General features: G+C 71.0%; 54 protein-coding genes (1 of these 54 running past the window's edge). 28 read left to right on the top strand and 26 right to left on the bottom strand.

Annotated features, from left to right (window positions below):
• The 3 genes from ABZX85_RS46585 to ABZX85_RS46575 form a co-directional block, all read left to right on the top strand.
• Positions 1-423 carry the 3' portion of an alpha/beta hydrolase gene (locus ABZX85_RS46585; protein ID WP_355884099.1) on the top strand. It extends 444 nt beyond the left edge of the window, so the window shows 423 of its 867 coding nt (coding positions 445-867); its start codon lies off the left edge, out of view; the stop codon is at positions 421-423.
• Positions 420-1,328 (top strand): SDR family oxidoreductase, encoded by a 909-nt coding sequence (locus ABZX85_RS46580; RefSeq protein ID WP_355884097.1) that lies wholly within the window; start codon positions 420-422, stop codon positions 1,326-1,328. The genes ABZX85_RS46585 and ABZX85_RS46580 overlap by 4 nt, the downstream gene beginning before the upstream one ends.
• Before the next feature lie 92 nt (positions 1,329-1,420).
• A complete protein-coding gene (locus ABZX85_RS46575) occupies positions 1,421-2,314 on the top strand; it encodes an aminoglycoside phosphotransferase family protein (RefSeq protein ID WP_355884095.1) in 894 nt (297 codons plus the stop codon).
• Between the two features lie 62 nt (positions 2,315-2,376).
• Here ABZX85_RS46575 and ABZX85_RS46570 read toward each other — a convergent pair whose 3' ends face one another.
• Complete coding sequence (locus ABZX85_RS46570; protein WP_355884093.1) at positions 2,377-5,637, bottom strand: S41 family peptidase; 3,261 nt, start codon at positions 5,635-5,637, stop codon at positions 2,377-2,379.
• A gap of 255 nt (positions 5,638-5,892) precedes the next feature.
• Between ABZX85_RS46570 and ABZX85_RS46565 the strand changes: the two genes are divergently transcribed.
• The 6 genes from ABZX85_RS46565 (at position 5,893) to ABZX85_RS46540 (ending at position 11,538) form a co-directional block, all read left to right on the top strand.
• Positions 5,893-6,495, top strand: a complete 603-nt coding sequence (locus tag ABZX85_RS46565) for a TetR/AcrR family transcriptional regulator (RefSeq protein ID WP_355884091.1) — start codon at positions 5,893-5,895, stop codon at positions 6,493-6,495.
• 173 nt (positions 6,496-6,668) lie between these two features.
• Complete coding sequence (locus tag ABZX85_RS46560) at positions 6,669-8,954, top strand: MMPL family transporter (RefSeq protein WP_355884089.1); 2,286 nt, start codon at positions 6,669-6,671, stop codon at positions 8,952-8,954.
• A gap of 91 nt (positions 8,955-9,045) precedes the next feature.
• A complete protein-coding gene (locus tag ABZX85_RS46555) occupies positions 9,046-9,705 on the top strand; it encodes a formylglycine-generating enzyme family protein (RefSeq protein ID WP_355884087.1) in 660 nt (219 codons plus the stop codon).
• Between the two features lie 80 nt (positions 9,706-9,785).
• Entirely contained in the window at positions 9,786-10,157 is a 372-nt protein-coding gene (locus tag ABZX85_RS46550; protein WP_355884085.1) for a hypothetical protein, read from the top strand.
• A gap of 47 nt (positions 10,158-10,204) precedes the next feature.
• On the top strand, positions 10,205-10,696 hold the full coding sequence (locus tag ABZX85_RS46545) for a YbaK/EbsC family protein (RefSeq protein ID WP_355884083.1): 492 nt from the start codon (positions 10,205-10,207) through the stop codon (positions 10,694-10,696).
• Positions 10,693-11,538: a DMT family transporter gene (locus ABZX85_RS46540; protein WP_355884081.1), complete on the top strand. Its 846-nt coding sequence runs from the start codon at positions 10,693-10,695 to the stop codon at positions 11,536-11,538. Before ABZX85_RS46545 ends, ABZX85_RS46540 begins: the two co-directional genes overlap by 4 nt.
• A gap of 1 nt (position 11,539) precedes the next feature.
• Here ABZX85_RS46540 and ABZX85_RS46535 read toward each other — a convergent pair whose 3' ends face one another.
• The 4 genes from ABZX85_RS46535 to ABZX85_RS46520 all read right to left on the bottom strand — a co-directional run bounded on the left by ABZX85_RS46535 (position 11,540) and on the right by ABZX85_RS46520 (position 15,054).
• On the bottom strand, positions 11,540-12,268 hold the full coding sequence (locus ABZX85_RS46535) for a TIGR03943 family protein (protein WP_355884079.1): 729 nt from the start codon (positions 12,266-12,268) through the stop codon (positions 11,540-11,542).
• Complete coding sequence (locus tag ABZX85_RS46530) at positions 12,265-13,284, bottom strand: permease (RefSeq protein ID WP_355884077.1); 1,020 nt, start codon at positions 13,282-13,284, stop codon at positions 12,265-12,267. The genes ABZX85_RS46535 and ABZX85_RS46530 overlap by 4 nt, the downstream gene beginning before the upstream one ends.
• Before the next feature lie 76 nt (positions 13,285-13,360).
• Positions 13,361-14,530 carry a serine hydrolase domain-containing protein gene (locus ABZX85_RS46525; RefSeq protein WP_355884075.1) on the bottom strand — a complete coding sequence of 390 codons (1,170 nt, stop codon included), beginning with the start codon at positions 14,528-14,530 and terminating at the stop codon, positions 13,361-13,363.
• 77 nt (positions 14,531-14,607) lie between these two features.
• On the bottom strand, positions 14,608-15,054 hold the full coding sequence (locus ABZX85_RS46520) for an organic hydroperoxide resistance protein (RefSeq protein WP_355884073.1): 447 nt from the start codon (positions 15,052-15,054) through the stop codon (positions 14,608-14,610).
• A gap of 77 nt (positions 15,055-15,131) precedes the next feature.
• Between ABZX85_RS46520 and ABZX85_RS46515 the strand changes: the two genes are divergently transcribed.
• Complete coding sequence (locus ABZX85_RS46515; protein ID WP_355884071.1) at positions 15,132-15,893, top strand: inositol monophosphatase family protein; 762 nt, start codon at positions 15,132-15,134, stop codon at positions 15,891-15,893.
• Positions 15,894-16,022: 129 nt separating this feature from the next.
• Here ABZX85_RS46515 and ABZX85_RS46510 read toward each other — a convergent pair whose 3' ends face one another.
• The 4 genes from ABZX85_RS46510 to ABZX85_RS46495 are packed head-to-tail and all read right to left on the bottom strand — an operon-like array spanning position 16,023 to position 19,015.
• Positions 16,023-16,493 carry a MarR family transcriptional regulator gene (locus tag ABZX85_RS46510; RefSeq protein ID WP_355884069.1) on the bottom strand — a complete coding sequence of 157 codons (471 nt, stop codon included), beginning with the start codon at positions 16,491-16,493 and terminating at the stop codon, positions 16,023-16,025.
• On the bottom strand, positions 16,490-17,248 hold the full coding sequence (locus tag ABZX85_RS46505) for an ABC transporter ATP-binding protein (protein ID WP_355884067.1): 759 nt from the start codon (positions 17,246-17,248) through the stop codon (positions 16,490-16,492). The genes ABZX85_RS46510 and ABZX85_RS46505 overlap by 4 nt, the downstream gene beginning before the upstream one ends.
• Entirely contained in the window at positions 17,236-17,997 is a 762-nt protein-coding gene (cbiQ, locus tag ABZX85_RS46500) for a cobalt ECF transporter T component CbiQ (protein ID WP_355884065.1), read from the bottom strand. The genes ABZX85_RS46505 and cbiQ overlap by 13 nt, the downstream gene beginning before the upstream one ends.
• 1 nt (position 17,998) lies before the next feature.
• On the bottom strand, positions 17,999-19,015 hold the full coding sequence (locus ABZX85_RS46495; protein WP_355884063.1) for an energy-coupling factor ABC transporter permease: 1,017 nt from the start codon (positions 19,013-19,015) through the stop codon (positions 17,999-18,001).
• A gap of 168 nt (positions 19,016-19,183) precedes the next feature.
• On the opposite strand from ABZX85_RS46495, the gene ABZX85_RS46490 reads away from it, so the two are divergent.
• The gene (locus tag ABZX85_RS46490) at positions 19,184-19,522 is read left to right on the top strand and encodes an SsgA family sporulation/cell division regulator (RefSeq protein WP_355884061.1); all 339 of its coding nucleotides are present in this window, start codon (positions 19,184-19,186) and stop codon (positions 19,520-19,522) included.
• Here ABZX85_RS46490 and ABZX85_RS46485 read toward each other — a convergent pair.
• The 5 genes from ABZX85_RS46485 to ABZX85_RS46465 form a co-directional block, all read right to left on the bottom strand.
• Complete coding sequence (locus ABZX85_RS46485; protein ID WP_355884059.1) at positions 19,519-21,198, bottom strand: penicillin-binding transpeptidase domain-containing protein; 1,680 nt, start codon at positions 21,196-21,198, stop codon at positions 19,519-19,521. The two genes, ABZX85_RS46490 and ABZX85_RS46485, sit on opposite strands and share 4 nt — an antisense overlap.
• A gap of 577 nt (positions 21,199-21,775) precedes the next feature.
• Positions 21,776-23,398: a penicillin-binding transpeptidase domain-containing protein gene (locus ABZX85_RS46480; RefSeq protein ID WP_355884057.1), complete on the bottom strand. Its 1,623-nt coding sequence runs from the start codon at positions 23,396-23,398 to the stop codon at positions 21,776-21,778.
• Between the two features lie 477 nt (positions 23,399-23,875).
• Entirely contained in the window at positions 23,876-24,586 is a 711-nt protein-coding gene (locus tag ABZX85_RS46475) for a tetratricopeptide repeat protein (RefSeq protein WP_355884055.1), read from the bottom strand.
• Positions 24,511-24,843: a hypothetical protein gene (locus ABZX85_RS46470; protein ID WP_355884053.1), complete on the bottom strand. Its 333-nt coding sequence runs from the start codon at positions 24,841-24,843 to the stop codon at positions 24,511-24,513. The genes ABZX85_RS46475 and ABZX85_RS46470 overlap by 76 nt, the downstream gene beginning before the upstream one ends.
• Before the next feature lie 74 nt (positions 24,844-24,917).
• On the bottom strand, positions 24,918-26,669 hold the full coding sequence (locus tag ABZX85_RS46465; protein WP_355884051.1) for a phospholipid carrier-dependent glycosyltransferase: 1,752 nt from the start codon (positions 26,667-26,669) through the stop codon (positions 24,918-24,920).
• A gap of 63 nt (positions 26,670-26,732) precedes the next feature.
• Here ABZX85_RS46465 and rsmI point away from each other — a divergent pair, with 63 nt between their 5' ends.
• The 3 genes from rsmI (at position 26,733) to ABZX85_RS46450 (ending at position 29,256) form a co-directional block, all read left to right on the top strand.
• Positions 26,733-27,587, top strand: a complete 855-nt coding sequence (rsmI, locus tag ABZX85_RS46460; RefSeq protein WP_355884049.1) for a 16S rRNA (cytidine(1402)-2'-O)-methyltransferase — start codon at positions 26,733-26,735, stop codon at positions 27,585-27,587.
• Between the two features lie 219 nt (positions 27,588-27,806).
• The gene (locus tag ABZX85_RS46455; RefSeq protein WP_355884047.1) at positions 27,807-28,208 is read left to right on the top strand and encodes a hypothetical protein; all 402 of its coding nucleotides are present in this window, start codon (positions 27,807-27,809) and stop codon (positions 28,206-28,208) included.
• Between the two features lie 34 nt (positions 28,209-28,242).
• Positions 28,243-29,256: a TatD family hydrolase gene (locus ABZX85_RS46450; RefSeq protein WP_355884045.1), complete on the top strand. Its 1,014-nt coding sequence runs from the start codon at positions 28,243-28,245 to the stop codon at positions 29,254-29,256.
• Between the two features lie 26 nt (positions 29,257-29,282).
• Here the strand turns inward: ABZX85_RS46450 and ABZX85_RS46445 are convergent, their stop codons facing one another.
• The 4 genes from ABZX85_RS46445 to ABZX85_RS46430 form a co-directional block, all read right to left on the bottom strand.
• Positions 29,283-29,783, bottom strand: coding sequence for a hypothetical protein (locus ABZX85_RS46445; protein WP_355884107.1), 501 nt, complete (start codon positions 29,781-29,783; stop codon positions 29,283-29,285).
• 107 nt (positions 29,784-29,890) lie between these two features.
• Positions 29,891-31,690 carry an alpha/beta hydrolase gene (locus tag ABZX85_RS46440; protein WP_355884105.1) on the bottom strand — a complete coding sequence of 600 codons (1,800 nt, stop codon included), beginning with the start codon at positions 31,688-31,690 and terminating at the stop codon, positions 29,891-29,893.
• Between the two features lie 2 nt (positions 31,691-31,692).
• Entirely contained in the window at positions 31,693-32,115 is a 423-nt protein-coding gene (locus ABZX85_RS46435) for an amino acid ABC transporter permease (RefSeq protein WP_355884043.1), read from the bottom strand.
• Between the two features lie 161 nt (positions 32,116-32,276).
• Positions 32,277-32,873, bottom strand: coding sequence for a TetR-like C-terminal domain-containing protein (locus ABZX85_RS46430; protein WP_355884041.1), 597 nt, complete (start codon positions 32,871-32,873; stop codon positions 32,277-32,279).
• Between the two features lie 126 nt (positions 32,874-32,999).
• On the opposite strand from ABZX85_RS46430, the gene ABZX85_RS46425 reads away from it, so the two are divergent.
• From ABZX85_RS46425 to ABZX85_RS46380, 10 genes are all read left to right on the top strand, one after another.
• Positions 33,000-33,779: an SDR family oxidoreductase gene (locus ABZX85_RS46425; protein ID WP_355884040.1), complete on the top strand. Its 780-nt coding sequence runs from the start codon at positions 33,000-33,002 to the stop codon at positions 33,777-33,779.
• Between the two features lie 128 nt (positions 33,780-33,907).
• A complete protein-coding gene (locus ABZX85_RS46420) occupies positions 33,908-35,233 on the top strand; it encodes a ubiquitin-like domain-containing protein (RefSeq protein ID WP_355884038.1) in 1,326 nt (441 codons plus the stop codon).
• 46 nt (positions 35,234-35,279) lie between these two features.
• Positions 35,280-36,251 carry a 16S rRNA (adenine(1518)-N(6)/adenine(1519)-N(6))-dimethyltransferase RsmA gene (rsmA, locus tag ABZX85_RS46415; RefSeq protein WP_355884036.1) on the top strand — a complete coding sequence of 324 codons (972 nt, stop codon included), beginning with the start codon at positions 35,280-35,282 and terminating at the stop codon, positions 36,249-36,251.
• Positions 36,248-37,171: a 4-(cytidine 5'-diphospho)-2-C-methyl-D-erythritol kinase gene (locus ABZX85_RS46410; RefSeq protein WP_355884034.1), complete on the top strand. Its 924-nt coding sequence runs from the start codon at positions 36,248-36,250 to the stop codon at positions 37,169-37,171. The genes rsmA and ABZX85_RS46410 overlap by 4 nt, the downstream gene beginning before the upstream one ends.
• Before the next feature lie 198 nt (positions 37,172-37,369).
• Positions 37,370-38,152 (top strand): MHYT domain-containing protein, encoded by a 783-nt coding sequence (locus ABZX85_RS46405; RefSeq protein WP_355884032.1) that lies wholly within the window; start codon positions 37,370-37,372, stop codon positions 38,150-38,152.
• Positions 38,153-38,268: 116 nt separating this feature from the next.
• Positions 38,269-40,197, top strand: coding sequence for a nitrate- and nitrite sensing domain-containing protein (locus tag ABZX85_RS46400; protein ID WP_355884030.1), 1,929 nt, complete (start codon positions 38,269-38,271; stop codon positions 40,195-40,197).
• A 117-nt stretch (positions 40,198-40,314) separates the two neighbouring features.
• A complete protein-coding gene (locus tag ABZX85_RS46395) occupies positions 40,315-42,126 on the top strand; it encodes an ABC-F family ATP-binding cassette domain-containing protein (RefSeq protein WP_355884028.1) in 1,812 nt (603 codons plus the stop codon).
• 218 nt (positions 42,127-42,344) lie between these two features.
• Positions 42,345-44,120 carry a PQQ-binding-like beta-propeller repeat protein gene (locus tag ABZX85_RS46390; protein ID WP_355884026.1) on the top strand — a complete coding sequence of 592 codons (1,776 nt, stop codon included), beginning with the start codon at positions 42,345-42,347 and terminating at the stop codon, positions 44,118-44,120.
• A 130-nt stretch (positions 44,121-44,250) separates the two neighbouring features.
• Positions 44,251-46,110: a PQQ-binding-like beta-propeller repeat protein gene (locus ABZX85_RS46385; RefSeq protein ID WP_355884024.1), complete on the top strand. Its 1,860-nt coding sequence runs from the start codon at positions 44,251-44,253 to the stop codon at positions 46,108-46,110.
• A 251-nt stretch (positions 46,111-46,361) separates the two neighbouring features.
• Positions 46,362-47,045, top strand: coding sequence for a response regulator transcription factor (locus tag ABZX85_RS46380; RefSeq protein ID WP_355884022.1), 684 nt, complete (start codon positions 46,362-46,364; stop codon positions 47,043-47,045).
• 339 nt (positions 47,046-47,384) lie between these two features.
• Here the strand turns inward: ABZX85_RS46380 and ABZX85_RS46375 are convergent, their stop codons facing one another.
• The 3 genes from ABZX85_RS46375 to ABZX85_RS46365 form a co-directional block, all read right to left on the bottom strand.
• Positions 47,385-47,984, bottom strand: a complete 600-nt coding sequence (locus ABZX85_RS46375) for a Uma2 family endonuclease (protein WP_355884020.1) — start codon at positions 47,982-47,984, stop codon at positions 47,385-47,387.
• A gap of 116 nt (positions 47,985-48,100) precedes the next feature.
• The gene (locus ABZX85_RS46370; protein WP_355884018.1) at positions 48,101-48,421 is read right to left on the bottom strand and encodes a hypothetical protein; all 321 of its coding nucleotides are present in this window, start codon (positions 48,419-48,421) and stop codon (positions 48,101-48,103) included.
• A gap of 38 nt (positions 48,422-48,459) precedes the next feature.
• On the bottom strand, positions 48,460-50,139 hold the full coding sequence (locus ABZX85_RS46365; RefSeq protein WP_355884016.1) for a sodium:solute symporter family protein: 1,680 nt from the start codon (positions 50,137-50,139) through the stop codon (positions 48,460-48,462).
• 105 nt (positions 50,140-50,244) lie between these two features.
• On the opposite strand from ABZX85_RS46365, the gene galT reads away from it, so the two are divergent.
• From galT to galK, 3 genes are read left to right on the top strand one after another with little or no spacing between them, the layout of a single operon-like run.
• Positions 50,245-51,330, top strand: a complete 1,086-nt coding sequence (galT, locus tag ABZX85_RS46360; RefSeq protein ID WP_355884014.1) for a galactose-1-phosphate uridylyltransferase — start codon at positions 50,245-50,247, stop codon at positions 51,328-51,330.
• On the top strand, positions 51,327-52,292 hold the full coding sequence (gene galE, locus ABZX85_RS46355; protein ID WP_355884012.1) for a UDP-glucose 4-epimerase GalE: 966 nt from the start codon (positions 51,327-51,329) through the stop codon (positions 52,290-52,292). Before galT ends, galE begins: the two co-directional genes overlap by 4 nt.
• A 1-nt stretch (position 52,293) precedes the next feature.
• A complete protein-coding gene (galK, locus tag ABZX85_RS46350) occupies positions 52,294-53,442 on the top strand; it encodes a galactokinase (RefSeq protein ID WP_355884010.1) in 1,149 nt (382 codons plus the stop codon).
• A 68-nt stretch (positions 53,443-53,510) separates the two neighbouring features.
• On the opposite strand, the gene ABZX85_RS46345 is transcribed toward galK, so the two are convergent.
• From ABZX85_RS46345 to ABZX85_RS46330, 4 genes are all read right to left on the bottom strand, one after another.
• Positions 53,511-53,807, bottom strand: a complete 297-nt coding sequence (locus tag ABZX85_RS46345; protein ID WP_355884008.1) for a hypothetical protein — start codon at positions 53,805-53,807, stop codon at positions 53,511-53,513.
• Entirely contained in the window at positions 53,804-54,088 is a 285-nt protein-coding gene (locus ABZX85_RS46340) for a hypothetical protein (protein WP_355884006.1), read from the bottom strand. Before ABZX85_RS46340 ends, ABZX85_RS46345 begins: the two co-directional genes overlap by 4 nt.
• A gap of 82 nt (positions 54,089-54,170) precedes the next feature.
• The gene (locus ABZX85_RS46335) at positions 54,171-54,839 is read right to left on the bottom strand and encodes a DedA family protein (protein WP_355884004.1); all 669 of its coding nucleotides are present in this window, start codon (positions 54,837-54,839) and stop codon (positions 54,171-54,173) included.
• 52 nt (positions 54,840-54,891) lie between these two features.
• Positions 54,892-55,344 (bottom strand): N-acetyltransferase, encoded by a 453-nt coding sequence (locus tag ABZX85_RS46330; RefSeq protein WP_355884002.1) that lies wholly within the window; start codon positions 55,342-55,344, stop codon positions 54,892-54,894.
• A 260-nt stretch (positions 55,345-55,604) separates the two neighbouring features.
• Between ABZX85_RS46330 and ABZX85_RS46325 the strand changes: the two genes are divergently transcribed.
• Positions 55,605-56,369, top strand: a complete 765-nt coding sequence (locus tag ABZX85_RS46325; RefSeq protein ID WP_355884000.1) for a response regulator transcription factor — start codon at positions 55,605-55,607, stop codon at positions 56,367-56,369.
• 229 nt (positions 56,370-56,598) lie between these two features.
• Here ABZX85_RS46325 and ABZX85_RS46320 read toward each other — a convergent pair.
• Positions 56,599-56,747, bottom strand: a 149-nt coding sequence (locus ABZX85_RS46320; RefSeq protein ID WP_355884103.1) for a transposase, incomplete at its 5' end; no start/stop codon positions are given.

Here is a 56,747-nt window from a genome sequence, read left to right as displayed (position 1 = left end):
CTCACCGGGAAGATCCTCGGCTCCAAGGCCCCGCTCGGACCGGTCACGCCCGTCGGCAAGCGCGTCCTCAAGTACGCGACCATGGGCCTCGGTTCGGCGCCCGAGGCGGTCGAGAGGTGCGCGCGGATCGTGCACGCCTGCCCCCGCAAGGTGCGCCACGCCTGGTCGCGGGTCCTCGAAGGACTCGATCTCGACGACGGCGTACGGCAGTTGACCGTGCCCACGGCTGTCATCGCCGGCAGCGCCGACCGGCTCACCCCGCCCGTCCACGCCCGCGCGCTCGCCGCCGCCCTGCCCAACTGCCTAGGTCTCACGGAGCTTTACGGGATCGGCCACATGACGCCCGTCGAGGCACCGGACACCGTGACCGGGCGAATACGCGAACTGACCACCACCTACACGCAGTTGAAGGAGGGCGCATGAGCAAGGTGAGCCTCGACGGGCAGGTCGCCGTCATCACCGGGGCGGCGCGCGGCGTCGGCGAGCTGCTCGCCCGGAAACTCTCCGCGCGCGGCGCGACCGTCGCCCTCGTCGGACTCGAACCCGAGGCGCTCAAGGAGGTCTCCGAGCGGCTGCACGGCGAGAGCGGCCACTGGTACGCCGACGTCACCGACCAGGACGCCATGAACCAGGTCGCCGCCGAGGTGAAGGAGCGGTTCGGGAAGGTCGACATCGTCGTCGCCAACGCCGGGGTCGCCACCGGGGGCACCTTCCTCGACTCCGACCCCGACGTGTGGCGGCGCGTCATCGAGGTCAACCTCATCGGCTCCGCCGTCACGGCCCGCGCGTTCCTGCCCGTCCTCATCGAGAGCCGCGGCTACCTCCTCCAGATCGCCTCCCTCGCCGCGCTCACCCCGGCGCCGATGATGAGCGCCTACTGCGCCTCCAAGTCCGGCGTCGAGGCGTACGCGCACAGCCTGCGCGCCGAGGTCGGCTACCGGGGGGTCCGGGTCGGCGTCGGCTACCTCTCCTGGACCGACACCGACATGGTGCGCGGCGCCGACCAGGACGACGTCATGCGCGAACTCCGCGGACGGCTGCCCTGGCCTGCCAACAAGACGTACCCCCTCGGTCCCGCCGTCGAGCGGATAGCCGACGGCATCGAACGCCGCTCCAGCCATGTGTACGGCCAGTGGTGGCTGCGCGGGATGCAGGGGGTACGCGGGTACCTCCCCGGAGTGATCGGGTCGGTCGGCGTGCGGGAGATGCGGCGGGTGGCTCCCAAGGTGTCCGGGATGCGGGTGGGGTTGGTCGGGGCGGGGGGTTCCGCCGACGAGGAGGCGAGGAGCCGGAGAGCCGAGGGGGCCAAGGCCAAGCGGGGCGCCTGAAGTACGGCGTCCTGAAGTACGGCGTCCTGAAGTACTAGGGGTATTACGGGTGCCACGTACGCTGCACGAAAACCCGACCATCGGAGCAGCCCGTGCAGCGCACCGACATCGACGCGCCCTTCGTCCGTGAACTCCTCCGCGACCGGCAGCCCGACCTCGCGGATCTCCACGTCCGTCCGGTCTCCTCCGGCTGGGACAACCAACTCTGGCGGGTGGGGGAGGAGTTGGCGGTACGGCTGCCGATGACGGAGCGCGCTCCCGGGCTCCTCGCCCAGGAGTTCCGCTGGCTGCCCGGACTCGCCGAGCGGCTGCCGCTGCCCGTGCCGACGCCGCTGCGGTTCAGCGAGCCGAGCGAGCGGTTCCCCCGGCCGTGGACGGTCGTGAAGTGGGTGCCGGGGGAGCCGGCGGACGGCACTGAGATGACCGAGGTGTCCCGTTCGGCCGAAGTCCTCGCCGGCTTCCTCCGCGCCCTGCACCGGCCCGCGCCGCAGGACGCGCCCCTGAACCCCAGCCGCTGCGGTGAACTCGCCCCGCTCACCGAGTCGTTCGAGGGGGGCCTCAGGAGTCTGGGGGACCTCGTCGACGCGCCCAGGCTGCGGGACGTGTGGAAGAGGGCGGTCTCCGCCCCGAGTTGGGACGGGCCGCCGGTCTGGGTGCACGTCGATCTCCACCCCGCCAACGCCGTCGTCACGGACGGCGCGCTCTCCGGGATCATCGACTTCGGCGACATGGGCGCGGGCGATCCGGCCGCCGACCTCGCCGCCGCGTGGAAGCTGCTGCCGGAGGGCGCGGCGGACGCCTTCCTCGACGCCTACGGCGTCACCGACGAGGCGATCGTCCACCGGGCCCAGGGCTGGGCCGTGCTCTCGGCGTTCGGGCTCCTCCACATCGGCCTGGCGTGGGAGAAGGGCCTGCCCGGGGGCCAGCCGACGTGGGGGAGGGCGGGCCGCCGGACCCTGGAGAGGGTGCTGGCGCACGGGAGGTAGGGGGTGGAGGAGGTCGCAGGTACTACGGGTACTCCCGTCCCGTCCCGTCCCCCTCCCGTCCCCTACCCCTCCCGAGGCGGCAGTTTCGGCCGGGACCGGTCCGGTACCCCCCGGTGGTCCGGCGGGCTCGCCACCACCCCCCGCTCCAGGAGTTCCAGCGCCAGGCTCACCGCGTCGTCCAACTGGGCGTGCCGTCCCTCGGCCCAGTCCAGGGGGGTCCGCAGGGCCTCCATGTCCGGGTCGACGCCCCGGTTCTCGACGGACCAGCCGTACGCGTCGAACCAGGCCGCGTTCATGGGGACGGTGATGACCGTGCCGTCGCCGAGTTCGTGGCGGCCGGTCATGCCCACCACTCCGCCCCAGGTCCGCTGTCCCACCACCGGGCCGATCTTGAGGAGTTTGAAGGCGGCGGTGATCATGTCGCCGTCGGAGGAGGTTGCTTCGTCGGCGAGGGCGACCACCGGTCCGCGGGGGGCGTTCGAGGCGTACGACACGGGCTGGGCGTTGCGCGTGAGGTCCCAGCCGAGGATCGTGCGGGAGAGCTTCTCGACGACCAACTCGCTGATGTGGCCCCCCGCGTTGCCGCGGACGTCGACGATCAGGGCGGGCCGGGACACCTCCATCCGCAGGTCTCGGTTGAACTGGGCCCACCCGGAGCCGCCCATGTCCGGGATGTGCAGGTACCCGCACCGCCCGCCGCTCAACTCCCTTACGACGTCCCGCCGTTTGGCCACCCAGTCCTGGTAGCGCAGGGGGCGCTCGTCGACCAACGGCACCACGGCCACCCGCCGGGGAGGCCGCTCCCCCTCCACGAACGTCAGCTCCACCGTCGTACCCCCCGCCCCCGCGAGCAGCGGGAACGGGCCGGTCACCGGGTCCACCACCCGCCCGTCCACCTGCGTCAGCACCGCCCCCTCCCGAATTCCCGTACCGGCGAGGGGAGATCGCGCCTTGGAGTCGGAGGAGTCGCCGGGCAGGATGCGGGCCAGTACCCAACTCCCGTCCCGGCGCAGGAAGTCGGCGCCCAGCAGGCCCTGGAGCCGCTGGTAGTGGGGCGGGCCTTCGTTGCGCCGCGCTGAGGCGACGTACGCGTGGGACGTGCCCAGTTCGCCGACCACCTCGCGCAGCAGATCCGCGAACTCGTCGGGGGAAGCGACGCGTTGGACCAGCGGGCGGTACTGGGCGAGGACCGCGTCCCAGTCGATGCCGCACATCCCGGGGTCCCAGAAATAGGAGCGGATCAGCCGCCCGGCCTCCTCGTAGGACTGCCGCCACTCCGCGCCGGGGTCGACCTCGTGGAGGATGCGGCGCAGGTCGATCCAGACGGTCGAGTCGCCGTCGCCGGGCTCGGTGGAGGGGACGGCCCGCAGCTCGCCCTCGTCCACGACGACCAGCCGGGTGCCGTCGCCGCTGAGGGCGAACCAGTCGAGGTGGTCGACGAGTTCGGACTTCTTGGCCTTGCTGATGGTGAAGTGTTCGAGGGTGGGCCGCTCGCTGGTGTCGTCCGGGTTGGCGAAGGTCTCGCCGAGCGCGCCGGAGATCGGCCAGCGCAGCCACACCAGGCCGCCGCCGGCGACGGGGTGCAGCGCCGAGTACTTGGAGGCGGGTACGGGGAACGGGGTCACCCTGCTCTCCAGCCCCTCCACCTCGACGGTCACCGCGCCGCCGTCCTCGGTCTCGACGGGGTCGAGCCCGCCCGCCGCCGGACGCCCGTCGGGGTTCAGCGCGAAGGGGGAGGGGGTGGCCGAGGAGAGGGGCACCAGGTAGGGGCGACACCCCAGGGGGAAGGAGAGGTCGCCGGTGTGGACGTCGTACACCGGGTCGAAGCCGCGCCAGGACAGGAACGCGAGGTAGCGGCCGTCGCTGGTGAAGACCGGATTCTCGTCGGCGAAGCGGCCGTTGGTGACGTCGACGATCAGCCGGTCCTTCATCCGGGCCAGCTTGATCTGCCGCAGGGAGCGGCCGATCCCGGGATGGGACCAGGCGAGCCAGGCCCCGTCGGGCGAGAACGCGAGATCCCTCACGGGCCCGTTCACGGACCGGATCAACTCGGTGAGCACCCCCGCCTCTGACCCCGCACTTGACCCCGGCCCCGCCCCCACCTCGCCCCCCGCCCCCGACACGTCCAACAACAGCACCCGCCCGTCATGCGAAGCGATCGCGAGCCGCTCCCCCTCCGGATCGGACACCAGCTCCACCACCCGCCCCACTTCCCCCGACGCCAGCCGCCGCGCCGCCCGTTCGCCGCTCGCGCGCGGGAGGTAGGCGATCTCGACCGCGTCCTCCCCCTCCGCGTCGGTGACGTACGCGATCTGCCCGCCCGACCCCAGCATCTCCGGAAGCCGTACCCGTACCCCTGGGGTATCAGCGATCGTCCGTGCGGGCCCGTCCCGATGGGTCAGCCAGTAGAGGCTGCCCCGTACTACTACGGCGCTAGCTCGCCCCGTCTCGTCGACCGAGACGCCGTCGACGTGCTGCGCGGCCGGGATCTGGTACGGCCGTCTGCCCGCGCGGGGTCCGCCGAGCCGTACGTCGAGGCGGCGGGGGACGGCGCCGGGGGAGAGGTCCTCGACGAGCCAGAGGTCGCCGGCGCACTGGTAGACCACCCGGGTGCCGTCGGTCGAGGCGTTGCGGGCGTAGAAGGCGTCGTGGTCGGTGTGCCGGCGCAGACCGGAGCCGTCGTACGCGCAGGAGTAGAGGTTGCCGACGCCCTCGTGGTCGGAGAGGAACGCGATGCGGTCGCCGACGAAGAGGGGGGAGGAGAGATGGCCGTCCACCTCCGGCAGGAGCCGGCGGCCGTGCAGCCACAGCCGGCCCGTCGCGCCGCCCCGGTACCGCTTCCAGGCGGCCGGTTCGTGCGGCGGTGTGCCGGTGAGCAGCAGGGTCCTGCGCTCGCCGGCGACGTCCGCGACCTGGAGGTCGCTCACCGGGCCCCAGGGCAGGGGGCCGCCCGGGTCGCCGTCCGTGGGGACGTCGTAGGCCCAGGTGAAGTAGGAGAACGGCTGGCTGTGGGAGGCGACGGCCAGGATGTGGCCCTCGGGGGTCCAGCCGCAGACCCGGGTGTCGGCGCTGCCCCAGTGGGTGAGCTGCCGGGTCCGGCCGCCGTCCACGGGCACCACGTGGATCTCGGGGACGAGGCTGCGCCAGTTCGTGCAGGCGATCTCGGTGCCGTCGGGGGAGAAGCGGGGGTGGCCGGTCTTCGTGCGGTCCACCGTGAGCCGCCAGGCGCGGCCGGGGCCGTCGAGGGGGGCCAGCCAGAGGTCGTCCTCGGCGACGAAGCACAGGAGGTCGCCGCTGAGGTGGGGGAGGCGCAGGTAGCTCACGGGTCCCATGCTTTTCCGGCGACGGGGGAGCAGCAACTCAGGGCCGCTGCCGACGACCCCTAGGGGACCACCCCAGCCCCGTCCACCTCAGCCCGGTCCACCCCGGCCCCGTCCACCCCGGGCTCGTCCATCCCTGTCTCTTACACGTTTCTCACAGACGTGACCCAGACCACGTACGAAACCGTTTCGTTTCGCTTGGCGCTCAGGGTATCTTCATGGACGTAGGAAGAAACGCGGAGATGCAGAGGGGCCGGCATGACTGAGATCGCAACGGCGCGACGCAGTCGGATCACGCCCGAACGCGAGGCGGAGCTGTACGACGCCGTCCTCGACCTGCTGCGCGAGGTCGGCTACGACGCCCTCACCATGGACGCCATCGCCACCCGCACCCGCTCCAGCAAGGCCACGCTCTACCGCCAGTGGGGCGGCAAGGCCGAACTGGTCGTCAGGGCCATCCGCCACAGCAAGCCCGACGCGGCGAACGACATCGACACCGGCTCACTCCGCGGCGACCTGCACGCGGTGATCAAGCTGGAGGACGACTGCACGCACGAGCAGAACTCGGCGCTGATGCGGGGCGTCGCCATGGCGATGCACAACAACCCGGATCTCCGCGAGGCGCTGCGCGCGCTGCTGATCGACCCTGAGCTCTCCGACTTCCACCAGATGATCCAGCGGGCCATCGCCCGAGGTGAAGTCAGCGCGGACTGCCCCGCGTTGGAGTTCATGCTGCACATGCTGGTCGGCGGTTTCGCCACCCGGATGCTGCTCGACGACCAGCCACCCACCCAGGACTTCCTCATCTCGTACCTCGACGCGGTGGTGCTCCCCGCACTCGGCGTCGACCCCAGAGCCTGACCCCCGCACAACACCCTTTCGCACAACACCCTTCGCACGACGCCCACCTGACGTCACCGCTCACGTCGTCGGGCCGATCGACGCCGCCCTGAACCGGGCTTCCCCTCCCCGCGCACACCCGCGTCGATCACCCCTGCCCTGAACACCCCACGACTGACCGGGAGTACGCCTCCGTGGCCACGTTCCTCTACAAGTTGGGCCGGCTGTCCTTCAGGCGACGGCATTTCGTCGCCCTCATCTGGATAGCCCTGCTGACCCTCGCCGGTGTCGGCGCGGCCAGCGCCCCCGCCGCCGGGGAGACCTCGTTCTCCATCCCCGGCACGGAGGCCCAGAAGACCTTCGACCTCCTCGAACAGCGCTTCCCCGGCTCCGCCGCCGACGGCGGCACCGCCCGGGTCGTCTTCAAGGCCCCCGACGGCGAGAAGATGACGGACGCTGAGAACAAGGCGACCGTCGAGAAGACCGTCGAGGAACTGGGCAGCGGCGCCGAAGTCGCCTCCGTCACCGACCCGTTCACCACCAACGCGGTCAACGAGGACGGCACGGTCGCCTACGCGTCCGTCAAGTACAAGGTCCCCGGCATGGAGTTGGAGGACTCCTCGCGCGACGCCCTCAAGGAGGCCGCCGCCGAGGCCCGTGACACCGGACTGACCGTCGAGGTCGGCGGGGACGCGCTCCAGGCCGCCGCCGAGGCCGGGATCGGTGAGGTCATCGGCATCGCCGTCGCCGCCATCGTCCTTGTCATCACGCTCGGTTCGATCGTCGCGGCCGGACTCCCGCTGCTGACCGCGATCATCGGCGTGGGCATCGGCATCGCCACCATCACCGCCCTCGCCAGCACGCTCGACCTCGGTTCGACGACCTCCACCCTCGCCTCGATGATCGGCCTCGCCGTCGGCATCGACTACGCCCTGTTCATCGTCTCCCGCTACCGCAGCGAACTCGCCGACGGCAGGGAGCGCGAGGAGGCCGCCGGACGCGCGGTCGGCACCGCCGGCTCCGCGGTCGTCTTCGCCGGACTCACCGTCATCATCGCGCTGGCCGGCCTCTCCGTCGTCAACATCCCGATGCTGACGAAGATGGGGGTCGCCGCCGCCGGTACGGTCGCGGTCGCCGTCGTCGTCGCGCTGACGATGGTCCCGGCGCTGCTCGGGTACGCGGGCCGCAAGGTCTCCCCGGCCGGCGAGAAGAGCAAGCTGCTCGGCAAGGGCAAGGGCAACTCCGCACAGCCCGACTCCGCGCAGGTCAACTCCGGTCAGAACAAGGCCACTCAGCAGACCGGCGCCGCCGACAAGCCCAACATGGGCACCCGTTGGGCCCGCTTCGTCCTGCGCCGCCCCGTCGCCGTGCTCGTCGTCGGCGTCCTCGGACTCGGCGCGATCGCCCTGCCCGCCAGCCAGCTCCAGCTCGGCCTGCCGGACGACGGCTCGCAGCCGACGTCCACCACGCAGCGCCGCGCCTACGACCTGCTCTCCGAGGGCTTCGGCCCCGGCTTCAACGGCCCCCTGATGGTCGTCCTCGACGCGAAGGACAGCGGCGACCCGAAGGCCGCCGCGACCACCGTGTCCGACGAGATCAAGGGCATCAAGGGCGTCCAGGGCGTCACCCCGGCGACCTTCAACCAGGCCGGTGACACGGCGATGATCACCGTCACCACCGACTCCAAGCCGGCCTCGACGGAGACCGAGGACATCGTCCACGCGATCCGCGGCAAGGCGGCCGGCATCAAGGCCGACACCGACGCGCAGGTCCTCGTCACCGGCACCACCGCCGTCAACATCGACGTCTCGCAGAAGATGAACGACGCGCTGATCCCCTACCTCGGGCTCGTCGTCGGCCTCGCGTTCCTCCTGCTGATCCTGGTGTTCCGCTCGATCCTGGTCCCGCTCAAGGCGGCGCTCGGCTTCCTGCTCTCCGTGCTCGCCGCGCTCGGTGCCGTCGTCGCGGTCTTCCAGTGGGGCTGGCTGGCGAGCCTCATCGGGGTCGACGAGACCGGCCCGATCATGTCGATGATGCCGATCTTCCTGGTCGGCGTGGTCTTCGGACTGGCCATGGACTACGAGGTGTTCCTCGTGACGCGGATGCGGGAGGCGTACGTCCACGGGGAGCGGCCCGGCGAGGCCGTCGTGACCGGCTTCAAGTACGGGGCGCGGGTCGTCTCCGCCGCCGCCGTCATCATGATCGCCGTGTTCGCCGGGTTCATCACCTCCAGCGAGTCCATGGTCAAGATGATGGGCTTCGGCCTCGCGATCGCCGTCCTCTTCGACGCGTTCGTCGTCCGCATGGTCATCGTGCCGGCCGTCCTCGCGCTGCTCGGGGAGAAGGCGTGGTGGCTGCCGAAGTGGGTCGACCGTGTTCTGCCCAACGTCGACATCGAGGGCGAGGGCCTGCGCACCGAGGCCGACAGGCTCAAGAAGGACGACGAGGACAACGAGGACAAGGAACTGGTCCACGCGTGACCGGTTCCGACTGAGCCGCCGGTGAGGGTCCGTGGGGACGGGGAGCCCTCACCGGCACCAACTCCGCCCGCGTCGCTGCGATCATCTGCCCATGGACTTACGGATGATCACGGTCGACGCGGGCGAAGTCGTACTCAACGACCGGCGTACAGCGACGAGTTGGCCGGTGAAGCTCGCGCCCTACGCCCTGTCGGTGTGTACGGTGACGCAGGCCGACTACGCGCGGCTGACCGGCGCGCCCCTCACCGACCCGCGGCTCCCCGCCGTGGACGTCACCTGGCTGGACGCCGTCCGCTACTGCAACACCCTCTCCCTGGCGGAGGGTTCACGCCCGGCGTACCGCTTCCGCAGCGAACCGGGTGAACCCGGCGCGGAGGAGGTCGAGTTGGTGGACCCCACCGGCTACCGCCTTCCCACCGAGGCCGAATGGGAGTACGCCTGCCGAGCCGGCACCCCCGGCCCCCGCTACGGCCCCCTCGACGACATCGCCTGGCACCGCGCCAACTCCGGTGAGCGGATACGGGAGGTGGCGACCCGCGAGCCCAACTCCTGGGGTTTCCACGACCTGTTGGGCAACGTCTGGGAGTGGTGCTGGGACCTCTACGACCCCGCCGTCTACGGCACCTACCGCGTCCTGCGCGGCGGCGGCTGGTTCGACGAACACTGGAGCTGCCGCGCCTCGGTACGCCGCCGCAGCCACCCGAGTTACGCCGTGGACGATGTGGGGTTCCGGGTGGCGCGGTCGGTCTGAGTACGCGGACTCATGCGGACGACGACGAAGGCGCCGAACCTGGGAGGTACCGAACGCCGTTGCGGACCAAAGGAGTTGCCATGCGCCCGGAGATCCACGCGAGGCTGTACGGGCCCTGGCGCGCGTCCGCCCCGAAGCCTGAGCGCTCCGCCCTGACCCTGACGGCGTGGGCGCTGTGGCTCCCCACGCTGGTCGCGGTGGCGGGGCTGACGCTCCTCGCCGCCGTCGTGGCGATCTGGGGACTGGCGGACGGGATGACCTCGGCCGACGTCGCCTCGTTCGTCGTGCCGTACCTCGCGTTCCTCTCCCTCGGCACCGCCTTCCTCGCGCTCCTCGCGTTCGCCTCCCCCCTGCGCCGACTCACTCTCCCCGCACGGATGGTGGCCCTGGGAGCGCTCGCACTCCCCGTGCCGGTCGGGGTCGCGCTGTGGTTGGCGGCACAGTTCGGCTGAGCCGGTCTCGTCGCCTGTGCCCTACACCTACCGCTAACGTGCGGTTCATGACGACGACAGACGCGCACCCCCTGTTCGCCCGGGCCCTTCAGGAGATGGGGCTCGACGAGGTGTCGGGGAGAGTGCGGACGTATCCGGAGGGGGCGCGGACGGCGATCGAGGCGGCGGAGGCCGTGGGGTGTGCGTTGGGGCAGATCTGCAAGTCGCTGGTGTTCGCGGCCGACGGGGTGCCGGTGCTGGTGCTGGTGGACGGGGCGTCCAGGGTCGATGTGGACGCGGTCGGCGAGGTGTTGGGGGGTGCCAGGGTCACCCGCGCCGACGCCGCGCTCGTACGGGAGGTCACGGGGTACGCCATCGGGGGTGTGCCGCCGTTCGGGCATCGGACCCGGACGCGGGTGCTGGCGGACCGCGGACTCCTCGCGCACGACGAGGTGTGGGCCGCCGCCGGGACCCCGCACGCCGTGTTCCCCATGGCGCCAGGGGAGTTGGTGAAGTACGCGGGGGCGACCGTCGTGGACGTGCGGGAGCGGGCGTCGTGACGCCTGCGGTCACCGGGGCCGTCCTGCTGGCGGCCGTCACGCACGCCTGCTGGAACGCGCTCGCCCACAAGATCCCGGACAAGCTCGTGGGGTTCGCCCTGATCTCCGGGGGCGGGGCCGTGCTGGGGTTCCTGGTGGCGCCGTTCACCGGGTTCCCCCAAGGGGCCGCCTGGCCCTACCTGTTCGCGTCGGCCGTCATCCACGTCGCCTACTTCGCGCTGCTGATGTGGTCCTTCCGTATCGGCGACTTCGGCCAGGCGTACCCCATCGCGAGAGGCAGCGCGCCCCTCGTCGTCACCCTCCTCGCCGCCCTGTTCGCCCACGAGGTCCCCGGCGGATGGGGTGCCGCAGGCATCGCGCTGTCGTGTGCGGGCCTCACCGGCGTGGCTCTCTGGGGGCTCAGGGGACGCCGTCCCGACTGGGCCGCGATCGGCGCCGCCCTCGCCACCGGGTTCACGATCGCCCTGTACACCGTCGTCGACGGCCTCGGCGTCCGCGCCGCCGGCTCCTCGCTCGGGTATATCGCCTGGCTGATGGGCGTGCAGGGGTTCGTGCTGCCGCTGTACGCGTGGACGCGGTGGCGCGGGCAGACCCTCACCCGCCTCCGGCCGTACGCCGGGGTCGGCGCGATCGGCGCCGTACTCTCCTTCGCCGCCTACGGGTTGGTCCTGTGGGCCCAGACCCGCGCCGCGCTCGCCCCGATCGCCGCGCTGCGGGAGTCGTCGATCATCGTGGGGGCCGCGATCGGCGCGGTGTTCTTCAAGGAGCGGTTCGGAGCACCCCGGATCGTCGCCGCGGGCGTCCTCGTCGTGGGCATCGGGCTGATGCTGCACGGCGGTTGAGCTACCCCAGGGGCAGCGCGTCCTGGTAGCCGTTCGACGGGCGGTCGATCTTCTTCAACGTGCGTGCGTCCAGGGAGACTTCGGCCGACGGGGTGCCAAGTGCGCCTGTGGTGTGCCAGGTTCCGGTGATCGACACCCAGGTGTCCGCCTTCGGGGGCCGGACGCCGTACACCTTGACCTTCACGGACTGGGCGTCCGCCGCGCAGCAGCTGAGGATCAGGCGGGTGAGGTACCACTCGTCCGCGGTGGAGGTGGGGGTGACGAAACCGCTCATCGTGACCGGGCGCCGGGCGATCGCCTTCGTACGGTCCTGCTGGACCCGGGACGCGAAGTCCCCCAGCGTGATCGGCAGCGGGGACGTCGCGGGCAGCGGATCGAAGCCGTCGTCCGGGGTCGCCGCGACCGCCTTCGGCGGCTCCCGGGACGCCGTGTACGAGCCGAGTTCCGGCGGCGCGTACAGCAGCAGACTCAGCGCCGGGAGGAACAACAGCCAGGCCACGCGCGGGACATGGGAGCCGTGGGAGCCATGGGAGTCCTCGGCGGGTTCCCGGTGCCGGTACGCCGCCCACGCCTCCGCGATCCCGAGGAGCAGCAGGACGACGCCGGAGACGATCAGCAGCGGACGCATCCCCTCCTTCACGTACCGCAGGAACACCTCGGTGAACAGGGCGACTTGGAGGAGCCCGGCACCGGTCAGAGCCAACAGGGCCGCCTGGAGCACACGTTTCACAGCAGGGCCTCTCCGATCAGGACCGCGCACAGCACCGCCACGACCGTCGTCGCCGTCGAGAACCGCCACGCGAACGCCCGCCCGAACGTGCCGGCCTGGAGGGCGATGAGCTTGAGGTCGACCATCGGGCCGACGACCATGAACGTCAGCCGCGCGGTGGGCGAGAAGCCGGTCAGGGACGCCGCGACGAACGCGTCCGCCTCCGAGCAGACGGCGATGACGATCGCCAGCGCGGCGAGGAACAGCACCGACAGCCAGGGGGAGTCGGCGAACGTGTCCACCCAGGTGCGGGGGACGGCGACGTTGAAGGTGGCCGCCGCCATCGCGCCGACCACCAGGAACCCGGCCGCGTGCAGGAAGTCGTGCTGGAAACCCTCCCGGAACTCCTGCCACCGGCTGCGCCCCGCCTCGTGACCGGTGTGCCGTACCGCCGGCTTCAGCCACTCCTCCCGGCCGAACCGCAGCCACAGCCAGCCCATCACGGACGCCGCCGCGAGCGAGGCGAGCAGCCGGGCGACGACCATCATCGGGGAGTTGGGGAACGCGACTGCCGTCGCTGTCAGGACGATCGGGTTCACCGCCGGCGCCGAGAGCAGGAACGCGAACGCCGCCGCCGGGGCAACTCCCCTGCCGATCAAGCTGTTTGCCACAGGCACCGACGCGCACTCGCACCCCGGGAGGACGACCCCCGCCACCCCGGCGACCGGCACCGCCAGCGCCGGGCGCTTCGGGAGGGCCTTGCGGAACACCGACGCCGGGACGAACGCGTTGATCGCGCCCGACAGGGCCGTACCCAGCAGGAGGAAGGGGAGTGCCTGCACCGTCACCGACAGGGCGACCGTCCGCCACGCCTGCATCGCGGGGGCCTCGCCCCAGCGGCCGAGGACGACGAGGAGGGTGCCGGGGACGAGGGCGGCGGCGAGCAGGAGGAGGGGGCCGTGCCGGGGCCAAGGGGCAGGCTCAGCCGGGGTGGCCTCGTCCTCCTGGACGTGTTCCTGTACTGCCGTCGGCCCCATGCCCGCCCCTGCCGGTGGTCCTCACATGTCCTCCACATGTCCGACCAACATACCGGGCGGTGCACAGGGGTCTCACTCACCCCGTCAGTGACTCACGTACCGCTCTTACCAGCGCCTGCGGCCTCGGGTCGGCCGTGACGGTCCGGCGGAAACCGTTCGTGACGTACCCGAACGCGATCCCCGACTCGGGGTCCGCGAAGGCCAGCGGACCGCCTCGGCCGGGGTGGCCGAAGGAGGTGGGGGCGAGGAACGGGGAGGCGGGGCTGTGCAGCATGTAGCCCAGTCCGAAACGGGAGTTGACGACCAGGACCCGGTCCGGGCCCGACGACTGCTCCCCGCGCGCGAGTTCGACCGTGGCCGGGGTGAACAGCCTTGCCCTGCCGTCCAGTTCACCGATCAGCGACGCGTAGATCCGGGCCAGCCCGTCCGCCGTCGCGAAACCGGTCGAGCCGGGCAGGGCCGCCGCCCGGTACGCCGGGTCGTTCTCGTCGACGTCCGCGATCGCCCCGAACGCGCGCCGCGTGACGGAGCCGGGATCGGCGTACGCCTCGGTGATCGCCGGCTTGGGGCGCGCCCTGAGCGTGCCGGGCGCCTCCGTCGTCGTCTCCACCAGCGCCGTACGGCCCGCCCGCCACGCCTCCTGCGGGGGCAGGCCCAGCCAGAAGGCGGCGCCCGCCGGGGCCGCGATCTCCGTCCTGATCCACTCCGCGACCGGGCGGCCGGTCAGGCGGCGGACCAGTTCGCCGGTCGTCCAGCTGAACGTGTGCGGGTGGTAGCCGTGGGCCTCGCCCGGCGTCCACACCGGGGCCTGCGCCGCGACCGCCGCCGCGCCGAGATCCGGGTCGGCGGCCTCGGCGACCGTGAGGGGGCGGTCGAGGACGGGGACACCGGCGCGGTGGGAGAGGAGGTGGCGGACGAGGGTGTGTTCCTTGCCTGCCGTCTTGTATTCGGGCCAGTACTCGGCGACCGGTGCGTCCAGGTCCAGTTCGCCGCGCTGGTGGAGGAGGAGCAGGGCCGCCGCCGCGACGCCCTTCGTGGCCGAGCGGACGATCTGGGCGGTGTCCGGGGTCCACGGCTCGCCGCCGTCGATGGCGCCGTCGATGTCCCGCGTGCCCGCCCACAGGTCGACGACCTTGCGGCCGTGCAGGTACACCGACACCGCCGCGCCCCGGTCGCCGAGCGACGCGAAGTTCCGTACGAACGCGTCCCTGACGGGCTCGAAGCCGTCGGCCACCGTACCGTTCACCGCAGTCCTCTCGGGTTGCCCTGGAGTCTGGTGCAACGTCGTGAGCGGGCCCGGGATTCCTGCGACGTCAGCCCGAGTCAGCCCAGGAGAATCGTTACGTCGATGTTCCCACGGGTGGCGTTGGAGTACGGGCACACCTGGTGGGCGGCGTCGACGAGCTGGGCGGCGATCTCCGCGTCGAGGATGGGCAGGGAGACGCTGAGCGCGACCGCGAGGCCGTACCCCTTGGTGCTGTTCGGGCCGATGCCGACCTTCGCGGCGACGGTCGACCCCGTCAGGTCGTACCCGGCCCGGTTCCCCACGAGGATCAGGGCGTTGTGGAAGCACGAGCTGTAGCCCGCCGCGAACAGCTGCTCCGGGTTCGTGCCGTTCCCGTCCCCGCCCAGCTCCGGCGGCATCGCCACCTTCAGCTCGATCTGGCCGTCCTGGCTCGTCACATACCCGTCCCGGCCACCGTGCGCCGTCGCCTCCGCGACGTACATGATCTTCGTCGGACGCGTGTCGACGGCAACGCCTTCCGTCATGGCGGGACCTCCCCCGATGTGTTGATTTACCTCGTGCACAAGGTACTGGCCGGTAGGCGGGGGTGTCGCGGCAGGGGGTGATAACCGGGGGTAACGCCAGGTGGGGGGTGTGGAGGGGATGGGGAGAATGTGGGGAGGCGGGGACCCGGCTCAAGGCCGACGGGACCGAGGTCACCGATGTGGATGTCGAGGTCGAGGAGCTGATCCGGGGGGAGCTGGGGCGGCGGGCCCCGCAGGACGGGGTGTACGGGGAGGAGGGCGGGGTCGTGCTCGGGGCGTCCGGGCGGCGGTGGGTCGTCGACCCCGTCAACGGGACCGCCAACTTCACCCGCCGCGTGCCGCTGTTCTCCAACGACCTCGCCTACGAGGACGAGTTCGGGCCCGCGATCGGGGTGGTGGGGATGCCGATGAGCGGGGAGATCCTCGCGGCCGGGCGGGGACTGGGGTGCTGGGTCTTCCAGGGGCCCGGCTTCGGGGCGGGGGAGGCCCGGCGGGTCCGGGTGTCGGACCGGGCCGAACTGGACGGCGCGCGCGTGCAGGCGCACAACTTCGGTGCGTGGAGCGGGGAGTTGCTGGCGGCACTGCACCGGCGCACGCTGCTGCTGCCGTCCACGGGGTGCATGGCCGCCGTCGCGACGGGGCGGGCGGACGCGGCCGTCATCGCCGGGCCCGCGATGGGGTACGAGGATGTCGCGACCATGCCGGTCATCGTGAGCGAGGCTGGCGGGCGGATCAGCGATCTGCGGGGGGTGGATGTGCTGGCCGGGGACATGTCGGTGCTGGTCAGCAACGGGGTGCTGCACGAGGCGTTGCTGGAGCTGGTGGCGAAGGCGTCGTAGGGGACGTCCCCTACCCCCTCCGGGGTACGCCCCCTACCCCCTCCGGGGTACGCCCCCTACCTCCGCAGGCGTCCACCCCTACCCCTCCGGCGTACACCCCCTACCTCCGCAGGCGTACACCCCCTACCCCTACCTCCTCCGCGCCCGCCCGCTCTCCGCTGCCCCCGCCGCCCTCTCCGCCAGCTCCCACAGCTCCTCCCGCAGCCGGGCCACGTCCGACCCGTCCAGCCCCGTCGCAGAGAGGAGCGCGCCGGGTACGCGGGCGGCCCGGTGCCGGAGTTCCTCGCCCCGGCCGGTGCAGGAGACGAGGACCGCGCGTTCGTCGTGGGGGGAGCGGGTGCGGTGGATGAGGCCGGCGCCCTCCATGCGTTTCAGCAGCGGGGACATCGTGCCGTAGTCGAGGTGGAGGGTGGAGAGGAGCTGCTTGACCGTCGTCTCGCCCTGGTCCCAGAGCGCCAGGAGGACCAGGTACTGGGGGTACGTGAGGCCCAGTTCGTCCAGCAGCGGACGGTACGCGGCTGTCACCGCGCGCTGGGCGGCGTACAGGGCGAAGCAGAGCTGGTCGTCCAGGTGTGTGGAGCCCTGGGTCTCGTTCGTCACGCGCCCATTGTCGCGGAGCGCGGATCGAAGCCGAACGGCAGCTCCAGCCGGTGCCCGCGCATCAGCTCGGCGTCCGAGAGCAGCTCCCCCGTCGGACCGTCCGCCGCGATCACGCCCTCGCTGAGGACGAGGGACCGGGGGCAGAGTTCGAGGGCGTACGGGAGATCGTGGGTGACCATCAGGACCGTGACGTCCAACGAGCGCAGGATGTCGGCCAGTTCACGCCGGGCCGCGGGGTCGAGGTTGGACGACGGCTCGTCCAGGACGAGGATCTCCGGGGACATGGCCAGCACGGTCGCCACGGCCACCCGTCGGCGCTGGCCGAAGGAGAGGTGGTGCGGCGGCCGGTCCTTGAACGCCTTCATCCCGACCTGGTCGAGAGCGTCGTCGACGACCTTCTCCAGCTCGGCGCCCTTCACCCCGGCGGCGGCGGGTCCGAACGCGACGTCCTCCCGGACCGTCGGCATGAAGAGCTGGTCGTCGGGGTCCTGGAAGACGATCCCCACCTTGCGCCGGATCTCGGCCATGTGCCGCTTCCCGACGGGCAGTCCGGCGACCCGCACCTCACCCGCGCCCCCGGTGAGGATGCCGTTCAGATGCAGGACGAGCGTCGTCTTGCCCGCCCCGTTCGGCCCCAGCAGGGCCACGCGTTCGCCCCGCCCGATGGTGAAGTCGACGCCGAACAGCGCCTGATGGCCGTCCGGATACGCGAACGCCAGGCCCGAGACCTCAAGTGATGCCGTCACAACGCCCATCCCAGCAGACAGATCCCCAACGCCGCGACCGGCAGGGCCAACGCGTACGACCATTGCGCGCGCGAGGCGTCGACCTCGTCGATGACCGGCATCGACCCGGCGTACCCCCGGCTGACCATCGCGAGGTGCACCCGCTCACCCCGCTCGTAGGACCGGATGAACAGCGCCCCGGCGGATTTCGCGAGCACCCCCCAGTGCCGGACTCCCCGCGCCTCGAACCCCCTCGACTCCCGGGCGATCCGCATCCGGCGCATCTCGTCGGTGATGAGATCGCCGTACCGGATCATGAACGACGCGATCTGGACGAGCAGCGGGGGCAGCCGCAGCCGCTGCAAGCCGAGCAGCAGCTCCCTCAACTCCGTGGTTGCCGCGAGGAGTACGGACGCGGCGACCCCCAACGTCCCCTTGGCCAGCACGTTCCACGCCCCCCACAGCCCGCTCTCGCTGAGCGACAGCCCCAGCACGTCGACGCGCTCCCCCTCCGCCACGAACGGCATCAGCACCGCGAACGCGACGAACGGCACCTCGATCAGCAGCCTCCGCAGCAGGAACCCGGCGGGCACGCGCGCCCGGAACGCGACGACGCCCAGCAGCGCGGCGTACACCCCGAACGCCCACATCGCCTCGCGCGGCGTCGACACGACGACCACCACGAACGCGAACACGGCGGCGAGCTTGGTGTGCGGCGGCAGCGCGTGCACCGGGGTGTGCCGCTTCAGGTAGAGCCGATGGGCGTGCCCGGCACCCATGTCAGACGCTCTCCGTACGGCGTCGGCGCACCGCCCAGAACACCCCGGTCCCGGCGACGACGGTCGCGCTCACCCCGATCACCCCGGCGAGCCCGCCCGAAAGCCGCGCGTTCTCCACGTCCTTGACCCCGTAGTCCGCCAACGGCGAGTCCGCGATGGCGTGTTCCTCGACCTGGGTGTCAAGTCCCTTGTCGGCGGCGACCTTTTCGAGCCCGTCCGGGTTCGCGGAGGCGTAGAAGCTGACGACTCCGGCGAGCAGCAGGGACGCCGCGAGCCCGCCGATCCACAGCCCGCGCCGGGAAGTCCTCACGACGGGCGCCTCGGGAGCCACGTCCACCAGCTCCCCGCCCACCCGCAGCTTCAACGGCGCCTGGAGCCCCCGCGCCCCGTACACCAGGTCCGGCCGCACGGCGATCACCGCGCCCACCGTCAGCGCCGTGATCGCCGCCTCCCCGATCCCGATCAGCACATGTACGCCGACCATCGCGCCGGCGACCTTCCCGATCGAGACGTCCGTCGTCCCGCCGATCGCGTACAGCAGCGTGAACGCGCCGGCGGCGGCCGGTACGGACAGGAGCGCGGCGACGAAGGAGGCGGCGGTGACGGTACGGCGGCCCCGGGGGAGCGCCTTGACCAGGCCCCGGAAGACGGCGTACGCGACGACGGTCGTCACGACCGCCATGTCCGTGATGTTGACGCCGAGGGCGGTGAGGCCGCCGTCCGCGAAGAGGATGCCCTGCATGAGGAGGACGACGGAGACGCACAGCACCCCTGTGTAGGGGCCGACGAGGATCGCCGCGAGGGCGCCTCCCAGGAGGTGTCCGCTCGTGCCGGCCGCGACCGGGAAGTTCAGCATCTGCACCGCGAAGATGAACGCCGCGACGAGTCCGGCGAGGGGGGCCGTCCGCTCGTCCAGTTCCTTGCGGGCGCCGCGCAGGGACACGGCGACCGCGCCGGCCGCGACGACTCCCGTCACGGCGGAGGTCGGGGCGTCGATGAATCCGTCAGGTACATGCACGGTCCGATGATGTGGCCTGTTGCGAATGTCTTGCAAGAGCGGTTGCTGAGCAAATCTTCACACCGGGGCAATCCCTGCCTGGTCTAGAAATGGGAAAATATGCGACATTGGTGAGGGAAGCGGTCGCATAGCTTCCGCACAGGTCACGCACCGTAAGGGGCCGTACCGATGTCGGTAGTCGAACAGTATGCGCGCGCTCATATCGTCACCGACGAGGACCTGGTCGAGGAGGAGCGCGAGGCCGTACCCGTAGTACTCAGGTACGACCCCGACGACGATCCGCGCACCGTACGCGTCGACCTCCCCGGCGCCCACCACTGGACCGTCGCCCGCACCCTCCTGGAACAGGGACTACGCGCCCCGGCCGGTACCGGAGAGGTACGGGTATGGCCCTGCGGCCGGGTCCAGGCGGTCGTCGAGTTCCACTCCGCGCACGGCGTCTCGGTCGTCCAGTTCGAGTCGAAGACCCTGGTGAGGTTCCTGCGCAGGACGTACGCCGAGCGCTAGCCCATCTTGAGCAGCGCCGCCACGATCGGTCCCGCCGTGTCCCCGCCGTGGCCGCCCGCCTGGACGACGCCCGCCGCCGCGAGGTCGCCCCGGTAGGCGGTGAACCAGCCGTTCGCCTTGTCCTGGTTGTCGACCTCGGCGGACCCGGTCTTCGCGCCGTAGTCGCCGCTCATCCCCGACATCGCCCCGGCCGCCGTGCCGTACTGCGCGGTGTACTTCATCAGCTCGCGCAACTGGCTCAGCGTGCCCGCGGACATCGTGCGCGACGCCGTCGCCAGCGTGCGCTTGTCGAAGTCCGGGGAGACCAGGTACGGCTGGTGGAAGGTGCCGGACTTGACGGTCGCCGAGACGGACGCCATGTTCAGCGGGTTCATCCGCACGCCGCCCTGGCCGATCAGCGAGGCCCCCATCTGGGCCGCCTTCTGCACCGGCACCGAGCCGTCGAAGGTCGGCACGCCCACCGACCAGTTGTCCATGGAGAGCCCGAACACCTGCTGGGCCTGCTTCGTCAGGCTGTCGTTGTCCAGCTCCGGCGCCTGGCTGATGAAGGCGGTGTTGCAGGAGCGCGCGAAACTCGCCTTGAACGTGCCGTTCTTGATCTCGAACTCGTCGTCGTTCTGGAACTTCCAGCCGCCGTACGTGAAGTACTTCGGGCAGGGGTGCTGCTTGTCGGCGGACGCGAGGCCCTTCTCGATCAGCAGCGAGGACGTGATCACCTTCATCGTCGAACCCGGCGCGAGCGAGCCGAGGAAGCCGACGTTGAAGCCCTTCCCGCTGTTCGCGACGGCCAGGATCTCGCCCGTCGACGCCTTCACGACGACGACCGACGCCCGCTCCTTCGCCGCGACCTGCTTCTCGGCGGCGGCCTGCATCGCCGGGCTGATCGTCGTCTTCACCTCGCCCGGCGTGCCCTTGCTCAGCTCCAGGACCGTCTTGTCCGACAGGTCCTGCTTCTTCGCCGCCGCCCCGCGCACGACGCGCAGCTCGACGCCCGCCTTGCCGCCGGCCTTCTTGCCGTACTTCTCGCGCAGGCCGTCCAGGACCGTCCCCAGCGAGGGGTACGTCTTCGCGGTCAGCTCCGCGCCGTCCCGGTCCAGCGCCTTCACCGGCGGGGTGCCGGACTCGCCGGTCACCAGGGTGTCGCCGTCCGCGAGGTCGGGGTGGACGACCGACGCGTGCCAGTCGACCTCCGGCTCGCCCGTCGTCGTACTGCGGACGACCGTCAGCGCGCTGGCGTACGTCAGCGGTTTGGCCGTGCCGTCGAACGTCACCGTCCCCTTGATGGAGAACGGCACCTTCGCGCCGGTCGCCGGGCCCGGGGTGAGGGTCACGCCCGTGACGTGCGCGTCCTTCGTGTAGCCGGTGAGGAGGGCGGTCGCCGACTTCGCGTCGTCCGTCGCCGCCGCGGCCTGCGCGACCTTGCCCTGCTGCCAGGAGGTCAGGAACGCCGCCGACGCCTTCGTCACCTCGGCGGGGGTGAGGGGGCCCGTCTTGATCTTCGGTTTGCTGTCGGACGAGGACGACGCCGTCGAGCCGTTCTCGGCCGCCGCGCCGGCGCCGTACAGCGCGTACACGCCGAAGGCGGCGCCGCCGACGACCACGGCGGCCATCCCGCCGACCACGGCCGGGCGCCGCTTGCTCGTACGCGTCTCGTCGACGCGCCTTCTCTTGCCCACGTACGTGACCTCCGCGCTCCCCGGGGACCCCACTGCCCTCACTCACCCCAACGACGGCGACCAGCCTAGGGTCCCCTTCTGCCCGGGTGACGTCCTTGTGACCTCAGCCACCCGTCCGTAGCGGGGTTGTGACAACTGGGGCGGGTAGGACACGTGTTCACGGTAAGGGCCGGTGTTTTCCACCGGGGAGCGTTTCCCGGAACGCGCCCTCAGGGTGGGGGTTTCTGCTAGCGCGCCCTACTAGAGGGGGCGTTGTCGGCTGAAAGCCGGTGGTCAGAGGGGGTGTTGTGGGGCGAAAGGGGGGTGTGGAGGGGGTGTTGTCGGCCGGGGGCGCATCCGAGGAGGGGGTGCCGGCCGGGAGGCGGCAATCGCGGGGTGTGGCGGACCGCCCTCCCCGCAGGCGCGGCGGGACCGCCCCCGCAGGCGTGGCGGACCGCCCCCGCAGGCAGGCGTGGGGGAGTGCCCCCACCGACCCTCACCGACCGCGTCCCCCGCTCCCGCCGACCGCGTCCCCCGTCCCCACCGACCACGTCACCCCGCCCCCACCGACCGCCTCACCCCACTCGCACCGACCGCCTCACCCCGCCCGCAGCACGCTCGCCACGATCGGTCCCGCCGCGTCCACCCCGTGCCCCCCGCTCTGGACCATCGCCGCGGCGGCGACGTCGTTGCGGTAGGCCGTGAACCAGCTGTCGGAGGTGGCGTTGCCGTCGGTCTCGGCGGAGCCGGTCTTCGCGCCGATGGTGCCGGAGAGGCCGGCCATGACCTCCTGGGCGGTGCCGCTGACGGCCGTCTGGCGCATCATGGCGCGCAGTTGGCGGGAGGTGCTGTCCGACAGGCCCTCGGCGGTGGCCAGTTGGCGCTGCTCGACGGAGAGGGGGACGAGGATCGGCTGGCGGAACGTGCCGGTCTTCGCGGTCGCGGTCACCGACGCCATGTTGAGGGGGTTCATCTGGATCTGGCCCTGGCCGATGAGGTTCGCGGCCTTGTCGGGGCCGGAGACGGCCGGTACGGAGCCGTCGGTCGTCGCGATGCCGATGCTCCAGTTGCCCTGCCCGAGGCCGAACTTGTCCTGCGCCTCCCGGGTGAGGGAGTCGTTCGACAGGTCGTCGGCGAACTTGATGAAGGCGGTGTTGCAGGAGCGCGCGAAGCTATTGGCGAGGGTGGCGTTCTCGTTCGGCTCCATGCCCTTGATGTTGCCGAAGGTCTGCCCTTCCCACATCGCGGTCGGCGTGCAGGGCGCGGGCCCGGTCGAGGTGGTCAGCCCGTTGTCGATGAGCGTCGCGGCGGTCACGATCTTCATCGTGGACCCCGGCGGACGCGTCCCCTGGACGGCCGCGTCGAAGCCGTCCGCGCGGTTGTTGGCGATCGCGAGGATCTCGCCGGTGCTGGGCTGGAGCGCGACCACCGACGACTCCGCGTACTTTTTGACGGCCGTCTCCGCCGCCGCCTGGACCTCCGCGCTGAGCGTCGTGCGCACCTTGCCGGGCTTGCCCTCGGCGAGCGTCACGAGCGTCTTGTCCGGCACGCCGGACGTGCCGTGCCGCACGACCAGTTCGACCCCCGCCGTACCGCCAGCCTTGTCGGCGAACCGGGTCCGCAGCTGGTCGAGAATCGCCCCCAGCGACGGGTACTCGTCCTTCGTCAGCACCTTGCCGTCCCGGTCCACCGCCTCCACCGCCGGCGTCGCCGCCCCCGCCGTGACCAGCGTGTCCGTGTCGCTCGTCAACGCCGGATGCACCACCGCCGGCTTCCAGTCCACCAGCGCCTTCCCGGTCGTGACGCCGCGTACGACGGTGAGGCTGGTGCTGTACGTCAGCGGCTTCGAGACCCCGCCGTACGACACCGTCGCGTCGACGCGGTACGGGACCCTGAGCCCCGAGATCGTCCCCGGGGTGATCTTCACGCCGCTGATGTGGGCCTCGGTGTCGTACGCGGTGAACATCGGTCCGGCGACCCCGGCGTTGTTGGTCAGCCCCGCGGCCACGCTCGCCTCCCCCTTCTCCCACGCCGCGAAGAACGCCTTGGCGGTCTCCTTGACCTCCCCCGCGCTCGGCGGCCCGCTCTTCACCGCCACCGGCCCCTTCGCCTCCGACCCCCCACTCACCGCCGACAGCAAGTTGTACGCCCCGTACCCGGCCCCGCCCACCATCACGGCGAACACCGACCCGACGACAGCGACCTTGACCCCCTTGGACATACCGTTTCCCTCCCCGTCTCCCCGTAGCCTTTTTGAACGCGCTCAAAAAGCCCCTCTGGTTCGCACTGTAGGCGTCTGAAGGGGGCCGTGTGACCACCGTTTCCGGAAACTTGTCCGAATGGAGATGAGTCAGCGGGCTGAATCAGCCCCTGGGGCGGGCCATGTCCATGAACACGGCCGGCTTGACCACACCCTGCTCACGCACCGAGCCGACGCTCCGCCCGAGGCCGGGGTGCCAACCGGAGAAGCACCTCCTCAAGGAGCTCGCGGGCATGCCGGACGTCGTCGAAGGAGCAGCCTTGGCACGAGCACTCCGCGTCCTGCGGATAGAGGGGGCGGCGCCCCGGCGCTCGGAGAAACGCCCGGTACCGCCGCAGGGCGCGATCCGTGGCGCCGGGCCGGCTACGCGGCATCGGCCTTTCGGTACAGGGTCATGGACGGCATCATGCCAGCGCCCTCGCCCCTGAAGGGGTGGGCTCAGGCTCCCTGTATGTCCCTGGCCGCCGTCACCAGTTCGGCAGGGAGGCCGGGGCCCGCGCAGGCGTGGTCGAGGAGGAGGGTTCGGTAGGGGGATTTCGGCAGGTTCCGGGCCAGTTCGAGGAGTTCGTGGAGGTCGGTGGGGGAGCCGGTGAGGCGGGTTCGGTAGGCGGTGGCGGCTGCCTGGAGGACGGGTTCGGTGGGGGCGTACGTCGTTGCCCGGGTCGTCAGGTGGACGGCGGACGCGAAGTCGCCCTGGGCCGCGCGGAGGTCGGCGAGGTCGAGGTGGAGGGACCAGTTCGCGGGGTCGAGGGTGAGGGCGCGTTCGAAGGCGGCGGCGGCCCGGTCGAGGTCGTTCAGCTTGCGCCACGTGCCCGCGCGGACGACCTCCGTCAGCATGACCCGCTCGACGGAGTCCGCCCGGTCGCAGAGGGCCAGCGACGCGTCCGTACGACCGCACGCGCGCAGCAGGATCGCCATCCGGGCCAGCGCCTCCGACGGCGGTGGCGGCTGCCGTGAGGAGATGACGTCGACGGCGTGGAACCAGGGCCGGAACCGGCCTCGCATCTCGTCGGTGTCCAGATCGGCCCCGTGGTCCATGGTCCGCATCGCCGCCTCGGCCAGCGCCTCCGCGCTCACCGCCCCCAGGAACCGTTCGTCGCCGAACCAGGGCGCGTCGGCCCACGCGATGTCGGCCCGAGCCCCCACCACGGACCGATCGCGAGCGCCGCCCCGTCCATGTCGCCCCGGAGGAAGTTGACGTACGACAGCGCGAGGACCGTCCTCAACAACTCGGCGTCCCGTGTGAGTTCGGCCAGCTCCCGGCGCCGGTCCCGCCACAGCTCGGCCAGCACCGCGTACGGCTCGGAGTCCCCCGGCGCGGCGGCGATCGCCCCCACCAGCTCGCGCACGGCCGCTTCCAGATCACCCCCGCAGTGCGCCAGCACCCGCGCGAGTTCCGTCCTCACCACCCCGATCCACCGCCCCCGTAAGCGAGTTCACCCGGCCGCGTCCACGCGCCCGGCTACATGCATGCGCCCAGCTACACCCAAGTATCCAGCCACATCCGCGACCGCCAGGAATCCATCGGGATCGCCGTCCCCGTGTACAGCGGCCAGAAGTAGATGAAGTTCCACGCGATGAGCAGCACCAGCACCCCCGCCCCCGTCGCCCCGATCACCCGGCGGTTGTCGGAGGAGCCCGGTGGGCCGGCGAGGGCGCCGATCATCATGGCGACGGCGAGGCAGAGGAAGGGGAGGAAGACGTCGGCGTAGAAGAAGAAGATCGTGCGCTCCTGGTACATGAACCAGGGGAGGTAGCCGGCGGCGATCGCGCCCGCGATGGCGCCCGCCCGCCAGTCACGGCGGAAGAACCAGCGCCACAGGATGTAGAGGACGGCGAAGCAGGCGGCCCACCACAGCAGCGGGGTGCCCAGGGCGAGGACCTCGCGGGGGCACTTCTCGGCGGCGCTGGAGGGGCAGCCGTCCGTGCCGGGCGAGGGGGTCTCGTAGAAGAAGGAGACCGGGCGGCCGAGGACGAGCCAGCTCCACGGGTTGGACTGGTAGGAGTGCGGCGACGTGAGGTGCGTGTGGAACTTGTACACCTCGTGCTCGTAGTGCCACAGGCTGCGCAGCCAGTCCGGCAGCAGCCAGGTCCAGCTGCCGCCCTTCCCGTCGGTGGCGGCCCAGTTCCGGTAGTACCCGCCGGTCCCGTCCGCCGGGGAGAGAATCCACCCGGTCCAGGAGACGAGGTAGGTCAGAAGTGCTACGGGTACGGTCGCGAGGAACGCGCGCCCGGTGTCGTACTTGAGGACCGCCTGGTACGGGCTGCGCGCCCCCGCGACCTTGCGGGTCCCGGCGTCCCACAGCAGCGCCATGACGATGAACGCGGCCATGAAGTACAGCCCGTTCCACTTCGTCCCGATCGCGAGGCCCAGCATCAGCCCGGCCCCCCACCGCCAGGGACGCCAGCCGAAGCGGAAGTGGTCACCGAGGGCCGCGTCGGGACGGAACCGCCCGTCCGCACCCGGCTGGAGCGCCCCCGCGATCTTCTCCCGCGCCTTGTCCCGGTCGACGACGAGACAGCCGAACGCGGCCAGCACGAAGAACATCAGCACGCCGTCGAGCAGCGCCGTGCGGCTCATCACGAAGTGCAGCCCGTCGACGGCCATCAGCGCGCCCGCGAGGCAGCCGAGGAACGTCGAGCGGAAGATCCGGCGGCCGATCCGGCACAGCAGCAGCACCGACAGCGTGCCGAGCAGCGCGGTCATGAACCGCCAGCCGAAGGGGTCGAAGCCGAACATCAGCTCGCCGAGGCCGATGACGTACTTCCCGACCGGCGGGTGGACGACGTACGAGGCGTCCGAGGGGACCGGTACGTTGCCGTTCGAGTTCAGGATCAACTGGTTGACGTTCTTGTCCCAGTTGACCTCGAAACCGCGGTGGACGAGGGCCCACGCGTCCTTCGCGTAGTACGTCTCGTCGAATATCACCGCCTTCGGACCGCCCAGGTTCCAGAACCGCAGCAGCCCCGCGAGCAGCGTCACCAGCAGCGGACCGATCCACGCCGACCAGCGCGTCAGCCACGCGGAGAACCGGTACGAGACACCGAGCGACTGCCACAGCCGGGGACTCGGCTCGACGTACGGCGGCACGAGCCGTTCCCGCACATCGGCGACGGGCCGCCCCGCGTACCCGAACCGGCGCAGCCGCTGCTGCCAGCCCACACCCTCGTCCGGAGCGGGCGGTGCGGGCCGGTGGTCCGTGGAGTCCGTGGAGGACGCGGTACTGGTCACCGCGCCATCGTAGGGAACGCCTCTGTGTGAGTCCCGTGCATCGGCAACTGCGAGGATGGAATCGTGACACCGAACCCCGGAACCCTCGTCCTCGCCGGTACGCCCATCGGAGACATCGCCGACGCCCCGCCGCGGCTCGCGAAAGAGCTCGCGGAGGCGGATGTGATCGCCGCCGAGGACACGCGGCGGCTGCGCCGGCTCACCCAGGCGCTCGGGGTGACCCCTAGGGGGCGGGTGGTGTCGTACTTCGAGGGGAACGAGACGGCTCGTACCCCGGAGCTGGTGGAGGAGCTGGTAGGGGGTGCGCGGGTGCTACTTGTGACGGATGCCGGTATGCCGTCCGTCTCCGACCCCGGGTACCGGCTCGTGGCCGCCGCGGTCGAGAAGGACGTACGCGTCACCGCCGTCCCCGGCCCCTCCGCCGTGCTCACCGCCCTCGCCCTCTCCGGGCTGCCCGTCGACCGGTTCTGCTTCGAGGGGTTCCTGCCCCGCAAGGCGGGCGAGCGGCTCACCCGGCTGCGGGACGTCGCCGAGGAGCGCCGCACCCTCGTCTACTTCGAGGCCCCGCACCGGCTGGACGACACCCTCGCCGCGATGGCCGAGGTGTTCGGCACGGACCGCCGCGCGGCGGTGTGCCGGGAGCTGACCAAGACGTACGAGGAGGTCCGGCGCGGGGAGCTCGGGGAGCTGGCGGAGTGGGCGGCGGAGGGGGTGCGGGGCGAGATCACCGTCGTCGTGTCGGGGGCGCCCGAGAAGGGGGCGGAGGACCTCGACGCCGGGGAGCTCGTGCGGCGGGTGCAGGCGCGGGAGGCGGCGGGGGAGCGTCGTAAGGAGGCGATCGCCGCGGTGGCCGTGGAGGCCGGGATCGCGAAGCGGGTCGTGTTCGACGCGGTCGTGGCGGCCAAGCACAACACTTGACGGATGGCGCCCGTTTTATGCCGTCCTGTGCTTCACGCCTTAGCAAAGCCGTTTCTCCAAAAGCAAAGCTCAGACGCCTCTCCCGGCTCCTTTGGTAAGGAAACGCCAAATCGCGTCCAACAAAGAACAGGGCGGGTGCCGGAGGGGCGCTCCGAGGCGTCCACTGGGGTGGGGACGCACCGTACGTCCCTTGGTCCAGCGGAACGACGAGGAGCTGGCATGAGCGAGATCTCAGGGCGGACCGGCCTGCGTGACGGAGCGACGGCCGTGGTCAACGAGTCCTACTCCTTCGCCTGCATGCGCTGCGGGCACGGCTGGGAGCAGTCGTACGAGATAGAGCACCACACCGACGCGGACGGCCACCAGTTCGTGATGTACGTCGCGGAGGGCAAGGTCGTACCGTCGCCGCTGTCCCGCCCGACGTGCCAGAACTGCGACGCGCACCTGGTGCGGATCATGCGCGCCGGCCAGGTCTCCTCCGTACGGGAGGCCGCGCGCCGCCCGCACAAGGTGCCGGCCGCGCGCACCACCGAGCAGCCGGCCGCGGACGACGCCGTCCCGGCCGAACCCCACCACTGGCACCTCTCCGACCTCCTGCACCCCTTCCGCAAGGCGAGCTGAGAGGGGGGCGTGCCTCGTTCCGTAGGATCGGGGCATGCCTTCGAACGCCGCAGCGAGCGGGAACAGCACGGAGAACGCGGACGCCGGTAAGGGCGCCGGCGCGAGCAGGGGCACCGGGGCCGGCATCGGCAAGGGCGCCGGCGTCGGCAAGGGCTCCGGTGGGAGCGGCAAGGGCGATGCTCAGGGCAAGAACGCCGCCCCGCCGCTCCCGACCCCCCTCCGCGTCCCCGTCGCCGACTCGCACACCCACCTCGACATGCAGTCGGGGACGGTCGAGGAGGCGCTCGCGAAGGCCGCGTCCGTCGGCGTGACGACGGTCGTCCAGGTCGGCTGCGACGTACGGGGCTCCCGCTGGGCGGCGGAGACGGCCGCCGAGTACGACGCCGTCCACGCGGCCGTCGCCCTGCACCCCAACGAGGCGCCCCGCATCGTCCACGGAGACCCCGACGGCTGGTCCCGCCAGGGCGCGCGCCGTCCCGGCGGACAGTCGGCCCTCGACGAGGCGCTCGCGGAGATCGACCGCCTGGCCGCCCTCCCGCACGTGAAGGCCGTCGGCGAGACCGGCCTCGACCACTTCCGCACCGGCCCGGAGGGCAAGGAGTCCCAGGAAGCCTCCTTCCGCGCCCACATCGAGATCGCCAAGCGCCACGACAAGGCCCTCGTCATCCACGACCGCGAGGCCCACGAAGACGTCCTGCGCATCCTGAAGGAAGAAGGCGCCCCCGACCGCACCGTCTTCCACTGCTACTCCGGCGACGCCGACATGGCCGCCCTCTGCGCCCGCGCCGGCTACTTCATGTCCTTCGCCGGCAACGTCACCTTCAAAAACGCCCAGCCCCTCCGCGACGCAGTCGCGGCGGCCCCCCTGGAACTCCTCCTGGTGGAGACGGACGCCCCTTTCCTCACCCCGGCGCCTTACCGCGGGCGGCCCAACGCGCCGTATCTGATTCCGGTGACCGTGCGGGCGATGGCGGAGGTGCGGGGTGTCGACGAAGACACGCTGGCCGAGGCACTGGGGGCGAACACGGCGCGGGCGTTCGGGTACTGACGGTCCGCCGCTCCAGTGGGTTCCCGTCAGTTGTCGCCCGTCGAGGGGAGAGGAGCGGCGGCGGACCAGAAGGCGTCGTCGACGTTGGGGGCAGGTACTTTTCGCTCGTAGTAGTCCTGCCCGGCGGCCTTGGTCTTGGGCCTGGTGACGTCGGAGCGCTTTGCGCACGGGGTCGCGACCTCGAGGAAGAACTGGCCCGCGCTGCCGACAATGAGTCCAGGGCGATATCCGTCAGGGGTTTCCGCGAAGATCGCCGGGGACTCCTTGTCCGAGTTGACACTGGTGATCTTGTAGCCGCTCTTCTTCCAGTACCGCTCCACCACCCCGAGCAGCCCGCCTCTCCGCTCCGCCGAGACCTTGGTCATGACCACGGCTCTCCGCGTGACCGTCCCGAGCCCATGGCTGTCCGCGTCGGCATCGAGGCAGAGCATGTCGGTTGACGTCTGGTGGGTCCACTGCAAGGGCGGGGCAACAGACGAAAGCGTCCTCTGGACGATCTGGTCGGCCGATTCTGCTGCCTGCTGCATGTTCACCTTGAGGGCTCCCTCGGTCTTTCCGGAATCACCAGAGCTTTCCGCGCAGCCGGAAACGGAAAGAGCGAAAACGATGGTGCAAGCAAATTTCGATCGAAGCTTCATCGGGGTGCCTCAGTCGTGATGGAGTCAGATTTACCGGCCACGATCCTGGCGATGTTGTCCGCTGAGGCAGGATCGACGGCAGGGTTGAAATAGTTGGAGTGGGCGGGGGTTGGTCCCTGGCCTGCTACGAGGGGAAGCGGGCCGTCGTCCACCCTGAATCGTCTGCCGCCGAAAGCCTCACTCGCCGGGTCCGTCCCGAACCAGTTCTGGTCGTCGGGCATGAGCAGAGTGCTGTTGAGCGGACCGGCGATCAGGCCGGTGACGACCCCCGCTTTCGAGGGAGCCCAGGTGACGGGATCGTTCTGGGCGGAGCCTACGAACACGTGATCGGCGCCCACGTTCAGTTGGGCCGCGTTGTCGGCTCCGGTCCCGGGGCTGCCGAGCAGGATGATGTCGTCCGTGCCGGGGATGCCGCCTGGTTGCATGGCCGCTTCCCCGACCATACGGGACCCGTACGAGTGCCCTATGGCGGTGAGGTGCAGGTCTTTTTGGTCGTTGGTCGCGGTGATGCCGTCCATGAAACTGTTGTAGTCGGGTGCTCCGTGTTCCGCTGAGGTGGCGGACGCGACATCGATGGACTGTGGTGCGTCGTAGCCGAGCCAGACGATGGAAGCGGTTGAACCGTCGTCGTGACGATCGGCCCCTATTTTCGTGGACAACGCCCGTTGCAAGGTGCCGTCGGCGAAGTCCCCGTCGAGCGCGGTGCCCAGCCCCGGGACGTAAGCGGCGACATTCTTCGACGTATCGGGGTCCCCGTAGCTGACAATGGCGCGACCGTTCCCCCGGTCGCCGATACCCAGCAGATACATGGGAGGTTCGGCGGTTTCCTGGAGTTTCGTCTGTATCCCCTTCAGCCCCGCCAGCATGTCTTTCGACTCGGGCTGTCCGTCCAGCTTCGCGATAAGGAGAGTCAGATTCTCCCTGTTCGCTTCGTCGCGGACGGCGGAGGGGATTCCGTCGAGGTTTCCGATGACGTCGGGGAAGGACGTGAGGTACTCCTCGCGCTGCTCGGCGCCGAGGTGGTCCCACCATTCCTTGCGGTCGGCCGGCGACTTGTCGAGCGGCAGGTGATCGGCGAGGTAGCTCTGCGCGGCGACGGCCACCGTGCCGACGTCGGCGGCCACGTCGGCCCAGGTTCTGGTGTCGACCGTGAGACCAGGAGCGGCCTTCAGTTTTCCCAGGGCCGAGTTGTAGCGGTCATCGATCTCACGTGCCTCGCGCAGGGCACGGGCGATGCGGTCGGCGATCTCCTGAGCCCGCGCGAGGTGGGGGTTGGGGCTCTTCAGCGCCGGTGTGCCGGGCCCCGTGCCGGGAACGTACATACCGTTGCCGTCGCGGTAGAGGCCGCTGTTGCCGGGGCCGAGCAGGCCGTTGTTGCCGACCACGGTTCCGCCGGGGACCATTTCGCCGGTCACGGCGTTCTCGCCGCCGGCCGGGTAGTCGATCCTCCCGTCCTCGTGGACGGTGTAGCAGTTGGCCGCCGCGTCCTCCAGGGCATCGAGCAACAACCGCTGAGGCGCCGCGAGTTCGATCCCCAGCCCTTCCACCGAGGCACGTACGAGACCGCACTCGGTGTGGATGTAGTGGTAGTTCTCGCTCAGCCGCTTGAGTCGTTCGACGGCGGCCGTCGCCGATTCGCTCTCCTGGGTCTTGGCGAGCGCGCCGCTCATCTCGCCGTCCACGCGTTCACGGGCCGCGTCGGCATGTTTCGACGCGGCACTCCATCCGTCGGCCGCATCGGTCAGTTCGAGCAGTTCGAGGTCTCGAAGCTGCGGCCACGTCAGTCCGGAGGTGATCGTCACTCCGCTTTCCTCGTGTCGGGTACCTGGACGCTCCTGCTCTTGTCGGCCACCGCCGCGTCGACCTCGCCCATGTCCTTGGCGACCTGGCGCAGTGCGGGTACCAGGTTGCCGCACTCGTCACGGACGGCGCCGAGTCGCTCGTCCCAGGAGGTGAGGACGGTCTTCAGCGTGCCGAGACTGGCCAGCCCTTCGAGGCTGCCGGTGATCCCGTCGTGGGCGGTGCGGAGGTCGGTACCGGAGGTGTCGGTGCCGGTCCGTAGGTCGCCCGCCGTGCCCGCGGCTTTCGTCCAGGGGCCGCCCTTGTGCTTGAGCGTGCCGGTGCTGCCTGCTCCGGCGGTCGAGGTGCTGTCGATCTGCGTATGGGCGGTATGCCGCTCGGTGGCCCGTGCCTTGAGTTGTTCCCACTCGTCCCATGCCACCTGCGGTGACCCTCCCCGTGTCCCGGGCCCCGTCCCGCTCGTGTGCTGGTGAGGCTGTCATGACAAAGGCTACTGGGGAGGGTGTTGCGGAACGTCCGTTCCATTGCTCAGGCCGGCCCTGAGTATCCGTACTTACTCTCGCCGATAGCGGTCGAACAGGGCTACGGCGTGGGCGTGTTCGCCCACAACGCCCGCAACAACGGCTTCGTCAGTCTCGCCATGTCCGTCGCCGGCCCCGGGCACCCCCGCCCCAGCCAGTCGGTGGCCACCCCGAGCAGTGCGCCTGCGACGAAGGCCGCGGGTACGTGGTGGGGGAGGTCGGAGGGGAGGTCGGGGGAGGTGTGGGCGGCGGTGGTCACGCGGAGGCGTACGTGGTCGATGACGCGGGCGCTTCCGGTGGGGCCGAGGAGGCTGCGGTAGAGGCCGGCGTGGTCGGCGAAGTGGGTGAAGAAGGCGGTGAGGCCGGGGTCGGAGGGCTCGGGGGTGGCGGAGTTCTCAAGGGGGGCCAGCGTCGTCACGACGTCGATCAGGTCGTCGATCATCGCCGTGCACGCCGCCTCCGCCAGCTCGTGGACGTCCCGGTAGTGGTCGTAGAAGGTCGACCGGTTGACCTCGGCGAGTTCGACGACGTCGGCGACGGTGATCTGGGAGAGGTCGCGTTCCTCGACGAGGGAGACGAGGGCGTGCTGGAGGGCCGCTCGGGTGCGTCGTACGCGTCGGTCGCCCCGGGGGGCAGGGGTGTTCTCGGGAGTGGCCATCTCCTGGAGCTTACCTTCCGGGGAGGTGTTGGACGACGGGTGTGGGTTTTCCGACGAGTGTTGGTAAACCGTCATGTGTTGGTTAGTGTGAGGGAGCGGAATCCCTTCCAGCTCAAGGAGCCCCCCATGGACCTCAACCTCACCGCCAAGACCGCCGTCGTCACCGGCGCCGGCCGAGGCATCGGACTCGCCACCGTCCGCACCCTCGTCGGCGAAGGCGTCCGCGTCGTAGGAGCCGCCCGGACCATCACCCCCGAACTGAAGGAGACCGGCGCGTACACGGTCTCGGCGGATCTCGGCACGGCGGAGGGCGTGGACGTCCTCATGCGCGCCGCGCTCGGCGAACTCGGCGGCATAGACCTGCTGGTCAACAACGTCGGCGGCGGCGACAAGGGGACCGTCGGCTTCCTGGAGGTCGACGAGGAGGAGTGGGCCGGCGCGCTCGCCCTCAACCTCCTGAGCACCGTACGGGCCACCCGCGCGGCGCTCCCGAGCCTGATCGAGCGCCGGGGCGTCGTCGTCAACGTCTCGTCGATCATCGGGCGGATGCCGGGCGGCTTCCCGGTGGCGATCACGACGGCGAAGGCGGCGCTCACGGCGCTGGGGAAGTCGCTGGCGGAGGAGTTCGGGCCGAAGGGGGTGCGGGTGAACACCGTCTCCCCGGGCCTGGTGCGCACCCCCGTCTACTCCGACCCCGAGGGGCAGGTCGGGCGGTGGGCCGCGGCGTCCGGCGTCACCCTCGACGAGTTCACGCGGGGGATGGTGGCCGCGCAGAAGGTCGCGACGGGGCGGATGGCGGAGCCGGAGGAGGTGGCGGCCCTGATCGCGTTCCTGCTGTCGGACGCGGCGGGCAACATCAACGGCGCCGACCACGTCATCGACGGCAGCACGGTCAAGACGGCCTGAGGGGTGCCCCCTTACCGCCCGTCACCACCCGAACGCCACCCTGAGTAGCCGCGTCGCTTTGGAGAGTAACCGTCGACCCGCTAGGTTCTGTGGGCCCGATTGACCCCCGGCCTCTGGAGCGTGTCGGCGTGAGCGGTCCGCAGTACACGTACGCACCGCAGTACGAGCCCCCTGCGGCGGAGGGCGACTATCCGGGCGGCCAGTCTTTTTCTCCGCCCGGGGTGTACGACGACGCACCGCCCGCCTCGTATGACACCCCCACCCCGGGCACGCTGCCAGAACCCCTGTACGACACCCCCCTCCTGCCCCGCCAGGCCGGCACCCGCCGCAGAGCCGCCCGCCGCAAGAAGGCGAAGGGCTCGGAGTCGACCGTCCGGCGTCTCCTCCCGCAAGCCCTGGTCGTCGCCTTCCTCGCCGGCGGCACCAGCGCGTTCGTCGCGAAGGACAAGGCCGTCGAGCTGACGGTCGACGGCACGCCCCGCACCCTGCACACCTTCGCCGACGACGTCACTGAACTCCTCGCCGAGGAGGGCGTACGCCTCGGTGAGCACGACCTCGTCGTCCCCGCCCCCGGCGAGGAACTCACCAGCGGCGACGAGGTCACCGTCCACTACGGCCGCCCCGTCCGCCTCACCCTCGACGGCACCCGCCGCGAGGTCTGGACGACCGCCCGGACCGTCGCCGGCGCGCTCAGGCAGCTCGGCGTGCGGGCGGAGGGCGCGTACATCTCGGCGTCCCGCTCCCAGCGGATCGGCCGCGCGGGCCTCGCCCTCGACGTCCGTACGGAACGCTCGGTCACGGTCCTCGCCGACGGCCGCGCCCGCACGATCCGGACGAACGCGGCGACCGTCCGCGAGGCCGTCGAGGCCGCCGGGATCACGCTGACCGGGCAGGACACGACCTCGGTCGCGCCGGGGAGCTTCCCCCGGGACGGGCAGACGGTCACCGTGCTGCGGATCACCGGGACCCGGGAGGTGCGGGAGGAGCCGGTGCCGTTCGACGTGGTCCGCACCGAGGACCCCTCGCTGTTCAAGGGGACGGAGGTTGTCGAGCGGACCGGGGAGGTGGGGCTGCGGCGGGTGACGTACGCGCTGCGGACCGTCAACGGGGTGCGGCAGAAGCCGAAGCGGGTGCGGGTGGAGGTCGTACGGGAGGCCAGCTCTCAGGTCGTACGGGTCGGGAGCAAGCCGCTGCCGACGTCCGTCGCGGGCGCGGACGGGCTGAACTGGGGCGGCCTCGCGGCGTGCGAGTCGGGGGGCCGGCCCGACGCGGTCGACCCCTCGGGGACGTACGGCGGGCTGTACCAGTTCGACACCCGCACCTGGCAGAGCCTCGGCGGCAGCGGCCGGCCCCAGGACGCCTCGGCCTCCGAACAGACGTACCGGGCGAAGAAGTTGTACGTGCGGCGGGGGGCCGGCCCGTGGCCGCACTGCGGCGCGCGGCTGCACGGCTGACCCCGCACCCGCACACCCGCCCCCCTGGCCCCCGTAACCTTGTCCCGTGACCAGCCCCCTCCCCGACGCCCTCCTCGGCCCCGCCGACATCCGTGAGCTCGCCGCCGTCCTCGGTGTGCGCCCCACCAAGCAGCGCGGCCAGAACTTCGTCATCGACGCGAACACCGTCCGCCGGATCGTCCGGACCGCCGACGTCCGGGCGGACGACGTGGTCGTCGAGGTCGGCCCCGGTCTCGGCTCGCTCACGCTCGCGCTGCTGGAGGCCGCCGACCGGGTGACGGCGGTGGAGATCGACGACACCCTCGCGAGCGCGCTGCCCGCGACGATCGCCGCCCGGATGCCCACGCGCGCCGAGCGGTTCGCGCTGGTCCACTCCGACGCGATGCAGGTGACCGAACTCCCGGGGCCCGCGCCGACCGCGCTGGTCGCGAACCTGCCGTACAACGTCGCCGTACCGGTCCTGCTGCACATGCTCGACACCTTCCCGACCATCGAGCGCACCCTCGTCATGGTCCAGTCGGAGGTCGCCGACCGCCTCGCCGCGCCCCCCGGCTCGAAGGTGTACGGCGTCCCCTCCGTCAAGGCCAACTGGTACGCCGACGTCAAGCGCGCCGGCGCCATCGGCCGCAACGTGTTCTGGCCGGCGCCGAACGTGGACAGCGGACTCGTCTCGCTCGTGAAGCGGGCCGAGCCCATCAAGACGACCGCCTCCCGCCGCGAGGTCTTCGCGGTCGTCGACGCGGCGTTCGCCCAGCGCCGCAAGACCCTGCGGGCCGCCCTCGCGACCTGGGCGGGCTCAGCCGCCGCCGCCGAGGCGGCCCTCGTCGCGGCGGGGGTGTCACCGCAGGCGCGGGGGGAGTCGCTGACGGTCGAGGAGTTCGCGCGGATCGCGGAGAACAAGGAGACGGCCGGCGCTCCCGAGCCCACCCCCTTCGCCTCCGCCGACGCCCCCGCGTCCGCCGAGCCCGGCGCCCCCGCGTCCACCGGCACCCCCACCACCCCCGAGGAGTCCGCGTGAGCGTCACCGTCCGGGTGCCCGCCAAGGTCAACGTGCAGCTCGCCGTGGCGGCCCCCCGCCCCGACGGCTTCCACGACCTCGCGAACGTCTTCCTCGCGGTCGGCCTGTACGACGAGGTCACCGTCACGCCCGCCGAGGAGCTGCGCGTGACCTGCGAGGGCCCCGACGCGGACCAGGTCCCGCTGGACCGGACGAACCTCGCCGCGCGCGCCGCGCTCGCGCTGGCGGAGAGGTACGGGCGCGAGGCCGACGTACACATCCACATCGCGAAGGACATCCCGGTCGCCGGCGGTATGGCGGGCGGGAGTGCGGACGGTGCCGGCGCGCTGGTCGCGTGCGACGCGCTGTGGGGGACGGGCGCGTCCAGGGCCGAACTGCTCGACATCTGCGCGGAGTTGGGGAGCGACGTGCCGTTCAGCCTGGTCGGCGGCGCGGCGCTCGGCGTCGGGAGGGGGGAGCTGCTGACCCCGCTGGAGGTGGGCGGCGACTTCCACTGGGTGTTCGCCACGGCCGTACGCGGGCTGTCGACGCCCGCCGTGTACCGGGAGTTCGACCGGCTGACGGAGGGGACCGCCGTTCCTGAGCCGGTCGCCTCGCCGGAGCTGCTCGGCGCGCTGGCGAAGGGGGACGTGGCGGCGCTCGCGGCGAGCGTCTCGAACGACCTCCAGCCGGCCGCGCTCTCGCTCTTCCCGGAGCTGACGGCGACGCTGGACGCGGGGCGCGCGGCGGGGGCGCTCGCGGCGCTCGTCTCGGGGTCCGGTCCGACGACGGCGTTCCTCGCGGAGGGCCCGGAGGCGGCGGCGGGGATCGCGGCGCGGCTCGCGGCGTCGGGGACCTGCCGGAGCGTGCGGACGGCGGTGGGCCCGGCGCCCGGCGCGACGGTCATCGACGCGGGCACGGGCGCGGGTGGCCGGAACTGACCTGTTAGCCAAGGCTCTGTGAAGAGCTCGGGGAGATCCCGTAGGGGCGGGGCTGACCTGCGTAAACAACGTGCCGAATGTTAGCTACGCCACAGTAATTTAATGTTCGGCAATGCGCGTTCATGGTCCATTTCGCGCCAGTCTGACCGGCCGGAACCGGGTGGCAGGATCAGCCACCCCGGCCGAGAGGAAGTCCCGATGGGGCACATGGACCACTTCAGCGCGGGATGGGTCACCCCCGTCCTGTCGTACCTGATGGCCTGCGTCGGCTCGGCGCTCGGACTGCGCTGCACCGTCCGCGCGCTGGACTCCGAAGGCGCGTCCCGGCGCAACTGGCTCGTCCTCGCCTCCGTCGCCATCGGCTCCGGCATCTGGACCATGCACTTCGTCGCGATGCTCGGCTTCGCCGTCGACGGCACCCCGATCCGCTACGACGTCCCGCTGACCGTCCTCAGCCTGCTGATGTCGATCGGCGTCGTCGCGGCCGGCGTCTTCACCGCCGGATACGGCCGCTCCCGCGTCACCTCGGTCGTCCTCGGCGGCCTCGGCACGGGCCTCGGTGTCGCCGCGATGCACTACACCGGCATGGCCGCGCTGCACCTGCACGGCACGGTGGGCTACGACCCGACCCTGGTCATCGCGTCCGTCGCGATCGCCGTCGTCGCCGCGACCGCCGCGCTCACGCTGACGCTGGTCGTACGGGGGCCGGTGCTCGCCGTCCTCGCCGCGCTGGTGATGGGGCTCGCGGTCAGCTCGATGCACTACACGGCGATGTTCGCCGTCCACATCTCGCTCGCCCCCAGCAGCGCGCCGCTCGCCGGGGTCACGGCCACCCAGTTCATCTTCCCGCTCGCCGTCGTGCTCGGCTCCTTCCTCTTCCTGGCCTCCGCGTACGTCGCCCTCTCGCCGACCGGAGCGGGGCGAAACGATTCGGCGGTGGCGGCGGCGCTGCTGCGCGAGGTCGAGATGACGACGGCCTGAGCGGACCGGCGGCCTGAGGTTCTTCTCGAACCGGCTGTCTCCAGACCGGGTGCGGTGCCGTATCGGGGGTCGGCGCCGCACCCCTTCTTTTCCTGAGTCTCCCTGAGAGGGTCTCCATGCGTATGCCCCGAGCGACCGACCGGCTGCGGCCCAGATCGGTCCGCGCGAAGATCGTCGCCCTGCTGATGCTGCCGGTCGTCTCCCTGATGGCCCTGTGGGGCTTCGCCGCGGTCACCACCGCCTCCAGCATCGGCGACGCCGAACGCGGCAAGGACGTCAACGCCGAACTCCTCGCACCCGTCGGGGAGTTCATGACGGCCGTGCAGGCGGAACGGACGGCCGCGCTGCGCGGCGACTCCGCCGGCTACAAGAAGGCCCAGGCCGCCACCGACCGGACGGCCGCCGGTGTCCTCGACGGCATCAACTCGGCAGGCTCCGACGCCGGGTTGCTCAACTCCTCGCTGCCCGGCCGCCTCGACACCCTGAAGAACGACACCGGCACCCTCGACTCCCTGCGCTCCCACCCCACTTCCTCCTACGACGGCTACTCCGCGATCGTCCGCCACGGCCTCGCCGTCACCGGCGCCCTCACCGACTCCGTACGCAGCGCCGACGCCTCCGACGCGCGCGTCCTGCTGGAGCTGGGGCGGGCCCGGGAAGCCCTCGCGCAGGAGCAGGCGCTGCTGGCGGACGGGGAGTTGACGCGTGCGGAGTACGTCCCCTTCGTCGGCGCCGTCGCGAACCGGCGCGAGCTGCTCGAACCGGCCGTCGCCGACCTCAAGTCCGGGCACCGGGCCGAGTACCGGAGCGTCCTGGACGGCGACCGGTACGCGCGGGTGCGGGCCGTCGAGGACCAGGTGCGCGGCGCCGGGGCGGGCGCGGCCGTCTCCCTCACGGGGTGGGACAGCGCGGTCGGCCAGGTCCTCGACGGGCTGACGACGGCCGAGTCCGACGCCGGGATCGCCGCCACGGCCAAGTCGAACCCCTTCGGCTGGGACACGCTCGGCGCATCCGGTGTCGCCGTCGTCCTCGGACTCGTCGGCGTCCTCCTGTCGCTGCTCGTCTCCGTCCTCGTCGGGCGCGGGCTCATCGTCGAACTGCTCGATCTGCGGGACTCCGCGCTGGAGGTCGCGGGCCGTCGGCTCCCGCAGGCGATGCGGCGCCTGCACGCCGGGCAGGGTGTGGACATCGATGTCGAGGCCCCGATGCGGCGCCTCGTCGGCGACGAACTCGCCCAGGTGGGCACGGCGTTGACGGCCGTCCAGCGGGCCGCCCTCAAGGCCGCCTCCGAGCGGGCCGAGCTGCTCAGCGGGATCTCCGGCGTGTACGTCAGCCTCGCCCGCCGCAGCCAGGTCCTGCTGCACCGCCAACTCGACCTGCTCTCCGCGATGGAGCGCCGCCAGCCGGACCCCGCCGAGCTGCACGACCTCTACCGCGTCGACTACCTCGCGACCCGGATGCGCCGCCACTCCGAGAGCCTCCTCATCCTCTCCGGCGTCGCCCCCGGCCGCGGCTGGCGCGACCCCATCCCCCTGACCGACGTCCTGCGCGCGGCCGTCGCCGAGATCGAGAGCGCCGACCGTGTCCAGATCTGGGCCGTCCCCCGCGTCTCCATCGCGGGCGGTTCCGTCGCCGACGTCGTCCACCTCCTCGCCGAACTCGTCGAGAACGCCGCCTCCTTCTCCCCGCCCTCCACCCAGGTCCACCTGCGCGCCGCCCGGCTGCGCGACGGCGTCCTCATCGAGATCGAGGACAGCGGCTTCGGCATGAACGAGACCGCCCTCGACGTCGCCAACCACAAGATCCAGTCCGCCAAGGTCGACCTCCTCGACGCCAAACAGATCGGCCTCTTCGTCGTCAACCGCCTCCGCGAACGCCAGAACCTCGGCATCGAACTCCGCCCCTCCACCACCGGCGGCATCACCGCCGCCGTCTTCGTCCCGGAGGGCCTGGTCCGCGACGACATGCCGGCGGGGGAGCGGGGGCGGGGCCTGGCACCGGCTGCGGCGCTGGTGCCGGGGCAGCGGGGAGCCGGGTACGAGTAGAGGGCGGCCCCCGTGGCATGGCCCGTGAGCTGTACGGCGTGCGGGAAGCGGTGCGGCGCTGGTCGTGAGCCGTGCGCATTAGGCTGGGTGGCTGACAACCCCCTGGGCAGGAGAACAATGGCCGTCAACCTCGTCAATGTCGAGAACGTCAGCAAGGTGTACGGGACGCGTGCGCTTCTGGACGGGATCTCGCTGGGGGTGTCCGAGGGGGAGCGGATCGGGGTGGTCGGGCGGAACGGGGACGGGAAGACGACGCTCATTCGGATGCTGGCCAAGGTGGAGGAGGCCGACTCCGGGAGGGTGACGCACTCCGGGGGGCTGCGGCTGGGGGTGCTGACGCAGCACGACTCGCTCGACCCCACCGCGACCGTCCGGCACGAGGTCATCCGGGACATGGCCGACCACGAGTGGGCGGGGAACGCCAAGGTCAGGGACGTACTGACCGGCCTGTTCGGGGGGCTCGACCTGCCCGGGTTCCCGCAGGGGCTCGACACCGTCATCGGACCGCTGTCCGGCGGCGAGCGGCGGCGGATCGCGCTGGCGAAGCTGCTCATCGAGGACCAGGACCTGCTCGTCCTGGACGAGCCGACCAACCACCTCGACGTCGAGGGCATCTCCTGGCTCGCCCGGCACTTGCAAAGCCGCAGGTCCGCGCTCGTGTGCGTGACGCACGACCGGTGGTTCCTGGACCAGGTGTGCACCCGCATGTGGGACGTCCAGCGCGGCGCCGTGCACGAGTACGAGGGCGGCTACTCCGACTACGTCTTCGCCCGCGCCGAACGCGAGCGCATCGCCGCGACCGAGGAGGCCAAGCGGCAGAACCTGGTCCGCAAGGAGCTGGCGTGGCTGCGGCGCGGGGCGCCCGCGCGGACGTCGAAGCCCCGGTTCCGGATCGAGGCCGCGAACGCGCTCATCGAGGACGTCCCCCCGCCCCGCGACACCAGCGAGCTGATGAAGTTCGCCTCCTCCCGGCTCGGGCGGACGGTGTTCGACCTGGAGGACGTCACCGTCCAGGCCGGCCCCAAGACGCTGATGAAGCACATCACCTGGCAGCTCGGCCCCGGCGACCGCATCGGCCTCGTCGGCGTCAACGGCGCCGGGAAGACGTCCCTGCTGCGGGCCCTCGCGGACGCGTGGGGCACCGAAGGGGAGACCCAGCCCGCCGCCGGGCGAGTGGTCGTCGGCAAGACCGTCAAGCTCGCCTACCTCTCCCAGGACGTCACCGAACTCCCGCCCACCCTGCGGGTGTTGGAGGCCGTCCAGCAGATCCGCGAGCGCGTCGACCTCGGCAAGGGCCGCGAGATGACCGCCGGCCAGCTCTGCGAGACGTTCGGCTTCGGCAAGGAGAAGCAGTGGACGCCGGTCGGCGACCTCTCCGGCGGTGAGCGGCGCCGGCTCCAGCTCCTGCGGCTCCTGATGGACGAGCCCAACGTCCTCTTCCTCGACGAGCCCACCAACGACCTCGACATCGAGACCCTCACACAGCTGGAGGACCTCCTCGACGGGTGGCCCGGCTCGATGGTCGTCATCTCCCACGACCGGTTCTTCGTCGAGCGCACCACCGACCGGGTGTTCGCGCTGCTCGGCGACGCCAGCCTGCGGATGCTGCCGCGCGGGATCGACGAGTACCTGGAGCGGCGGGCGCGGATGGAGGAGGCGGTGGCCGCAGCCGCTCCCGCGCCGGAGAAGGCCGCCGGTCCCTCGTCGGAGAAGAGCGCCGCCGACCAGCGGGCCGCGAAGAAGGAACTCCAGAAGATCGAGCGGCAGTTGGACAAGGTCTCGGCCGCCGAGACGAAGCTGCACGGGCAGATCGCCGAGCACGCCACCGACTTCGCGAAGGTCGCCGAACTCGACGCCGAGCTGCGCGCGTTGGGCGGGGAGCGGGAGGAGCTGGAGATGCGCTGGCTGGAACTCGCCGAGGACGCGTGAGGTGCGGGAACGGCCCGTGAAGGGGGAGTGAAGGCGCGTAACGGAGGCATCACGGCCCGGTCCACCCTTGGGAACAGGGGAGGATTTGGGCCGTTCTGGCGTCCGGGGCCAGTGATAGAAAGGGCCGTCCGGTACGTCTCGGTACCGGTGCGCCTCCTGGCTCTCCAGAGGTAGGGGGTGTGGCTGAAAAGCAGTGAACTACATGGGGGAACAGATCGATGGCTCAGCCGCCGCCGTACGACGGTCACGGTCAGGGGAATCCACCGGGGGGTGGCTTCGGCCCGGCACCGGGCGCTCCGCAGGGCGGGGGGTTCGGTGCACCACAGGGGCCGTACGGGGCTCCCCAGCCGGGGCCGTACTCGTCGGGTCCGTATCAGCCACCGGCGCAGCCCTCCCAGCCCCCGGCGCAGCCGGCTCAGCCCCCGACGCCTCCCCAGCCCCCTCAGGGCTACGGGTATCCCCAGGCCGGCCCCTACGCCGCCCAGCCCCCCGGCCCCTACGGGAACCCCCCTCAGGGCTACGGGTACCCCCCGCCGCAGCCGCCCGGCCCCGGCACCCCCGGCCGCGCCAAGAAACCCGCGTTGGTGATCGGCGCCGCCGTCGCCGCGCTCCTCGTGATCGGCGGGACCGTGTACGCGGTCACCGGGGGCGGCGACGACAAGAAGCCGGTGGCCCAGGAGAGCACCGGCCCCGACGCCTCCGCCTCCCCCTCCTCCTCCGACGACCCCGTCAACCCCGGTGACGGGGACGGCGACGGCAAGAAGGAGGAGACCGACCTCAACGCCGGCCGCAAGGCGGGCGAGGCGAAGGTGCTCTGGTACAAGGAGGCCCCGGACACGCCCGCCGACGGCGCCGACGCGCCCGGCATGTGGTTCACGGGCCAGATCGCGGTGAAGGCGGCGTACAAGCAGCTCCTCGCGTACAAGGCCGCCGACGGGACGTCCGCGTGGCCGACGCTGACCCTCCCGCAGAAGATCTGCGCGGCGACCCGGCAGCAGACCGCCGACGGGAAGATCGTCGTCGCCTACATGAGCGGGGTCAGCAGCCGGGCGCAGTGCAACCAGCTCCAGCAGATCGATCTGCGGACCGGCGCGAAGGGGTGGACCGCCAAGGTCCCCGACGGCAAGCTCTTCGACAGCGCCTCCGACATCAGCCTCACGCTCGCCGGCGACACGGTCATGGTCGGCCGCTCGCAGTCCGGTATCGCCTACGACGTCCGCACCGGCAAGTCCCTGTACGAGAAGGAGAAGTACGGCGACGCCTGCTTCCCCTCCGCGTTCGCCGCGTCGGCGAACCGCCTGATCTCGGTCGCCTCCTGCGACGCCCTCGGCACCAACGAGCACACCGAGATCCAGGAGTTGACCCCGGCGACCGGAGCGGTGAAGTGGACCCGGCCGCTGGACAAGGGGTGGGAGGTCGAACGGACCTTCTCCGTCGACCCGTTGGTCGTCTACAGCACCCACGACGACAAGAACCTGATGAACATCGCCGCGTTCAAGGCGGACGGTAGCGTGCGCTCCCAGGTCGGCTTCGACCTGAAGATCGGCACCGACTGCGGCTGGGACGTCTTCCACCGCGACCTGATGGGCTGCGGGGGTACGGCCACCGACGCCAACACCCTCTATCTGCCCACGGATTCGGGCAGCGGCCCGAACGAGATCGTCGCCGTCGACCTCGCCACGGGCAAGGAGAAGTGGCGGGCGAAGTCCCCCGGCGAGGGCCCCATGCAGCCCATCCGCATGGACGCCGGAAACCTGATCGCCTACGTCGAACCCTCCTACGACACCCCGGGCCAGGTCCTCTCCATCCCCACCGCCGGCACCTCCCACACCCCCACCAAGCTCCTCCAACTCCCCGCCTCCACCACGAAGATCGAGAACGGCTTCTCCTCCCGTGACATCGCGTGGACCGACAACCGCCTCTACCTCTCCACCACCCGCATCACCGGCAACGACGACACCCGCCAGAAGCTGATGCTGGTGTACGGCAAGTGAGCGGCGCACCCCACACAGGCGGGCCTACGGCGACCGAGCCGCGTACGAACGTACCGGCGGCCCGAGTGAACCAGGCCCACCCCCTTCCACGTCCCCTCCCCACCCGAGCGTTCCCCGAGGTACCCACACCATGACCCAGCCCCCTCAGGGCCCGCCCCCCGGCAACCCTCCGCACCAGCCCCCGAACCAGCCCCCGCCGTTCGCCCCGCCGGGCTCCCCACAGCCCCAGCCGCAGAACCCCCCGCCGGCTCCCCCGCAGCCCCCTGCCTACGGCGCTCCCCAAGGCCCGCCGCAACCGCAGAGCCCGCCGCAGCCCCCGGCCTCCAGCCACCCGCAGGGTCCGCCGCCCGCCTACGGCGCCCCCCACACCCCCCCTACCCCTCAAGGCCCCCCGGCCCCGCCCCCCGGCTACGGCTACCCCCAGCCCTCCCCCCAGCCCGCCTACGGCTACCCCGCCCCGCCGCAGCCCCAGTCGCCGGCGTCGTACGGGTATCCCGCGCAGCAGCCGACGTACGGACAGCCGTCGCCGCCGACCGCGCCCATGCAGGCGCAGGCCGGCGGCAAGGACGGGCTGAAGGCGCAGATCGCGATCGTCGCGTCCGCGCTCGTGGCGATGGCGCTGATCATCGGCGGCGGCGTCTGGTACTCGAACTCGAAGTCGTCGCAGAACGAGGCGAAGAAGGACGACAAGCCGAGCGCGAGCCCGACCGGCGGCGCCGCCGGCGGCGGAGGCGCGGCCGTCGAGAAGGCGCCGTCCGACCCCGCGTCGAAGGTGTTGTTCCAACTGCCCATCCCCTCACTCGTGAAGGGGGAGAGCCTCGACACGGACGGCTCGTGGGTCACCGACAAGGTGTTCGCGAAGTCGGGCGTCTCGGAGATCAACGGCTACGACCTCGACAAGGGGACGAAGCTGTGGACCGTCAAACTCCCGGGCCCGGTGTGCGGAGCGAGCCGCTGGACGGGACCGGACGGGACGAGGACGGCGATCCTGTTCAGGCCCGCGAAGCCGACGAAGCAGACGTACCAGCAGTGCAGCCAGGTCGGCGCCCTGGACCTCGCCGCCGGAAAACTGCTGTGGACGAAGACGGCCTCGGCCGGTGACTACGCGCTGACCTTCGACGCCGTCACGATCAGCGGCACCACGGTCGCCGCGAGCGGCACCAGCGGCGGCGCTGCCTTCGACCTGACCACCGGCAAGTCCCTGTGGCAGCCGAAGGCGGCGGACACCTGCCACGACCGCGGCTACGGCGGCGGCCCGAAACTCGTCGCCCTGCGCAAGTGCGGCGACTACGACAACCCGGTCCTCAGCGCCCAGACCCTCGACCCGCTCACCGGCAAGGTCCTCTCCGAGTACAAGCTGGCGACCGGCATCGAGTACGCGAGCATCATCTCCACCGACCCCCTGGTCGTCGGCGCGGACGTCGGCGACAGCGCGGGCGACGGCAGCGCCCTGTCGGACCTGTTCTCCATCGACAACAAGACGGGTCAGCTGCGGGCCCGGATCTCCGTGCCGGGCGACGACTACGGCGCCGAGTGCGAGATCTCGCAGGCCGACGGCTGCGAGGGCGTGATCGCCGCCGGTGACCGCCTCTACATCCAGACCGAGGACAGCGTCGGCTCCGGCGGCTCGTCCAGCGCGAAGCAGATCGTCGCCTTCGACGTCGTCACCGGAAAGCAGACCGGCCAGCGGGCGGACGGCGGCGAGGAGGACCTCTACCCGCTGCGCATGGACGGCGCGAACCTCCTCGCGTACAAGGAGGCGTCGTACGACAAGGGCGGCGAGGTCGTCAGCATCGACGGGACGACGTTCAAGCAGACGACCCTGATGAAGAACCCGGACACCCGGGACGTCGTCCAGGTCGAGTCGCGGATGTCCCCGGGCCTCTCGGAGATCCTCTACGCGAAGGGGCGCCTGTTCCTCTCGCAGACGTTCGTGAGCGCGAGTGACACGGACGAGAAGCTGGCGATCGCGTACGGGACCGGTTCCTGACCGTTTCCGGCCATGGCCCTGCCCCTCAAGTACTACGGGGGCAGGGCCGTTCGCGTAGGCGGCCCGTACCCTTCCGCGCTCGTGAATGAGAGGATTTTCGGCGATCCGGGGCACTTCTCACGTGTAGGGGGAGCGCAACGTCGAACAAGCGTGTAGCTTCCGGGGGCATGAAAAGACGGGGGTACCGGGGGGTGACCTCCGCGTGAAACTGTCCGGGTTGGGCATCCATGGGGGGACTGGGGGGTTGCTCGATGGGAGTGCGGCTGATGGTGGTCGATGACCACCGCCTGCTCGCCGAGGCGCTGGCCTCGGCGCTGAAACTGCGCGGCCACCGTGTGCTGGCCGCCGCCGCGCCCGCGGCGGGTGCGGCGGAGCTGGTCATCACCAGAGCGCCCGAGGTGTGCCTGCTGGGTACGGCGGCGCCCGCGGAGCCGGGGACCTTCGACCCCGTCGCCCGCATCAAACGGGAGCGCCCCCAGGTCGCCGTCCTGGTCCTGGGCCCCGTCCCGAGCCCGCGCGGCATCGCGGCGGCGTTCGCGGCGGGCGCGTCCGGGTACGTCCGGCACGACGAACGCATCGAAGGTGTCGAGCGGGCCATCATGAAGGCGAGAGCGGGCGAGGCGGCGGTGGCCCCGCAACTCCTCCAGAACGCCTTCAGCGAACTCCTCAACCCGGCGGCCCAGCCGGACGACGAGGGCCAGCGCCTCCTCCAGATGCTCACCCCCCGCGAGGTCGAGGTCCTCGTCCGCGTCGCCGACGGCGAGGACACCCGCCTCATCGCGGCCGGCATGGGCATCGCCCCCTCCACCGCCCGCACCCACGTCCAACGAGTCCTCATGAAACTCGGCGTGGGCTCCCGCCTGGAAGCGGCGGCGTTGGCCGCGCGGACGGGTTTACTGGACAGGGCGGGGGCACAGGGGGTCGAGCGGTCGTGATCGCACCCCGCCGAGGCACATCACAGATTCAACTCGCCCTGTCCAGCGCGTAGTTCCACCTCCGCCCACACCATCAGCCCCCGCCGCGTCCGACACGTCCCCCACCGGGCCGCGATCACGTCCGTGATCAGCAGCCCCCGGCCGTGCTCCTCGTCCGGCGTGAGGACGGGGCAGGTGAGGAAGGGACGACCGTCGCCCTCGTCGGTGACGGTCAGGACGGCGGTCGCAGGTCTCCGCGGACGACTACCGTGCCTTCGCCAGCGGCGTCGCCAACGGTCGGCGCAGCCCTCTCCTCCTCCAGCCCCACCCCTTCCCCGCCAGGTCGGCAAGGCTTCGCCATCACTCCGGGGAGAGCCCCATGTCCTTCGCGCTGTATCGGGGGAGGTCGTCGGTCTCGATCTTCCAGGTGCCGAGGTCGGTTGCCACGGTGACCGGTTCGCCGTAGGGCAGATGCAGTCGGTTGTCGTAGGCCGGGCGACCCTCGGCGCGGACGATGCCCCACTGGTAGGTCCAGGTGCCGTCGCGGGGGTCGAGGATCAGGTAGTGGGGGATGCCCATGGCGGGGTAGTCGCGGGTCTTGTCGCGGTAGTCGTTCTCCGGGTTGGACGGGGAGACGATCTCGATCGCGAGGAGGATCTCGCGGGGGTCGAGCGGGCCGTCGGTCTGCATGGCCTCGCCCGGACAGACGAGCAGGTCCGGCACCCGGAGTTTGCCAAGCCCTTCGTCGTCCGTATCTGTCGCCTCGAAAGCGAAATAGCCCTCGGGAAGTTGCCCGTCGAGCTGCCTCGACACCCACTTCGCCGTGAACTGATGGCGCGGTCGCGGGCTCATCATCATGACGATCTTCCCGTCGCTGATCTCGGGCCAGGCGAGGCCGGGCGGCGGAGTGAAGTGGTCACGCATGGCGCGCAGCCGCCGGTACAGGGTCTGCTGAGTCATGGGTCCTCCCGCCTCCAGTATGAGGGTGATGACAGGCGGCCGGGCTGATCGATCAAGGCACCGTAGTCCAGGGTGCCCGCCCCGAAGGACCGGGCACCCTCACGCCGAGCCCCACCTCACTCCGAGCCGCCCTCCGGCTCCCCCGCCCCCACCCGCGCTCCCGGCGTCAAAGCAGGACGCAACCACAGCCACCCCAGGAAGAACACCCCCAGCGCCAGCATCCCCAACCCCGTCCACAGGTTGATGTTGATCCCCTGGGCCTTGTCGATCTCCGCGTCCCCGTCGGTGATCCCGGTGATCGTGACGATGACGCCGTAGAGGACGAACAGCCCCCCGATGATCCGCCGCAGATCGAAGATGCGCGCGGCGGTGGTGGACTGTTCCTCCAGGGCCGTCACCTCGCGGTGGACGTCCTTCTCCGAGTAACCGTCGGACATGTCGAACCTCTCCTCTCAGGGCCTCAGAGCCACAGGATTCAGAACGAGAACGGGATGTAGCAGGCGGCGGCGATGACGACGGCGCTCCAGCCGAGCAGGGCGGGGCGGCGGTACCACGCGTCGTCCCCGGCGCCGGGCGCCTCGGACATACCGGGGGAGCGGGTGCCGTAGACCAGGCCCTGGAGTTCCGCCTCCGGCTTGGGTGCCGTGAACAGGGACACGACCACCATCACGACGGCGCCCGCCACGAACCCGGCGATCGCGGAGACGAAGTTCGCCCCCTGGTCGGTGGGGATGCCGATGACGTCCTGCTTGTAGAGGACGAAGTAGTTGATCATCGCGGCGGTCGTGCCCGCGAGCAGCCCCCAGAACCCGGACTTCGCCGAGGCCCGCTTCCAGAACATCCCGATGATGAAGACGACGAACATCGGCACGTTGAAGAAGGAGAACAGGGTCTGGAGGTAACTCATGATGTTGGAGAAGGAGGACGCCAGGAACGCCGTGCCCACCGAGGCCGCTACACCGATCGCGGTGATCAGGCGCCCGAAGCGGACGTAGTACGCGTCCTCCTGGTCCGTGACCACGTACCTCTGCCAGATGTCGGTCGTGAACACCGTGTTGAAGGACGACACGTTCGCCGCCATCCCCGCCATGAACGCGGCGAGCAGCCCGGTGACGGCGATCCCGAGGACCCCGTTGGGCAGGAGCTGTTCCATGAGGTACGGGATCGCGTCGTTGTACTGGAGGTCGGAGCCGGACGTCCCGATCTTCGGTACCAGCACCGCCGCGACCAGCCCCGGGATCATCACGAGGAACACGATGAAGATCTTCGGGAACGCGGCGATGAGCGGCGTCCGCTGCGCGGCGGAGAGATTCTTGGCGGAGAGCGCGCGCTGCACCTCCGCGAAGTTCGTCGTCCAGTACCCGAAGGACAGCACGAACCCGAGCCCGAGGACGATGGTCAGCCAGTTGGCCCCCAGGGGATTGGCACTGCCGATACCCGTACCTCCCCAGGCCGACACGAAGTCGTCCCCATGGGTAGCCGTCAACGAGTCCGTCAGCCCGTCCCAACCTCCCACCTTCTTCAGTCCCAGCACGGACAGCGGGATCAGCGCCGCGAGGATCACGAAGAACTGGAGGACCTCGTTGTAGATCGCGGAGGAGAGCCCGCCCAGCGTGATGTACGCGAGCACGAAGAACCCGGCGACGAGGATGGCGACCCACTCCGGCCACCCGAGCAGCGCCTCGACGACGATGGCGAGCGCGTACAGATTCACCCCGGCGATGAGGATCGCGGCGAACGCGAACAGCGCGGAACTGAGCAGATGCGCCCATTTGTCGAACCGCAGGAGCAGCATCTCGGGGACGGAACGGACCTTCGACGAGTAGTAGAAGGGCATCATGACCAGCCCGAGGAACACCATCGCCGGGATGGCCCCGATCCAGTACCAGTGCACGGTGTACGCCCCGTACTGGGCACTGTTGGCCGCCATCCCGAGAATCTCGGTCGCGGCGAGGTTCGCGGAGATGAACGCCAGCCCGGTGATCCAGGCGGGCAGCGACCGCCCGGAGAGGAAGAAGTCGAGGCTGGTCTTCACCGAGCGCCGGGCCGCGAACCCGATGCCGAGGACGACGACGAAGTAGATGCCGAGGATCGTGTAGTCGAGCGCGTTGACGGGCAACCGCAGCTCGGCCGCCAGAGACGTGGGGGGATACACAGAGGGGCCCTTCTAAGGGTGACCGGATGTGTGTGTTTGTGGTTTGATGTGTTCGGTTCTGTTTGATGGTTCTAGCTGTGCTGGTGCACGGATGGGGAGTCGAAGGTGAAGAAGACCTCGACCCGGCTGGCCGACGGTCGTGAGCTGATCTACTACGACTTGCGGGACGACTCGGTGCGCGACGCGGTGGACCGCCGTCCACTCGACCGCACGGTCACCACTTCGGAGGTACGCAGGGACCCCCTGCTCGGCGACCAGGTCGCGATCGCCTCGCACCGGCAGGGGCGGACGTACCACCCGCCGGCCGACCAGTGCCCGCTCTGCCCCACCCAGGGCGACAACCTGAGCGAGATCCCGGACTCGCAGTACGACGTCGTCGTCTTCGAGAACCGCTTCCCCTCGCTGGCCGGGGACTCGGGCCGCTGCGAGGTCGTCTGCTTCACCTCCGACCACAACTCGTCCTTCGCCGACCTCACCGAGGAGCAGGCGCGGCTGGTCCTGGACGCGTGGACCGACCGGACGTCCGAGCTGTCCCATCTCCCGTCCGTCCAGCAGGTGTTCGCCTTCGAGAACCGGGGCGAGGAGATCGGGGTGACCCTCGGCCACCCGCACGGCCAGATCTACGCGTACCCCTTCACCACCCCCCGTACCGCGCTGATGCTGCGCCAGGTCGCCGCGCACAAGGACGCGACCGGTGGGGAGAACCTCTTCGACGCCGTGCTGGAGCGTGAACTCGCCGACGAGCGCGTAGTCCTGGAGAGTGAACACTGGGTCGCGTTCGTGCCGTACGCCGCGCACTGGCCGTACGAGGTGCACCTCTACCCCCGTCGTAGGGTCCCGGACCTGCTCGGGCTCGACGAGGGCGCGCGCACAGAGTTCCCCAAGGTCTATCTGGAACTCTTGAGGCGCTTCGACCGGATCTTCGATGGGCGGGATGGAGGGGAAGGGGGTGTGGATCAGCCGGTGACGCCGTACATCGCCGCCTGGCACCAGGCGCCGTTCGGCCAGCTGGAGGAGTTCGAGGGGGTCAGCCGCGACGACTTCGCGCTGCACCTGGAGCTTTTCACGATCCGCCGCACTTCCGGCAAGCTGAAGTTCCTCGCGGGCTCCGAGTCGGGCATGGGCGCGTTCATCAACGACATCGCCCCGGAGCGCGCGGCCGAGCGATTGCGAGAGGTAGCGAGTTCATGAGCAAGTACCTGGTCACGGGCGGGGCGGGATACGTCGGCGGCGTGGTGGCCCAGCACCTGCTGGAGGCCGGCCACGACGTGACCGTCCTCGACAACCTCTCCACCGGCTTCCGCGAGGGCGTCCCGGCGGGCGCGACCTTCGTCGAGGGCGACATCCGCGACGCGGGCAAGTGGCTCGACGACTCGTACGAGGCCGTCCTGCACTTCGCGGCCAGCTCTCAGGTAGGGGAGTCGGTCGTACGACCCGAGAAGTACTGGGAGAACAACGTCGGCGGCACGATGGCGCTGCTCGGCGCGATGCGCGAGGCCGGCGTCAAGAAGCTGGTGTTCTCGTCGACGGCCGCCACCTACGGCGAGCCGGACGTCGTCCCGATCCCCGAGACGGCCGTCACCAAGCCGACCAACCCCTACGGGGCGACCAAGCTCGCGGTCGACTACATGATCACCAGCGAGGCGGACGCCCACGGCCTCGGCGCGGTCTCCCTGCGCTACTTCAACGTCGCGGGCGCGTACGGCGCCCAGGGCGAGCGGCACGACCCCGAGTCGCACCTCATCCCCCTGGTACTTCAGGTGGCTCAGGGTCGCAGGGACGCGATCTCCGTCTACGGCGACGACTACCCGACCCCGGACGGCACCTGCATCCGCGACTACATCCACGTCGCGGACCTCGCGGACGCGCACCTGCTCGCGCTCAAGGCCGCTCAGCCTGGCGAGCACCTGATCTGCAACCTCGGCAACGGCGAGGGCTTCTCCGTCCGCCAGGTCATCGACACCGTCCGCAAGGTCACCGGCCACCCGATCCCCGAGATCGTGGCCCCCCGCCGGGGCGGCGACCCCGCCGTCCTCGTCGCCTCCGCCGCCACCGCCCGCGAGAAGCTGGGCTGGCGGCCGTCCCGCGCGGACCTCGCGGGTATCGTCGCCGACGCGTGGGAATTCGCGCAGCAGATTTCGAAGGAGAGTTGAGTTGGGCGCACAGCAAGTCCGGGACGGTTTCCAGGAGTTGTACGGCTCAGAGCCGGACGGCGTCTGGGCGGCCCCCGGCCGCGTCAACCTCATCGGTGAGCACACCGACTACAACGACGGCTTCGTGATGCCGTTCGCCCTCCCGCACACGGCGATCGCGGCGGTCTCGCGGCGCGAGGACGACCGGCTGCGCCTGCACTCGGCTGACGTGGACGGCGGTGTCGTCGAGATCTCGACGCTGGAGCCGGGCTCGGACACGAACTGGACGGCGTACCCGGCCGGTGTGGTCTGGGCGCTGCGCGAGGCGGGCCACCCCGTGAAGGGCGCGGACATCCACCTCACGTCCACGGTCCCCTCGGGCGCGGGCCTCTCCTCCTCCGCCGCCCTGGAGGTCGTCGTCGCGCTCGCCCTGAACGACCTCTACGAACTCGGCCTCCAGCGCTGGCAGTTGGCCCGCCTGTGCCAGCGCGCGGAGAACGTCTACGTGGGCGCCCCGACCGGCATCATGGACCAGACGGCGTCCGCCTGCTGCGAGGAGGGGCACGCCCTCTTCCTCGACACCCGCGACCTCGCCCAGAAGCAGATCCCCTTCGACCTCGCGTCCGAGGGCCTGCGCCTCCTGGTCGTCGACACCCAGGTCAAGCACGCCCACAGCGAGGGCGAGTACGGCAAGCGCCGCGCGGGCTGCGAGGAGGGCGCGGCGATCCTCGGCGTCACGGCCCTGCGCGACGTCCCCTACGCCGACCTGGACTCCGCTCTCGCCCGGATCGACGACGAGGAGATCCGTCGCCTGGTGAAGCACGTCGTCACGGAGGACGAGCGCGTCGAACGCGTCGTCGGCCTCCTGGAGTCCGGCGCGGACGCCCGCGAGATCGGCCCGGTCCTGGTCGAGGGCCACGCCTCCCTCCGCGACGACTTCCGCATCTCCTGCCCGGAGCTGGACCTCGTCGTCGACTCCTCCCTGGCCGCCGGCGCCCTCGGCTCCCGCATGACCGGCGGCGGCTTCGGCGGCTCCGCGATCGTCCTCGCCGAGGAGTCGGACGTCTCCGGCATCACCAAGGCCGTCGAAGAGGCGTTCGCATCAGCCGGCTTCACGGCCCCGCGCGTCTTCGAGGCGGTACCGGCACCGGGGGCACGGCGCCTGGTGTGACCTCAGGCACGCGCTCGTACAAGAAGCGGTCCCCACAGGTCTCTTGCCTGTGGGGACCGCTTCTTCGATTACGAGAACAGCGCCGGAGTCACCAGGGCGATACGGACGATGCCGGGCTCAGGTGGCGGGGCGTCGTAGACGTAGGTGACGGTCAAGGGCGGGCGGGATTCCGTACCTTCGATCCGAGTCGTGTAGAGCTTCATTCCGCCGACGGCGCTGCGGGCTTGGCGGCCGAGCGCCGGATTTTTCTCCAATTCGGCTCGCAGCGCCTCGACGGCTTCGAGCGCTCCCGATCCGATGGCCGTGCAGCGGGAACGCGCCTCATGCGTGATCTCGGCGACGGCCGGCTGCGGCGCGTCGGTCACTCCGCTGTCTCCCGGGCCGCCTGGATCTCGGAGATCGCCGCGCCGACGGCCGCGTCGAACGCCGGGTCCTGGCGGGCGGCGATCCGCCCTCGGAACTCCTCCACCAGGCGGACGATGCCGGTGAGGTCGGCCGGATCGGAGTGGTTGATCTCGCGAGCCAGTTCGGCCTCGAAGTCGTCGGCGTCGCCGGGGAAGCCGTAACCCATGGTGAGCGCGGCGCGGAGTTCACCGATAGTGCGGAGGGGAGGGACCGATGGATTGCCCATGGGGTGTGTGGTCATGGCGGCCGGGCCTTCCTTTCGTCCGTTCATGAAAGAACCCTGTCCTTCCCTGGATGGAACGTAACGCTACCGCGCTGCGAGGTCACGTCGAACGACGATGCCGGGCCTTCGGTCCCCGGCTCCGGATGCGTACCGTCACGAACAGTGCCACCGCCACCACGGCGAGTCCCAGGACCACCTTGGACAGCACCCCGACGTACGCCTCGACGAGTTCCCACTGGTCGCCCAGCCAGTAACCGGCCATGATCAGGACGGAGTTCCAGATCAGGCTGCCGAGGGTGGTGAGGGCGACGAAGGTGGGGAGGCGCATGCGTTCGACGCCGGCGGGGACGGAGATGAGGCTGCGGAAGACGGGGAGCATGCGGCCGAGGAAGATGGCCTTCGTGCCGTGCCGGGCGAACCACTCCTCCGTGCGGACCAGGTCCGCCGGTTTGACCAGCGGCAGCTTCGCCCAGATCGCGTGCACCCGGTCCCGCCCGACCAGCATGCCGATCCAGTAGAGGACGACCGCGCCGACGACCGCCCCCAGCGTCGTCCAGAACAGCGCGGACGGCAGACTCAGCACGCCCTGCCCCGCCGCGAACCCGGTCAGCGGCAGGATCACCTCGCTGGGGATCGGCGGGAACAGGTTCTCCAGCGCGATCGCCAGCCCCGCCCCCGGCCCCCCGATCGTGTCGATCAGATCCGTGACCCACCCGGTGATCCCGTCGGAGGGTTCCTGGGGCGGGGCGGCGAGGTGCACGGTGGTCATGAGGTAAAGATAGAGCAAAGTGTCGGCGGTGGGTGGCGCGGGGTCGCCCCGGCTACGCCCGGCCCAGCCGCTTCGTGAACGTGAACTCCGTGACGCCCGGCGGGTAGTCGGGGATCGCGCACACCTCGTCGTACCCCGATTTCCGGTAGAAGTCCGGCGCCTGGAAGTCCCAGGTCTCCAGGCGGACGGCCGCGCAGCCGCGCTCCTCGTGGGCGATGCGCTCCGCCGCGGTGAGAAGCCCGGTGCCGAGGCCGGCGCCGCGGTGCTCGGGGTCGACCCAGAGGAACGTCACGTGCAGCCAGCCGGCCCAGGTGTGGCCGACCAGTCCGCCGCAGAGGGGGTTCGCGGGGGTGGTGGCCCAGATGTGTAACGGGGACTCGTGCGTGCCGCGCAGGGCGCGGAGTACGGGGGACGCCTCCGTGTTGGCCGCGCGGAGCCTCGTACGGAGCAAAGCGCGTCGAGTGTTGTCCACTTCCGTCTCAAAGCTGAACATGCGGCACACCATAAACGCGTCCGCCGACCAGTTCTGCGAAATCGCTTCCGCTCCGTGCTCCCGGGCCTACTCTGTGAACAACACCGGCGGGGGGCCGGTGCCGTTCAGGGGGCGAGACAGTCGGGTACGACGCTCGCGGTGGGGGTATCAGTACGCGCACGGCGGCGGCCGTGCGGCACCCTCGCCACGGGCGCCGTACCCGCAGCCGTCGTTCTCCGGTCTTTTTCTGGGGTATCCCCTGCTCTGTCGAGGAGCCTGGGGAAGGGGGTTTCGTGGTTCGCATCCGTGTTCTGGTGGTCGACGATCACCGTATCTTCGCCGAGTCGCTGGCCGCGGCGCTGGCGGCCGAGCCCGATGTCGAGGTGTCCGCGGCGGGCAGTGGCCCCGCCGCGATGCGGAGTCTGGAGCGGGCGGCGGCGGAAGGGCGCCGGTTCGACGTGCTGCTCGTCGACGCCGATCTGGGCGCGGGCGTGCCGGGGCTGCGGGCCGCGCCGGTCCACGAGGTCGGTGAGAACGGGCACGTGGACGGCATCTCGCTCGTCTCCGGCGTGCGGGCCTCGCAGGCGTACGTACGGGTCGTGGTGCTCGCGGAGAAGGACGATCCCCGGCGGGCCGCGCTCGCGCTCCAGGCGGGGGCGTCGGGGTGGGTCGCCAAGGACTGTTCGCTGTCACGGCTGTTGACGGTCGTGCGGGGGGTCCTGCGCGACGAGACGCATCTGCCGCCGGCGCTTCTCACGGGCGTACTGCGGGAGTTGACGGCCGCGCGCAAGCACCGGACCGAGAGCGAGCGGTTGGTGGAGTCGTTGACTCCCCGGGAGCGGGAGGTGTTGCGGTGCATGGTCGCGGGGCTGGGGCGGAAGGCGGTCGCGGAGCGGCTGTTCCTGTCACCGCACACGGTCCGGACCCATATGCAGAACGTGCTGGGGAAGTTGGGGGTGCATTCGACGCTGGCGGCGGTGGCGTTGGCGCGGAGGGCGGGAGTCGGGCCCGTTGATCTCGCCGGGGATGTGGTGGAGAGGGGCGGGCAGTTGGCGTGACGCCTGCGTGCCTGCCGGGGGTTGAGCGTTGGCGGGTGCGGGTCCGCTGTGGTTGATCGCGCCCGCGCGGCGGAGCCGCATATCGACACAGCCCCGCGCCCCTAAAAGATAAAAGCCTTCAGCGCGCCACTCCTGAGAGGCTCCGCCAGCCGCCGGCGCCGCTCCCCACCCACCCGCACTTGCTTCTCCTGCCGCACCACCCACACCCCTTAGGAGTTGTCTTCAAAGGTCACGCCCACATCAGGAGTGAGGCAAGGGTGACGGCGGCCTGGTAGGACTCGGTGGTCTTCTCGTAGCGGGTCGCGATGCCGCGCCACTGCTTGAGTCGGTTGAAGCACCGTTCAACGACGTTGCGCCGTTTGTAGAGCTGCTTGTCGA

The sequence above is a fragment of the Streptomyces sp. NPDC004539 genome (assembly GCF_040610055.1).
Lineage (GTDB): Bacteria > Actinomycetota > Actinomycetes > Streptomycetales > Streptomycetaceae > Streptomyces.
Note: the sequence above shows the minus strand (reverse complement) of the source record. Positions and strands in the feature narration are given on the sequence as shown.

What these genes read in the sequence shown, in the direction of transcription:
- ABZX85_RS46580 (WP_355884097.1), top strand. Translation starts at nt 420, where the DNA reads ATGAGCAAGGTGAGCCTCGACGGGCAGGTCGCCGTCATCACCGGGGCG.
- ABZX85_RS46565 (WP_355884091.1), top strand. Translation starts at nt 5,893, where the DNA reads ATGACTGAGATCGCAACGGCGCGACGCAGTCGGATCACGCCCGAACGC.
- ABZX85_RS46555 (WP_355884087.1), top strand. Translation starts at nt 9,046, where the DNA reads ATGGACTTACGGATGATCACGGTCGACGCGGGCGAAGTCGTACTCAAC.
- ABZX85_RS46550 (WP_355884085.1), top strand. Translation starts at nt 9,786, where the DNA reads ATGCGCCCGGAGATCCACGCGAGGCTGTACGGGCCCTGGCGCGCGTCC.
- ABZX85_RS46545 (WP_355884083.1), top strand. Translation starts at nt 10,205, where the DNA reads ATGACGACGACAGACGCGCACCCCCTGTTCGCCCGGGCCCTTCAGGAG.
- ABZX85_RS46530 (WP_355884077.1), bottom strand. Translation starts at nt 13,284, where the DNA reads ATGGGGCCGACGGCAGTACAGGAACACGTCCAGGAGGACGAGGCCACC.
- ABZX85_RS46520 (WP_355884073.1), bottom strand. Translation starts at nt 15,054, where the DNA reads ATGACGGAAGGCGTTGCCGTCGACACGCGTCCGACGAAGATCATGTAC.
- ABZX85_RS46505 (WP_355884067.1), bottom strand. Translation starts at nt 17,248, where the DNA reads ATGGGCGTTGTGACGGCATCACTTGAGGTCTCGGGCCTGGCGTTCGCG.
- cbiQ (WP_355884065.1), bottom strand. Translation starts at nt 17,997, where the DNA reads ATGGGTGCCGGGCACGCCCATCGGCTCTACCTGAAGCGGCACACCCCG.
- ABZX85_RS46490 (WP_355884061.1), top strand. Translation starts at nt 19,184, where the DNA reads ATGTCGGTAGTCGAACAGTATGCGCGCGCTCATATCGTCACCGACGAG.
- ABZX85_RS46480 (WP_355884057.1), bottom strand. Translation starts at nt 23,398, where the DNA reads ATGTCCAAGGGGGTCAAGGTCGCTGTCGTCGGGTCGGTGTTCGCCGTG.
- ABZX85_RS46455 (WP_355884047.1), top strand. Translation starts at nt 27,807, where the DNA reads ATGAGCGAGATCTCAGGGCGGACCGGCCTGCGTGACGGAGCGACGGCC.
- ABZX85_RS46450 (WP_355884045.1), top strand. Translation starts at nt 28,243, where the DNA reads ATGCCTTCGAACGCCGCAGCGAGCGGGAACAGCACGGAGAACGCGGAC.
- ABZX85_RS46445 (WP_355884107.1), bottom strand. Translation starts at nt 29,783, where the DNA reads ATGCAGCAGGCAGCAGAATCGGCCGACCAGATCGTCCAGAGGACGCTT.
- ABZX85_RS46430 (WP_355884041.1), bottom strand. Translation starts at nt 32,873, where the DNA reads ATGGCCACTCCCGAGAACACCCCTGCCCCCCGGGGCGACCGACGCGTA.
- ABZX85_RS46425 (WP_355884040.1), top strand. Translation starts at nt 33,000, where the DNA reads ATGGACCTCAACCTCACCGCCAAGACCGCCGTCGTCACCGGCGCCGGC.
- ABZX85_RS46405 (WP_355884032.1), top strand. Translation starts at nt 37,370, where the DNA reads ATGGGGCACATGGACCACTTCAGCGCGGGATGGGTCACCCCCGTCCTG.
- ABZX85_RS46400 (WP_355884030.1), top strand. Translation starts at nt 38,269, where the DNA reads ATGCGTATGCCCCGAGCGACCGACCGGCTGCGGCCCAGATCGGTCCGC.
- ABZX85_RS46395 (WP_355884028.1), top strand. Translation starts at nt 40,315, where the DNA reads ATGGCCGTCAACCTCGTCAATGTCGAGAACGTCAGCAAGGTGTACGGG.
- ABZX85_RS46390 (WP_355884026.1), top strand. Translation starts at nt 42,345, where the DNA reads ATGGCTCAGCCGCCGCCGTACGACGGTCACGGTCAGGGGAATCCACCG.
- ABZX85_RS46385 (WP_355884024.1), top strand. Translation starts at nt 44,251, where the DNA reads ATGACCCAGCCCCCTCAGGGCCCGCCCCCCGGCAACCCTCCGCACCAG.
- ABZX85_RS46380 (WP_355884022.1), top strand. Translation starts at nt 46,362, where the DNA reads ATGGGAGTGCGGCTGATGGTGGTCGATGACCACCGCCTGCTCGCCGAG.
- ABZX85_RS46375 (WP_355884020.1), bottom strand. Translation starts at nt 47,984, where the DNA reads ATGACTCAGCAGACCCTGTACCGGCGGCTGCGCGCCATGCGTGACCAC.
- ABZX85_RS46370 (WP_355884018.1), bottom strand. Translation starts at nt 48,421, where the DNA reads ATGTCCGACGGTTACTCGGAGAAGGACGTCCACCGCGAGGTGACGGCC.
- galE (WP_355884012.1), top strand. Translation starts at nt 51,327, where the DNA reads ATGAGCAAGTACCTGGTCACGGGCGGGGCGGGATACGTCGGCGGCGTG.
- ABZX85_RS46340 (WP_355884006.1), bottom strand. Translation starts at nt 54,088, where the DNA reads ATGACCACACACCCCATGGGCAATCCATCGGTCCCTCCCCTCCGCACT.
- ABZX85_RS46335 (WP_355884004.1), bottom strand. Translation starts at nt 54,839, where the DNA reads ATGACCACCGTGCACCTCGCCGCCCCGCCCCAGGAACCCTCCGACGGG.
- ABZX85_RS46330 (WP_355884002.1), bottom strand. Translation starts at nt 55,344, where the DNA reads ATGGTGTGCCGCATGTTCAGCTTTGAGACGGAAGTGGACAACACTCGA.